Below are 56,031 nucleotides of genomic sequence, written 5' to 3' on the forward strand. Positions count from 1 at the left end.
CGGATGCAGACCGTCGGCGTCCTTGGCCGGATCGATGGCCTCGAGGATGGTGTCGGTGTCGATATGGGCCGGCAGCGGCAGCTGGACGATGTAACCGGTGCAGGCGTCGTCCTCGTTGAGCTCGTCGATGACGGCCAACAGCTCGTCCTGCGTCACCGTCTCCGGCAGATCACGCCGGATCGAGTGGATGCCCACCTCGGCGCAGTCGCGGTGCTTGCCGGCGACATACCATTTCGATCCCGGGTCCTCCCCCACCAGAACGGTGCCGAGGCCGGGAACGGTCCCGGCCTTCCCGAGCTCGGCCACCGCTTCGGTCAGTTCGGCTTTGATCTGCTTCGCGCAGGCTCTGCCGTCGAGAATCTGTGCGCTCATCAGTACTGTTCCAGGCCCTCGTAGAGGGGGAAGCCGTCGCTGAGCCTCTTCACCCGGGCGGCCAGCGCCTCGACATCGGCACCGGGCTTGAGCGCTTCGGCGATGACGTCGGCGACCTCGGCGAACTCCTTGTCCCCGAAACCGCGGGTGGCCAGGGCGGGGGTGCCGATGCGCAGGCCCGAGGTGACCATCGGCGGTCGCGGGTCGAACGGCACGGCATTGCGGTTGACCGTGATGCCCACGGAGTGGAGGAGGTCTTCGGCCTGCTGTCCGTCCAGGGCCGAGTTGCGCAGGTCGACGAGCACCAGGTGCACATCCGTGCCTCCGGTCAGAACGGTGGCTCCGGCCTCAGCGACGTCCTCGCCCAGCAGACGCTCGGCGAGGATCTGCGCGCCGCGCACGGTCCGCTCCTGGCGTTCCTTGAACTCGGCGGCGGCGGCGAGCTTGAAGGCCACGGCCTTGGCCGCCACGACGTGCATGAGCGGTCCGCCCTGCTGGCCGGGGAAGACGGCGGAGTTCAGCTTCTTCGCGAGCTCCTCCTTGCCGAGGATGAATCCGGAGCGGGGTCCGCCGATCGTCTTGTGAACGGTGGAGGAGACGACGTCGGCGAAGGGCACGGGGTTCGGGTGCAGATCGGCGGCGACGAGTCCGGCGAAGTGAGCCATGTCGACCCACAGCTTCGCGCCGACCTCGTCGGCGATCTCGCGGAAGGCCTGGAAGTCCAGCTGGCGGGGGTAGGCCGACCAACCGGCGACGATGACCTGAGGACGGTGCTCGAGCGCCTTCTCACGCACCTTGTCCATGTCGATGCGGTAGGTGTCGGGGTCGACCTCGTAGGAGGCCACATCGTAGAGGCGGCCGGAGAAGTTGATCTTCATCCCGTGGGTGAGGTGTCCGCCGTGGGCCAGGGACAGTCCGAGCAGTTTGTCCCCATGCCGGGCAAGCGCGTGCATGACCGCAGCGTTGGCCGAGGCTCCCGAGTGGGGCTGCACATTGGCGTATTCGGCACCGAAGAGGCTCTTGGCTCGCTCGATGGCGAGGTTCTCGGCGACATCGACGTGTTCGCACCCGCCGTAGTAGCGCTTGCCGGGATAGCCCTCGGCATACTTGTTCGTCAGCACCGAGCCCTGTGCTTCCAGCACGGCACGCGGGACGAAGTTCTCCGAGGCGATCATCTCGAGCGTCGAACGCTGACGGCCCAGCTCGAGGTCGAGGACCTCGGCGATCTGCGGATCGATGTCGGCAAGCGAGGCCTGCATCGAGGTTTCGGTCATGAGTACTCTCCTGTGGCATCCGATGTGGTGGGTGAAACAGCGTGATCAACCGCCGCGAACACCCGCAGACCATGCTAACAGCGAACCTCACGGACCCCGTGGCCAGACCGTCTTCCGGATGCCGAACCGAGTGCGCGATCCAGGGCCAGGACGATTAGGATCGAGCCCATGAGCACAGAATGGATCCTGAGAGTCACCTGTCCCGATGCGACCGGCATCGTCCATGCCGTCACGGGAGTGCTCGCAGGGCTCGGGGGCAACATCACCGAATCGCAGCAGTTCTCCTCCCCCGACTCCCATCAGTTCTTCCTCCGCCTGCAGTTCTCCACTTCCGAGGCGATCTCGGCCCAGACCCTCGAATCCGAGCTCGCCGAGGCGGCCGATCGTTTCGCGATGACCGTGAGTCTGCAGCCGGCGGAGAAGAGGACTCGCACACTCATCCTCGTGTCCAAGGCCGCGCACTGCCTCAACACGCTGCTGTTCCAGCAGTCGTCCGGTCAGCTGCCCATCGACATCGTCGGAGTCGCCGGCAACCATGACTCCCTGGCGCCCCTGGCCGAGTTCCACGGTCATTCCTTCCACCACATCCCGATCACCCGGGACACGAAAGCCGCCGCCGAGGCGAGGCTGTCCGCCCTCGTCGATGAGCTCGACGTCGAGCTCATCGTGCTGGCCCGCTATATGCAGATCCTCTCGCCCGAGCTGTGCGACCGGCTCGAAGGCCGGGTCATCAACATCCACCATTCGTTCCTGCCCAGCTTCAAGGGGGCCAAGCCCTATCATCAGGCCCATGCCCGCGGTGTGAAGATCATCGGCGCCACCGCTCACTACGTCACCAGCGACCTCGACGAGGGTCCGATCATCGAACAGGATGTCGCCCGGGTCGACCACAATCGGGCGATCGCGGACTTCGTTCAGCGCGGACAGGACGTCGAAGCCGCGGTTCTGGCCAGAGCCGTGGCCTGGCATGCGGAGGGTCGGGTGCTCATGGACGGACACCGCACCGTCGTCTTCAACTGATCTTCGGCTGATCCGAACTCGATCTGGTCTCACACTGCGATGCGTGCGCGATCGCGGAGGGCTCACGCCGAGCCGGCGCCCAGGGAATTCACACCCGGCAACTCATCTGCTGTAGGGTCGCCACGTCCGATTGAAGGAGCTGAGCTCGAATGACGGAAACCACTTTCCGGACAATTGCGATCATCCTGTACTTCGCCGGGATGCTGGCCATCGGTTGGTTCGCCTACCGCAAGACGAAGAACAGCCTGGACGACTATATGCTCGCCGGGCGTGGACTGCGCCCGAGTGTGGCGGCGCTGAGCGCCGGTGCCTCCGATATGTCGGGATGGCTGCTCATGGGCCTGCCCGGTGCCATCTATCTGTCCGGGCTCATCGAAGCGTGGATCGCGATCGGCCTGACCGCCGGGGCCTGGGTCAATTGGAAGTTGGTGGCCCCGCGCCTGCGCGCGTTCACGGAGACGGCCGGTGACTCGATCACGATCCCCAGCTTCTTCGAACAGCGCCTCAAGGACCGTTCCCGGCTGCTGCGCATCGTCTGCGGAGTCATCATCCTCGTGTTCTTCACGTTCTACGTGTCGTCGGGAATGGTCGCGGCCGGCAAGTTCTTCGAATCCAGCTTCGGCCTCAACTACCTCGGCGGAATGCTCCTCGTCGCCGCCATCACCATGGTCTACACGCTCTTCGGCGGCTTCCTGGGCGCGACGCTGACCGATGTCGCCCAGGGCCTGCTGATGTTCGCCGCCCTCATCGCCGTACCGATCGTCGCCGTCATCAACGCCGGCGGCCCGGCGACCGTGATCGACAACGTCTCGCACATCGATCCCGGTCTCCTCAGCCTCCTCGGCAGCGAACCCTTCTGGGCCAGCGGTGCCTACTTGACCGTGATCTCGTCTCTGGCGTGGGGGCTGGGGTACTTCGGCCAGCCCCATATCATCGTCCGGTTCATGGCGCTGCGGACCCCGGCCGATGCCAGTCTCGCCCGAAGGATCGGCGTCGGCTGGATGGGCATCTCCGCGCTCGGCGCCGTCGCCACGGCCATCGTGGGCATCTCGTACTTCTCCCAGCACGCGGATATGGAACCCGCCGACTCCGAGACGGTCTTCCTCGATCTCGCCCAGATCCTGTTCCACCCGTTCATCGCCGGCCTCGTGCTCGCGGCAGTCCTGGCAGCGATCATGTCGACGATCTCCTCGCAGCTCGTCGTCACGTCCTCGGCCCTGATCGAGGATCTGTTCAAGATCGTGGCGCTGCGTTCCGGGTCCAAGCGCACGCTCAAGGACAAGACCTATGTTCTGCTCGGCCGCCTCGGCGTGCTCGTCATCGCCATCATCGCGGTGGTGCTGGCGATCTCGCCGTCGAACAGCATCCTCGATCTCGTGGCGTTCGCCTGGGCCGGTTTCGGCGCCTCGTTCGGTCCGATCGTGCTGCTGACCCTGTTCTGGAAGCGCCTGAGCAACTGGGGCGCACTGTTCGGTCTGCTCTCCGGTGCGATCGTGGCATTCGTGTGGGGTCAGGTGAGCATTCCGATGACGGACCAGATCTACGAGATCATCCCCGGCTTCGCCGTCAACCTCATCGTGGCCGTCGTCGTCAGTCGCTTCACCTACAAGCACGACGAGGAGGCCGACCGGGAGTTCGACGAGTCCGTCGCCCTGTCCCGAGTCCGGTGATCGAGCCCCGCAATCCGACAGCGGCGCCCTCGACCCACAGTTCGCGGCACCCCGCACCGTTCCTGCGGTGCGGGGTGCCGCGCAGTCTCGGACGTGCGACCACTGAGCTGATTCCAAGCTGAGGCGGCGGGGTGACACGAGCGGTCGCCTCGCTGGTGGGACGTATAGCGGCTCATCGTAAACGAGAGTGTAGAACGGTGATTCCAGGACACGGCGAGTCGCTACCCGGATAGATGTCGAGGTCTTCCGATGATGGAAGTTCTCACACAACCCATCCGAAAGACCTCGACGTGGCCAAGCCTACTTTCTCAACCCCTGACCTCACGACATTCTGCCGACTCGACACCCTCGACCTCACCTGCACCGGCCAACACATCACCGGACACAAAGCCATCCTGGAATGCCGGCCTAACACTGCCGATGACTGGTGCCGACGGTGTGGTGGCCACGGGATCGTTCGCGATACCGTCGTCCGCCGTCTCGCCCACGAACCCTTCGGCCACCGACCGACCACGCTTCATATTCGCCTCCGCCGCTACAAATGCGTCGAGTGCGACCGCGTATGGCGTCAAGACACCACTGCTGCGGCGCCCCCACGAGCGAAGATCTCTCGAACCGGCCTCGACTGGGCGCTGCGTGCCCTCGTCATCGACCACGACACCGTGTCCGTGATCGCACGCAAACTCGCCGTGTCCTGGCACACCGCGAACTCCGCAATCCTCGCTGAAGGTAAGCGGTTGTTGATCAACGACCCGACGCGTTTCGACGGGGTCAGCGTCATTGGTGTCGACGAGCACGTATGGCGGCACACTCGGCGTGGCGACAAGTACGTCACCGTCATCATCGACCTCACCCCGATCAGCCAGGCAACAGGCCCAGCACGTCTGCTCGACATGATGCCCGGACGGTCGAAGCAGGTGTTCAAGCAGTGGTTGAAAGCCCGTCCGAAGGACTGGCGTGATGGCATCGACGTCGTCGCGATGGACGGATTCTCCGGCTTCAAAACAGCCTCGGTCGAGGAACTGCCCGATGCGGTCGAAGTCATGGACCCCTTCCATGTCGTCAAGCTCGCCGGTGATGCTCTCGATGATGTTCGTCGTCGTATTCAGCAGGAGACCACTGGTCATCGTGGACGAGCGAAAGACCCCTTGTATCGAGCGAGGAGGACTCTGCACACAGGCGCTGATCTGCTCACGACCAAGCAGCAGGAGAGGATCGCAGGCCTGTTCGCCGATTCGAGTTTCACCGAAGTCGAAGTCACCTGGGCTGTTTACCAAGACATAGTCAACGCCTACCGAACCGCCGACCGCAACGAGGGCAAGAAGCTCTTGAGAACGGTCATCGACGCACTGACGACGAATCTGCCGACAGAGCTGGTCGAGCTCAAACGGTTGGGACGGACTCTGAAGCGCCGAGCTGCCGATGTGCTGGCGTTCTTCACCCGACCGGGAACGTCCAATGGTCCGACTGAAGCGATCAACGGCAGGCTTGAACATCTGCGCGGGTCTGCTTTGGGGTTCCGTAACATCACCCACTACATCGCCAGGTGTCTGCTCGAGTCCGGTGGCTTCAGACCGGTTCTACACTCTCAATTACGATGAGCCCGTATAGCTGCAACCGTGTCTCATCCTTCCGAACTGGAGCCGCAGCCGGCAATCGTGCCCCTGGCCGCAGGCCTCAGTGCGGGCGCCCCCGGGCACCGACGACTGCTTCGGCCCAGCTCCGGTCATCCCCGCGGTGAATACACTTCGGGCGGGCATCCGGAGTGGATGCCCGCCCGAAGTGTTCGGCGCCTGCTCCATCACGCGGAGCAGCAGCCGCCGGGAGGTCACTTCTCCTCGGCGGCCTCCGTGGACTCTTCAGCGGTCTCAGACTCGGCCTCGACAGCGGCTTCGTCTGCGGCTTCGGTCTCGGTCGGAGCCTCGTCTGCGGCCGGAGAGGCGGCAGCGGTCGCCTGTTCGGCTTCCTTCACCGTCGCCTGCTTCGGCGAGTAGGGCTCGAGGACCAGTTCGATGACGGCCATGGGGGCGTTGTCGCCGGGGCGAGGACCGATCTTGGTGATCCGGGTGTAGCCACCGGGACGCTCGGCCATGGTCTCCGCGATCGAGGTGAAGAGCTCGTGCACGACCGACTTGTCGGAGATCTGGGCGAGCACGCGGCGACGTGAGGCCAGATCACCCTTCTTCGCGTTCGTGATCATCCGCTCGGCCACCGGGCGCAGGCGCTTGGCCTTGGTCACGGTCGTTTTGATCTGCTTGTGCTCGAACAGCTGGGCAGCCATGTTGTTGAGCATGAGGCGCTCGTGTGTGGGCGATCCGCCGAGGCGCGGGCCCTTGGTTGGGGTTGGCATTGTCAGTTACTCCTAGGTCTTAATCAGTACTGTTCGTCTTCGACGTAGGACTGGTCCTCATCAACGAGACCGGAATCGAATCCGGCAGGACTGTCCTTGAGGCTCAGGCCCAGCTCGTTGAGCTTCGCCTTGACCTCGTCGATCGACTTCGAACCGAAGTTGCGGATATCCATGAGGTCGGCCTCGCTGCGAGCAACGAGCTCACCGACGGTGTGGATGCCTTCGCGCTTGAGGCAGTTGTAGGAGCGCACGGTCAGGTCGAGATCCTCGATCGCCAGCGCCAGGTCGGCGGCCAGAGCCGCGTCCACAGGCGAGGGTCCGATCTCGATGCCTTCAGCTTCGACGTTGAGCTCTCGAGCCAGGCCGAAGAGCTCGACCAGGGTCTTACCCGCAGATGCGATGGCATCGCGCGGGGTCATCGAGGGCTTGGTTTCGACGTCGAGGACCAGACGATCGAAGTCGGTGCGCTGTTCGACACGCGTGGCTTCGACCTTGTAGGTGACCTTGAGAACCGGAGAGTAGATCGAATCGACCGGGATCCGGCCGATCTCTGCATCCGCGTTCTTGTTCTGAGCGCTCGAAACGTATCCGCGTCCGCGTTCGATGGTCAGTTCCATGTCCAGACGACCCTCACCATTCAGCGTGGCGATGTGCAGGTCCGGATTGTGGATCTCGACCCCGGCAGGAGCAGAGACATCGGCAGCGGTCACGGTGCCGGGCCCCTGCTTGCGCAGGTAGGCAACGACCGGTTCGTCGAATTCGGACGATACGACCAGGGACTTCAGGTTGAGGATGAACTCGGTGACATCCTCCTTGACTCCCGGCACGGTGCTGAACTCGTGGAGGACTCCGTCGATCCGGATGGACGTGACGGCGGCACCGGGGATCGAGGACAGCAGGGTTCGGCGAAGCGAGTTGCCGAGGGTGTAGCCGAACCCGGGCTCGAGCGGTTCGATGGCGAACCGTGAGCGGTTATCGGAGACGACTTCTTCCGTGAGCGTTGGGCGCTGTGCAATGAGCACGTGGGCTTCCTTTCAGCGAACATCCGCTATATGACGTTCGCACTGCACGTCATGGCCTCAAGGCCATGAAGAACGGTTCGGGTTATCTGGGAATCCGTTCTGCGACCGATGGCGGGCTCGTACCCGTCATCCGTTGCAGTTCCACGGAAGGATCAGCCGCGGCGGCGCTTGGGAGGACGGCAGCCGTTGAACGGAACCGGGGTGACATCCTGGATGGTGCCCAGTTCCAGGCCGGCGGCCTGCAGCGAACGGATCGCGGTCTCACGGCCCGAGCCGGGTCCCTTGACGAACACGTCGACCTTCTTCAGGCCGTGCTCCTGTGCCCGACGAGCGGCCGATTCCGCAGCCATCTGCGCGGCGTACGGGGTCGACTTGCGCGAACCCTTGAAGCCGATCTCACCTGAGGAGGCCCAGGAGATGACAGCACCGGACGGGTCGGTGATCGACACGATGGTGTTGTTGAAGGTTGATTTGATATGAGCCTGGCCGGCGACGATATTCTTCTTCAGCTTGCGGCGAGGCTTGCGCACTGTAGCGGCGCGTGACTTGGGAGGCATATGTTCCTACTCCTGATCGAGGTGGTTGATGCTGATCAACCGGGTGAGCGTGTTACTTCTTCTTACCGGCCACGGTGCGCTTGGGTCCCTTGCGGGTGCGCGCATTCGTCTTGGTCCGCTGACCGCGAACCGGCAGACCGCGGCGGTGACGCAGGCCCTCATAGCTTCCGATCTCGACCTTGCGGCGAATATCGGCGGCCACCTCACGACGGAGGTCACCCTCAACCTGGAATGTGCCCTCGATGTAGTCACGCAGCTGGACGAGCTCTGCGTCGCTCAAGTCCTTCACACGGGTATCAGGGCTGATTCCCGTTTCGGTCAGGGTCTGGCGCGCACGGGTGCGGCCCACACCATAGATGTAAGTCAAGGCGACTTCCACGCGCTTTTCACGTGGAATGTCGACTCCGGCAAGTCGTGCCATGGGTACTGTCTCCTGTTGTTGTCTCGGAGGTGCTGATGCAAACCTGTCCCTGGTCTCCCAAGGTCTCCGGCCCCCGACCGGAGGTATCGTCCCGCGTCCGTGTCCCGGAAGCTCTCACTTCTCAGGCGTGCTGACGCAGATGGCGAGGTTTGCGCGGGTGTGGTGCTGCTGAAGCTCCTCGGCGGAGCTCCGATCTGCTCGAAGAGCTGCTCAACCCTGGCGCTGCTTGTGGCGCGGGTTGGAGCAGATGACGATGACCCGGCCGTGACGGCGGGTGATCTGGCAACTCTCGCAGATCTTCTTGACGCTGGGCTTAACCTTCATCGTTTTTCCTTCTTTCGGTCCCTGCCCCGCTGAGGGCAAGACGCGAATGATCGAAGATCCTTACTTGTAGCGGTAAACGATTCGTCCGCGCGAGAGATCGTAGGGAGACAGCTCCACAACGACCCGGTCTTCGGGAAGAATGCGGATGTAATGCTGACGCATCTTTCCGGAGATATGCGCCAGCACCTTGTGCCCATTGCTCAGCTCCACCCGAAACGATGCGTTCGGCAGAGCCTCGACAACGGTGCCTTCGATCTCAATGACCCCTTCTTTTTTGGCCATATCGTTCGCTAACCTCGTATTCCCGCGATACCTTCGCGTTCGACGTAATCGTGTATCACCGGCTCAATGTCGGTGACCCCTCGGACTGCAGTCCTCGTCACCACATGAAAAGAAGTGGATGGCAGAAGCCGCCCACATCTGAAAAAGGGTGAGTTGAGTGAGAACAGACCAATCATCAACCCTACACCACGGGCGAAGAATCTTCCACATGGTCCTCGCTTCCCGGCGTGAAGTCCCTTACAATCCCACCCGCGGACGACGCTGCCGCGGGCCGGGCCCGCCACATGACCGTCGAAGTCACCTCCGCCTCACTGCCCGGGACGCGGCTGTTAGCGTGATTCGAGTGGCTCCCGCCTTCGCGGGAGACGGGTTCGCCAGCCGCGATCCGTCGAAGAGACCAGTAGAGGAGAATGAGCATGTCCGAGTTCGACGCCATCACAGAAGCGTCCCTAGTGGCCAAGGGCGGACGCAAATGGTCGACCTTCCCCGGTTCCATCGGGGCGTTCATCGCCGAGATGGATTTCGGCGTCGCCCCCGCGGTGCGTCAGGCTCTGCGAGAGATCGATGAGCGCGACCTCTTCGGCTATGCACCCTACGATCTGACAGCGGATCTCAAATCCGCGACTGCGAACTTCTATGCCGACCGCTTCGGATGGCGGATCCCGGTCGATCACATCCAGCCGGCCAGCGACGTCATCGCCGCATTCCTCGGCGTGCTCACCCATCTCACCCCGGCCGACACCCCGATCGTGCTGCCCACCCCTGCCTACATGCCGTTCTTCGACGTCGCGAAGACCACCGGTCGTGAACTCATCGAGGTGCCGATGCTGCGCACGGAGACCGGCTGGACGCTGGATCTCGACGCGATCGCCGCCGCTCTCGTGCCCGGTGCCACACTCGTCCTGTGCAATCCCCACAACCCGATCGGCAAGGTGTACACCGAGGCCGAGCTGCTCGGACTCGCCGAGGTCGTCGAGGCCGCAGGGGCCCGCGTGTTCTCGGACGAGATCCACGCCCCGGTCGTCTACGACCCCGCCCGGCACATCCCCTATGCCACCCTCACCGAGGCGACCGCCGCCCACACCGCGACCGCGACAGCGGCGTCGAAGGCCTTCAACATCCCCGGACTCAAGTGCGCGCAGCTCATCCTCACCGATGCCGAGGACCGCGCGGTGTGGAAGGAGAAGGGCCAATTCGTCTCCGGAGCGGCGTCGAACCCCGGGATCATCGCCACCACCGCCGCCTACACCCACGGCGGCGACTGGCTCGCCGAGGTCACGGCCTATCTCAAGGGCAATCGGGACCATCTCACCGACCTCGTGACAGAGCTTCTGCCCAACGCCACCTATATTCCTCCGGAGGGCACCTATCTGGCGTGGCTCGACCTGCGAGGATACGGGCTCGAGGGACATCTCGCGCAGCGCTTCAATGAGCGGGCGAAGGTGGCCATCACCGAGGGACGCCTCTGCGGTGAGGTCGGCGCCGGCCACATCCGATTCAACTTCGCACTCCCCCGCCCGCTGCTCACCGAAGCGATCGAACGGATCGCTCGGACACTCTGAGGTTCGTCGGACCGCGGGTGAGGGCTGCGACCCGGGTCATCGCAGCGGCAGCCATGCGATGAGGTCATAGGACGAGCACGACCCCGCACATTCGAGGATCCTCTGGTCGAATCTGAGGTAGTACTCGAGTCTGCCACTGATTCACCAGCTCCCGGACCCCTCACGGCCGGCTGTGTGCCTTCGACGAGCACTTCGGGCAGCAGAGGGTGGGCCATCACATCCCGAGCAACGTCGACGTACAGATCGAAGAAGGTGCTGAGACTCAGTCCCACACGTCCGCTGCCCGTTGCTGATCCATTCGCGCTCAGTGCATTCTTCCGCTCTTCCAGCGCAGGCAGCTGTGCGAGGGCCGCGTCGAGGTTGAAGGCTCGGGAGGTCATCCTGCGTGCCGCCTCCACTGACTCGGGAGTCAGAACGGCGGTCGCGTAACAGCCGGGATCGTCGATCCCGGGCAGACGCGCATCCAGCTGCGCAGTGCGGTCGGAGAAACCCACGGGGATCCCCGGGCGCAGCCGTCCGCAGCCGAGACTGCGGGCGTTGTACTGCAGGCGGGCACGCACGCCTCGTGCGGCCTCGGGAACAGAATACAGGATGGTGTGGAAGCAACCTCCGTATTCGGGGAAGACGTGATCGCCGGCGATATCGGCGAAGCCTGAGAGGATGTGTGCGCTGAGTCGGTAGACGGACACCCGTCCGACCTGGAGAGCGAGGACAGGCGACAGAAGAAGCCATCAGATGTTGACCCACAGCTCAACCCGGTGCTCATTGGTCTCTGCAATGCAGGCCTGAGCAGCACAGTTGTGGGGAGCTGCCATTCCACTAAGGGGCCCTTTTAGCCTTGATCCACCGATCGGAGTAGCCGGATCAAGCCGCGCGTGAAATGGAAATGCCCCTCTTCTTCGAGGTGAACGCGGTGAACGGGATCTCAGCGACTTCGGCCTTCGAAATCCATGTCTCGGATTCTTCGTCGTAGATCGCTTCGGGGTATTCAATGCCCGTCCATGCGTCCTCGCTGATCGTTCCGATCACGCATCATCAGCATTCCGGCTCGGATAGCTCATCGGGCCAGGAAACTGATTATGCATCTGCCCACGAAGTGGCCATGGGCAGAAGAATTCTCACGACTCTGGCAAGCCGCTTTGAGCCCACCAAAGACAGTATTGTCCTGACCAATTCGCCCTCGGCCCCGGACCGGAGTCATGGAGGAGCCTCCGGGAAGCTCAGTGTGGAAGAGACCGGTGAGAGACCGGGACACTACCTCCTGCCCGCTCACCGATTCCGCGCTCAAATCCGAGCGAGACCCCGGACATCAAGCAGATCGGTGGATCAAGGTTAAGGGCGGCGGTGCCAGGTCCACACGGTCCGCCATTTGCCGACGTTCCCGGGCAGATCGCGCCAGGCAATACCGGTGCGGTATCGGTAGAGGATGCCCTCGACCATCTGTCTGGGGTCGGAGAAAGGGGTGGCCTCGTCGGCCTGTCGGCGCTGGCAGGTGGTCGGCGATGAGGGCCCATTGGTCGTCAGTGAGCAGGTGGAATCGAGACACGATTCCAGGGTTTCAGAATCCTACCCAGGCACGCCCGAGGCGCCACGACGCGGATGACCACACGTACACTCTCGAGCAGCGCGCCGACCAGATGTCACGCACAGCCGGTCTGCTGGCCGGCGCAATCACGGCACTCATCGCTTTCTGCGCATTCCAGTCGGCCGGATCCAGCATCGTCGAGACGGCGACGTGGATGTTCGCTCTCGCACTCATGGCGGCGTCGGGAACCTTCACCGCCGTCTACGTCGTCGCCAGGGCCTCACTGAAGAAGCAGGCGCTGACGACCGGAGTTCTCCCCTCAGGCGCTCTTCGGAGGCACAGGAGTGATTCCGTAGGGGGCCAACCCGGCCGCTCCCCCGTCTTCGGCCGTCAACACCCAGACACCGTCGTCATGTCTGGCCACGCTGTGCTCCCAGTGACTCGCCCGCGAACCATCGGCGGTCACCGCGGTCCAGCCGTCGTCGAGCGTGCGTGTGTCCCCGACGCCTGAAGTGAGCATGGGCTCGATCGCCAGGCACATGCCCGGTCTGATCTTCGGACCGTTCGACCGCGCACGATAGTTGAGCACCTCCGGGGCCATATGCATCGCGGTGCCGATCCCGTGACCAGTGAATTCCTCGACCAGTCCCAGATGGGGGAAGTGCTCGGTGACGAAATCGTCGATGGCATCTCCGACATCGCTGACCCGTGTTCCCGTGGCGAAGGCAGCGATGCCGGCCCACATGGCCTGTTCGGTGGCCGCGGACAGTTCGCGATCGGCGGCGCTGCCGGCGTCCTCACCGCCGACGATCATCGTCAGCGCGGAGTCTCCGTGGAACCCCTCGACGATCGCACCGCCGTCGATCGACACGAGGTCACCGGTGCGCAGCACCCGAGGCCCGGGGATGCCGTGGACGATCTCCTCATTGACGGAGATGCACACGACGGCGGGGAACCCCTGATATCCCTTGAAGTTCGACTGGGCGCCGGCGCCGACGATGACCGCCTCGGCGGCCGCGTCGACCTCAGCCGTGGTGGCTCCGGCAACGGCGGCGGACCGGGCCGCTGAGAGCACTTGACGTGTCAGCTGCCCGGCCCGATGCATGAGCTGAAGCTCCTCGGGGGTCTTCAGCTCGATCCGTGGTCCGAAGATCATCGAATGGCTGAGAGGATGCGCTCGGTGATCTCGTCGACGTCACCGAGGCCGTCGACCTGGCGCAGCAGTCCGCGGCTGCGGTAGATGTCGGTCAGCGGCTGGGTCTGCTCCTCGTAGACGTCGAGCCGGTGACGGATGACGTCCTCGCTGTCGTCGCTGCGGCCTTCGGTCTGGGCGCGGGCCAGAAGCCGGGCGACGACCTCGTCCGTGTCCGCGGTGAGTTCGACGACGTGGTCGATGGCCTTGTCCTCGGCTGCAAGCATGCGATCGAGCTCTTCGACCTGCGCGGTGGTGCGGGGGTAGCCGTCGAGGAGGAAGCCGTCCGCGGCATCGTCCTGGCCCAGACGATCGGCGACCATGGAATTCGTCACCTCGTCGGGAACGTACTCACCGGCGTCCATATAGCGTTTGGCGAGCTTGCCCAGTTCGGTCTCCCCCTTCACATTCGCACGGAAGATGTCTCCGGTCGAGATCGCGGGAACGCCGAGCGCCTCGGACAGGCGGGCGGCCTGGGTGCCCTTACCCGCGCCGGGAGGGCCGATCAGGATGATGCGTGAGCTCATGGGGTGTCCTTCCAATGGTTGGCAGCTGTTCGTCAGCGTCCGGTCGTGATCAGCGCAGCAGGCCCTCGTAATGGCGCTGCTGCATCTGCGCGTCGATCTGCTTGACCGTCTCGAGGCCGACACCCACGACGATCAGCAGGGAGGTGCCGCCGAACGGAAAGTTCTGATTCGCGTTGATGAGCACCAGAGCGATCAGCGGGATCAGGGCGACGAAAGCCAGGTAGAGCGAGCCCGGGAAGTTGATCCGGCTGAGCACGAAGCTCAGGTATTCGGCCGTCGGTCGACCAGCGCGGATCCCGGGAATGAAGCCGCCGTACTTCTTCATGTTGTCTGCGACCTCTTCGGGGTTGAAGGTGATCGCCACGTAGAAGTAAGCGAAGAAGATCGTCAGCAGGGCGTACACCGTGATGTAGATCGGATGGTCGCCGCGAGTGAAGTAGGTGCTGATCCATTCGACCCACCTGGATTCGGGGTCGAAGAACTGGGAGACCAGGCTCGGCAGGTAGAGCACGGAGGAGGCGAAGATGACGGGGATGACTCCGGCCATGTTCACCTTGATCGGAATGTAGGTCGAGGTGCCGCCGAACATCCGGCGGCCGACCATGCGCTTGGCGTACTGGACCGGGACCCTGCGCTGCGACTGCTCCACGAAGACGACGAGAGCGACGAGCACGAGGCCGACCGCCATGACGATGAGGAAGATGTCGACGCCCTGCTCGCGGAAGATCGCACCGAGCGAGGAGGGGAAGGCCGAGGCGACCGAGGTGAAGATCAGCAGCGACATGCCGTTGCCGACACCGTGTTCGGTGATCTGCTCGCCCAGCCACATGATCAGGCCGGTGCCAGCGGTCAGAGTGAGCACGAGGACGCTGATGCCCCACCAGGTGTCGTTGGCGATGAGATCCTGGCAGCCCTCGACGTCGCCGAAGAGGGCGCCGGAACGCACGGTGGCGATGAGTGTCGTCGAGTTGAGCACCGCCAGGCCGATGGTCAGGTAGCGCGTGTACTGGGTCAGCTTCGCCTGACCGGAGGCGCCTTCCTTGTGCAGAGACTCGAAGCGCGGGATGACCACCCGCAGAAGCTGGACGATGATGCTCGCAGTGATATAGGGCATGATGCCCAGAGCGAAGATCGACAGCTGCAGCAGCGCGCCGCCGCTGAAGAGGTTGATCATCGCGAATCCGCCCTCATTCAGCTGGGGCGAAGCCACGCATTCCTGCACCTGGGTGTAATCGATGCCGGGCGAGGGAATGAAGGAGCCGAGTCGGAAGATGACAAGAATGCCCAGGGTGAAGAGGAGTTTGTTCCTCAAGTCGGGCGTTCTGAAGGCCCTCCGGATTGCGCCGATCAAGCGTCCTCCTCGTTGGCGGATGAAAAGTCAGAGTCGTGGTCGCGACCTGGCGAATGAGACAAATACCAGCAAAACACTATCAGGGTATGACCCCCAGGTTGAAACCGACGAGGGCCGACGGCGGCTCGGTTCCGGCCGACCACCGGGCACCGCCGGGCGGGGTCGGGTGACGCAGAAGGGGGCGGTCACCGAAGTGACCGCCCCCCTTCGTTCTGAAGCCTCGTTCCCGCAGCGCGGGCGCCGATCAGGCTTCGGTGGCGCTTCCGCCTGCGGCCTTGATCTTCTCGGCCGCAGAGCCGGAGAACTTGTCCGCAGTGATATTCAGGGCCACGGTGATCTCACCGGTCCCGAGAATCTTCACGGGCTGCTTCGGACGCACAGCACCCTTGGCCACGAGGTCGGCGACGGTCACGTCTCCGCCCTCGGGGAACAGGGTGGACAGCTTGTCGAGGTTGACAACCTGGAACGTCACCTTCGTCGGGTTCTTGAACCCACGCAGCTTCGGCAGACGCATGTGCATCGGAGTCTGGCCGCCCTCGAAGCCGTGCGGAACCTGGTAGCGGGCCTTCGTGCCCTTGGTTCCGCGACCGGCGGTCTTGCCCTTCGAAGCCTCACCGCGACCCACGCGGGTCTTGGAGGTCTTGGCTCCGGGGGCCGGACGGAGATCGTGCAGCTTCAGCGAGTCGTTGTTCGACATATCAATCGACCTCTTCCACAGTCACGAGGTGACGCACGGCATTGATCATTCCCCGGATCTCGGGGCGATCGTCCTGCACCACGACGTCGTTGGTCCGCTTGAGACCGAGCGAACGCAGCGTGTCACGCTGGCTCTGACGGCCACCGATGGCGGACTTGTGCTGAGTAACTTTGAGCTTTGCCATCAGGACTTCGCCCCACTTTCAGCAGCTGCCCGCAGCAATGCGTGCGGAGCAACCTCGTCGACGGGAAGGCCGCGGCGAGCCGCGACTTCCTCGGGACGTTCGAGGTTCCTCAGCGCGGTGATCGCGGCGTGCACGATGTTGATTGCGTTCGACGAACCCAGCGACTTCGACAGCACGTCCTGGACACCGGCTGCGTCGAGGACCGCGCGGACGGGACCGCCGGCGATGACACCGGTACCGGGAGCGGCCGGACGCAGCAGGACGACGCCTGCGGCTTCCTCGCCCTGGACCGGGTGCGGGATGGTCTTCTGGATGCGCGGCACGCGGAAGAAGTTCTTCTTCGCTTCCTCGACACCCTTGGCGATGGCGGCAGGAACTTCCTTCGCCTTGCCGTATCCCATGCCGACCATGCCGTCGCCGTCTCCGACCACGACGAGAGCCGTGAAGGAGAAACGACGTCCGCCCTTGACGACCTTCGACACGCGGTTGATGGTCACGACATGTTCGATGAACTGGTTCTTGTCGTCACGATCGCCGCGGCCGCCGCGTCCACGGCCTTCGCCGCGTCCGCGGCCCTGGCCGCCCTGTCCACCCTGGCCGCGGCCACGGGAGGAGCGGTCACCGCTGTTGTCGTTGCGGGTCTCAGCAGTCGCCTGCTGTTCCTTGTTCTCTTCAGTGCTCATAGGGCCAATCCTCCTTCACGGGCACCTTCGGCGATTGCCTGCACACGGCCGTGGTAGGCGTTGCCACCACGGTCGAAGACGACGGCTTCGACACCGGCGTCCTTGGCACGCTGGGCCACCAGTTCGCCCACCTTGCGGGCCTTGCCGGTCTTGTCGCCTTCGAATGTCCGCAGATCGGCTTCCATGGTGGAGGCCGAGACCAGGGTCTTGCCGACGGTGTCGTCGATGACCTGGACGAAGACGTGGCGCGTGGAGCGAGTCACTGAGAGGCGAGGGCGCTCGGCCGTTCCGCTCACGTGCTTGCGCAGACGAGCGTGACGACGCTTGCGAGCAGCTGCCCTGCCCTTGCCGTAGCTTTCCTTTTTGCCAAAGGCCATCTTTACTTACCAGCCTTTCCGACCTTGCGACGGACGATTTCGCCGGCGTAGCGCACACCCTTGCCCTTGTATGGTTCGGGACGGCGCAGCTTCCGGATGTTCGCAGCGGTCTCGCCGACCAGCTGCTTGTCGATTCCGTGAACGGCGACCTTCGTCTGTCCGTCGACGCTGAAGGAGATCCCCTCCGGCGGTTCGACGGTGATCGGGTGGCTGTAGCCGAGGGCGAACTCGAGGTTCGATCCCTTGGCCAGGACACGGTAACCGGTTCCGACGATCTCGAGGGCCTTCGAGTAGCCTTCGGTCACACCGACGATCATATTGTTGATGAGCGTGCGGGACAGTCCGTGCAGCGAACGCGATTCGCGCTCCTCGTCCGGACGGCTCACTGTGATGACACCGTCTTCGAGCGATACGGTGATCGGCTCGGCGATGGTGACGGACAGCTCGCCCTTCGGTCCCTTGACGGCGACATCCTGGCCGTCGACCTTGACCTCGACGCCGCTGGGAACGGAGATCGGGTTCTTGCCAATACGTGACATGGTCTTCTCTCCTTCCTTACCAGACGTAGGCGAGGACTTCCCCACCCACACCCTTCTTGGCGGCCTGACGGTCGGTCAGGAGGCCTGACGAGGTCGACAGGATGGCGATGCCGAGTCCGCCGAGAACCTTCGGCAGGTTCGTGGACTTCGCGTACATCCGCAGTCCCGGTTTCGACACCCGGCGCAGACCGGCGATCGAACGTTCCCGATTGGGTCCGAACTTGAGGTCCAGGAGCAGCGTCTTGCCGACCTGGGCGTCCTCGACGCTCCAGTCGGTGATGTAGCCCTCGGTCTTGAGGATCTCGGCGATGTTCGACTTGAGCTTCGAGAACGGCATGCTGACGTCCTCGTGGTAAGCCGAGTTGGCGTTGCGCAGACGCGTGAGCATGTCTGCGACTGGATCAGTCATTGTCATTTGGGCACTTGCCCTTCCTCGTTACGGTTTCCGCCCACATGGAGTGCTTGGACCTGCAACGTAGAGATCATTTTGTCTTGAACGGGAACCCGAGGTGACGCAGCAGTGCACGTCCCTCGTCATCGGTCGTTGCTGTGGTGACGACGGTGATATCCATACCGCGGACACGGTCGATCCGGTCCTGATCGATCTCGTGGAACATCGCCTGCTCCGTGAGGCCGAAGGTGTAGTTACCGTTTCCGTCGAACTGGCGATCCGAGAGTCCGCGGAAGTCGCGGATACGGGGAAGAGCCAGCGAGATCACGCGATCGATGAACTCCCACATCCGTGCTCCACGCATGGTCACGTGGGCACCGATGGGCTGTCCCTCACGCAGCTTGAACTGGGCGACGGACTTGCGGGCCCGGGTCACGACCGGCTTCTGACCGGTGATGAGAGTCAGATCGTTGATCGCACCCTCGATCAGCTTGGAATCGCGGGCTGCGTCACCCACACCCATGTTCACGACGACCTTGGTCAGACCGGGAACCTGCATGGGGTTGGCGTATTCGAACTCTTCCTGCAGCTTCCCGATGATCTCTTCGCGGTAAACCTGCTTGAGACGCGGTGCGGGACGGCTGGTGGTTGTTTCCGTCATCAGATCTCCTCCCCGGTGCGACGCGAGTAGCGAACCCGAACGGTCTTGGTGCGACCGTCCCGTTCGACGCTCTCCTCGCGGTATCCGACGCGGGTGGGCTTGTTGTCCTTGGGATCAACGAGCGCCACGTTGGACACGTGGATGGGGGCTTCGTGGGTCTCACGGCCACCAGCGGTGCCGCCGGCCTGAGTCTGCGTAGCCTTCTTGTGCTTGATCACGCGGTTGACGCCTTCGACGAGGACGCGGTTGCGCTCGGGGTAGACGGCAAGAACCTTGCCCTGCTTCCCACGATCGCCGCCTCGTGACTCCCGAGCGCCTGCGATCACCTGGACGAGGTCGCCCTTCTTGATCTTGAGCTTGTTCGCCATGCTCACAACACCTCCGGTGCCAGGGAGACGATCTTCATGAACTTCTTGTCGCGGAGTTCGCGTCCCACGGGCCCGAAGATACGGGTTCCGCGCGGCTCCTCGTCGTTCTTGAGGATGACAGCTGCATTCTCGTCGAACTTGATGTAGGAGCCGTCGGGACGACGGCGTTCCTTGGCGGTGCGGACGATGACGGCCTTGACGACGTCGCCCTTCTTCACGTTTCCGCCGGGGATTGCGTCCTTGACGGTTGCCACGATGGTGTCACCGATCGAGGCGTAGCGCCGACCGGAGCCACCCAGGATCCTGATGGCCAGGATCTGCTTGGCGCCAGTGTTGTCGGCGACTTTGAGTCGCGACTCTTGCTGAATCACTATTTTCTCCTGTCGTCGCGCTGGTTCTCACGCCGAAACATGAGCCTTGCGGAACGGATTCATTGACATTTCACCCCGTTCCCGGTAGCCGCCCGCGACCAGTCGATGGTCGCGGGCGGGACCGGGTAGGTGGGGCGGCGTTGGTTACTTGGCGCGTTCGATGATCTCGACGAGCCGCCAACGCTTCGCGGCCGAAAGAGGCCGCGTCTCGGCCACGAGGACGAGGTCGCCGACACCGGCGGTGTTCTCCTCATCGTGAACCTTGTACTTGACCGACTTGCGCATGACCTTGCCGTAGAGGCGGTGCTTCATGCGCTCCTCGACCTCGACGACGACGGTCTTGTCCATCTTGTCGGACACAACGTAACCACGTGCGGACTTGCGAGTGTTGCGCTCGGCAGCAGTGGACTCGGTGTTCGTGGTCTCCGCCATCACTTGCCCTCTTCCTTAGCATCAGCGGGGTTCGGCCGGATGTCCAGCTCCCGTTCGTTGAGCACGGTGTAGATACGAGCGATGTCGCGACGCACAGCCTTGAGTCGACCGTGGTTCTCCAGCTGGCCGGTGGCCGACTGGAACCGCAGGTTGAACAGCTCGGCCTTGGCCTTCTTGAGCTCTTCGGTCAGACGCTCGTTGTCGAAACCGTCCAGTGCGTCGATGGAAAGGTTCTTCGAACCGATTGCCATTCTCACTCACCACCTTCGCGAGCCACGATACGGGCCTTGAGCGGAAGCTTGTGGATCGCCAGGCGCAGGGCCTCACGAGCAACTTCCTCGGACACACCGGCGAGTTCGAACATGACCCGTCCCGGTTTGACATTGGCGATCCACCACTCCGGCGAACCCTTACCGGAACCCATGCGGGTCTCGGCAGGCTTCTTCGTCAGCGGGTGGTCGGGGTAGATGTTGATCCACACCTTGCCGCCGCGCTTGATGTAGCGCGTCATGGCAATACGTGCGGCCTCGATCTGCCGGTTGGTGATGTAGGCGGGCTCGAGAGCCTGGATGCCGTACTCACCGAAGGACACCGTCGTGCCTCCCTTGGCGGCACCTCCCCGCTTGGGGTGGTGCTGCTTGCGGAATTTCACTCGACGAGGGATCAGCATGTCTCAGCCCTCCGATCCGGCCTCAGCCGCGGGGGCTTCGGCACTGTTCTCAGTGTTACGGGCCTGGTCGGTCCGACGCGCAGCGCCGTCCTGACCACGTCCGCGGCCACCACGACCGCGCCCACGGCCACGCGGGCCACGAGCAGCAGGAGCCTTCGCCTGCTCGGCGGCAAGCTCCTTGTCGGTCAGGTCGCCCTGGTAGATCCACACCTTGACGCCGATGCGGCCGAACGTGGTGTGGGCTTCGTGGACACCGAAATCGATGTTCGCGCGCAGCGTGTGCAGCGGCACACGACCTTCGCGGTAGAACTCGGAACGGCTCATCTCAGCACCGCCGAGGCGGCCCGAGCACTGCACGCGGATGCCCTTGGCACCTGCGCGCTGCGCGCTCTGGATCGCCTTGCGCATCGCACGGCGGAAGGCCACGCGGCTGGCGAGCTGTTCGGCAACGCCCTGGGCGACGAGCTGCGCGTCGACCTCGGGGTTCTTCACCTCAAGGATGTTGAGCTGAATCTGCTTGCCGGTGAGCTTCTCGAGCTGACCGCGGATGCGATCGGCTTCGGCTCCGCGACGTCCGATGACGATGCCCGGACGTGCGGTGTGGATGTCGACGCGGACACGGTCACGCGTGCGTTCGATGTTGACCTTGGAGATGCCGGCCCGCTCGAGGCCGGTGCTCATCATCCTGCGGATCTTGACATCTTCGAGCACGTAGTCCTTGTAGCGCTGCCCCGGCTTCGTCGAGTCAGCGAACCACTTCGACTTGTGATCCGTGGTGATTCCGAGTCGGAATCCGTTCGGATTGATCTTCTGGCCCATTAACGGTTCCCCTTCCGGCTCTTGCGCTGAGGCAGGTCGTCGCCGCTGGCCAGGACCACGGTCACGTGGCTGGTGCGCTTATCGATGCGAAAAGCGCGACCCTGGGCACGCGGACGGAACCGCTTCATGGTCGGCCCCTCGTCCACGAACGCTTCGGAGATGACCAGTTCGTTCTCGTCGAACGCAACGCCTTCCTCGTCGGCCCGGACACGCGCATTGGCGACGCCGGAGGCCACGAGCTTGTAAATCGGATCTGATGCCGACTGTTCTGCAAACTTCAACACTGCAAGTGCTTCGGTCGCCTGCTGACCACGAATGAGGTCGATGACGCGCCGAGCCTTGCGAGGCGTAACGCGCAGGTAACGCGCCTTAGCCTTGGCTTCCATCGCTTCCTTCTCTCTTATCTAGGATCGAAAGAGTCCCCCGCCTCAGCGGCGGCGACCCTTGCGATCGTCCTTTTCGTGGCCACGGAACGTCCGTGTCGGTGCGAACTCGCCGAGCTTGTGTCCGACCATCGACTCAGTGATGAAGACGGGGACATGCTTGCGTCCGTCATGTACTGCGATGGTGTGTCCCAGGAAGTCCGGGATGATCATCGAGCGACGAGACCATGTTTTGATGACATTCTTACTGTTCTTCTCGTTCTGACGAGCCACCTTCTGGTAGAGGTGTTCGTCGACGAAAGGACCCTTCTTGAGGCTACGAGGCATAAGTCAGTACTCCAATCAGCGCTTCTTGCCGGTCCGGCGACGCCGCACGATGTACTTGTCGCTCTCCTTGTTCGGCCGGCGTGTGCGGCCTTCCAACTGACCCCACGGGCTGACTGGGTGACGACCACCCGAGGTCCGGCCCTCGCCACCGCCGTGCGGGTGGTCGATCGGGTTCATCACGACACCGCGCACGGACGGGCGCTTGCCCTTCCAACGCATGCGGCCTGCTTTGCCCCAGCTGATGTTCGACTGCTCGGCATTGCCGACCTCGCCGACGGTCGCACGGCAGCGGGCATCGACGTTGCGGATCTCGCCCGAAGGCATCCGCAGCTGTGCGAAACGACCGTACTTCGCCACGAGCTGCACGGACGAACCGGCGGACCGGGCGATCTTGGCGCCGCCGCCGGGACGCATCTCGACGGCGTGCAGCACGGTGCCGACGGGGATGTTGCGCAGGGCGAGGTTGTTGCCCGGCTTGATGTCGGCGCCCGGACCGGCTTCCACCTGCGCACCCTGCTTGAGGTTCTGCGGCGCGAGGATGTAGCGCTTCTCACCGTCTGCATAGTGCAGCAGAGCGATGCGCGCCGTACGGTTCGGATCGTATTCGATGTGAGCGACCTTCGCCGGAACGCCATCCTTGTCATGGCGGCGGAAGTCGATGACACGGTACTGACGCTTGTGACCGCCGCCCTGGTGGCGAGTGGTCACGCGTCCCTGACTGTTGCGACCGCCGTGCTTGTGCAGCGGGCGCAGGAGTGACTTCTCCGGTGTAGACCGGGTCACTTCGACGAAGTCGGCGACCGACGAGCCGCGGCGGCCCGGGGTCGTCGGCTTGTGCTTACGGATTCCCATGAGTCTTGTCCTTCTTTGACGAAGGATCGCTTAGAGCGATCCACCGAAGATGTCGATCGATCCGTCCTTGAGGGCGACGATGGCACGCTTGGTGTCCTTGCGCTTCCCCCAACCGGTGCGGGTGCGGCGGCGCTTGCCCTGACGGTTCAGGGTGTTGACCTTGGCGACCTGCACATCGAAGATCGATTCAATGGCTTGCTTGATCTCGGTCTTGTTCGAGCTCTGATCGACGAGGAAGGTGTACTTCCCCTCGTCCATCAGGCCGTACGTCTTCTCCGAGACGACCGGGGCGACGATGATGTCGCGCGGGTCCTTGAAGTTGAGACTCATGATGCGTCCTCCGATCTGCGGTTGCCGCTCAGGAACGACTGCAGAGCTGCCTCGGTGAACACGATGTCATCGGCGACCAGCACATCGTAGGTATTGAGCTGATCGTAGGTGAGCACGTGGACGTGGGGCAGGTTGCGCACGCTCAGGTAGTTGAGCTCGTCGTCACGGTCGAGCACCACGAGGGTGTTCTTGCGCTCGGACAGGCCGGCCAGCACGGCCTTCGCCTGCTTGGTCGACGGCGCATCGCCGGTGACCAGGTTCTTCACGACGAAGACCTGATCCAGGCGTGCCCGATCGGACAGCGCACCGCGCAGTGCGGCGGCCTTCATCTTCTTGGGGGTCCGCTGCGAGTAGTCGCGCGGAACCGGTCCGTGGACGATTCCGCCGCCGTTGTACTGGGGAGCACGGATCGAACCCTGACGGGCGTTGCCGGTTCCCTTCTGACGGTACGGCTTGCGTCCGCCGCCGCGGACCTCGGCACGGGTCTTCGTCTTGTGCGTGCCCTGACGGGCAGCGGCAAGCTGTGCCACGACGACCTGGTGGATCAGCGGCACGTTGGCGGCCACGCCGAAGACCTCGGCGGGCAGATCAACGGAGCCGGCCTTGGCACCAGCGGCGTCGAGGACGTCGACTGTCTTGACATCAGTCATGTCGTTCAGGCCTCCTTCACGGCCGAGCGAACGAGGACGACTCCACCCTTGGGACCGGGGACGGCACCCTTGATGAGCAGGAAGTTGTTCTCGCTGTCCACGGCGTGGATCGTGAGGTTCTGGGTGGTGTGCTTGACAGCGCCCATACGGCCGGCCATGCGCATACCCTTGAACACGCGACCAGGTGTCGCGGCTCCGCCGATCGAACCTGGCTTGCGGTGATTGCGGTGCTGACCATGGGAGGCACCGACGCCGCCGAAGCCGTGACGCTTCATCACACCGGCGGTTCCCTTGCCCTTGGTCTTCGCGGTCACATCGACCTTGACTCCGGCATCGAACGTGTCGACGCCCAGTTCCTGGCCGAGCGAGTAGTCAGCAGCGTCTGCTGTGCGCAGCTCCACGAGGTGACGGCGCGGGGTCACGCCGGCCTTCTCGAAGTGGCCTGCAGTCGGCTTGTTGACCTTGCGCGGATCGATCTCGCCGAACGCGATCTGCACTGCGGGGTAACCGTCGGTCTCCTCGTTGCGGATCTGCGTCACGACGTTGTTTCCGGTGGCCACAACGGTCACCGGCACGAGGTTGTTCTGCTCATCCCACACCTGGGTCATGCCCAGTTTGGTGCCCAGAAGTCCCTTGACGTTCTGGGTCGTCGGGAGAGCCGATGAACGAGTATTCGCCATTGCTGCCTCCCTTAGAGCTTGATCTCGATGTTGACGTCGTCGGCGAGGTCGAGTCGCATGAGCGAATCGACGGCCTTCGGCGTCGGATCGACGATGTCGATCAGACGCTTGTGCGTGCGCATTTCGAAATGCTCACGGCTGTCCTTGTACTTGTGTGGCGAACGGATGACGCAGTACACGTTCTTCTCCGTCGGCAACGGCACGGGGCCCACAACAGTCGCACCAGCGCGAGTGACGGTGTCCACGATCTTGCGTGCGGCACTGTCAATCACAGCGTGGTCGTACGACTTGAGCCGGATGCGGATCTTCTGTCCCGCCATGGCGTCGTCTCTTTCTATAGTTGCTTCCGGCCATCAACGGGCAGTGCGTTGGGAACGACTGCCGTCTGTGCCGGCTGACCATGACCGACCCCCGAGGTCGGGCGTGTCGGCTGTTCCTGTCGGAGAAGTTCTCACTTCTCTCAGGAATGCCGACGGCGCTTTTACTCATTGGCTGCTCGGTCCGAACCCGCTGATGCAGATTCATCGATCCGATAGTGTTTCGGGCTGTTCGCAGTATCGCTACCGCAGTGCAGGGGTCAACGCCCAAAACGCAACCTCACTATCTTGTCACATAGCACCGAATGCGCGCAATTTCAGGCACCTCGCTTGTGAGCGATATCTCAGGCCCTGCCGCGCGTGCGGCCCACAGGCACGAGCACGGCCTCTGCGTGACTGCCCGTCGGAACACGAAACAGGGGCCGCGGTCCCGAAGGACTGCGGCCCCTGTTCAGGGTCTTCAGTGAGTCAGATCAGGCGTTGATCTTGGTGACTCGACCGGCGCCGACGGTGCGGCCGCCCTCGCGGATGGCGAAGCGCAGACCGTCCTCCATGGCGACCGGCTGGATGAGCTCGACCGACATGTCGGTGTTGTCGCCGGGCATGACCATCTCGGTGCCCTCGGGCAGGGTGATGACGCCGGTGACGTCGGTGGTCCGGAAGTAGAACTGCGGACGGTAGTTCGAGTAGAACGGGTTGTGACGTCCGCCCTCGTCCTTGCTCAGGATGTAGACCTGGGCCTCGAACTTGGTGTGCGGGGTGATCGAACCCGGCTTCACGATGACCTGACCGCGCTCGACGTCCTCACGCTTGGTGCCGCGCAGGAGCAGACCGACGTTCTCACCTGCACGGGCATCCGGCAGGGTCTTGCGGAACATCTCGATGGCGGTGACGGTCGTCTTGGACGACTTCTCCTTGATGCCGACGATCTCGATCTCGTCGTTGGGCAGCAGCACACCGCGCTCGACACGACCGGTGACAACGGTTCCACGACCGGTGATCGTGAAGACGTCCTCGACTGGCATGAGGAACGGCTTGTCGACATCGCGCTCCGGCTCGGGAACGTTGTCGTCGACGGCAGCCATGAGATCCTGCACGCTCTTGACCCACTTCTCGTCGCCTTCGAGGGCCTTGAGGGCGGAGACCGGGATGACCGGGGCATTGTCTCCATCGAAGTCCTGGCTCGAGAGCAGGTCGCGAACCTCGAATTCGACGAGCTCGAGGAGCTCCTCGTCATCGACCATGTCGGCCTTGTTCAGAGCGGAGACGATGTAGGGCACACCGACCTGACGGGCGAGCAGCACGTGCTCACGGGTCTGGGGCATCGGACCGTCGGTGGCGGCGACGACGAGGATGGCACCGTCCATCTGAGCCGCACCGGTGATCATGTTCTTCACGTAGTCGGCGTGACCCGGGGCATCGACGTGAGCGTAGTGACGCTTCTCCGTCTGGTACTCAACGTGCGAGACGTTGATGGTGATGCCGCGCTCCTTCTCCTCAGGAGCATTGTCCACCTGGTCGAAGGCGCGAGCCTGATTGAGCTCCGGGTACTGATCCGCCAGGACCTTCGTGATGGCAGCGGTCAGGGTGGTCTTTCCGTGGTCAACGTGGCCAATGGTACCAATGTTGACGTGCGGCTTAGTCCGTTCGAAACTAGCCTTTGCCACTGGGTTCCTCCTCGTGGTTGTCAAAAGATATGCGGTTCATATCTTAGACCTTTTATTGGTTATCTTGCATTCCGGTAATCATGTTCTTGATCACCGGGGCGACCGGATTCCGGAGATTACTCTCCGCCCCGCTCCTTCTGGATGATCTCCTCGGCAACACTCTTGGGGACCTCCGCATAGCTGGAGAAGGTCATCGTATACACCGCGCGGCCCTGGGTCTTCGACCGCAGATCACCGATGTAGCCGAACATCTCCGACAGCGGGACCACAGCCTTGACGACCTTCACACCGGAAGCATCGTCCATCGACTGAATCTGGCCACGCCGGGAATTCAGGTCGCCGATGACGTCACCCATGTATTCCTCAGGGGTGCGCACCTCGACGTCCATGACCGGTTCGAGAAGAACCGGATTCGCCTTCCTGACGGCCTCCTTGAAGACCATCGATCCGGCGATCTTGAATGCCATCTCCGAGGAGTCGACGTCGTGGTAGGCGCCGTCGACCAGAGTGGCCTTGACACCGACCATCGGGTAACCGGCCAGGGCACCGAGCTGCATGGCGTCCTGGATGCCGGCGTCGACGCTCGGAATGTACTCGCGCGGAATGCGTCCGCCCGTGATGGCATTCTCGAACTCGTAAATCGTATCGCCTTCGACCTCGAGGGGCTCGAAGGTGACCTGGACCTTCGCGAACTGTCCCGATCCACCCGTCTGCTTCTTGTGGGTGTAATCGTACTTCTCGACAGTGCGACGGATGGTCTCACGGTAGGCGACCTGGGGCTTGCCCACGTTGGCCTCGACCTTGAACTCGCGACGCATGCGGTCGACGAGGATGTCGAGGTGGAGTTCACCCATTCCGCGAATGACCGTCTGACCGGTCTCCTCGTCGAGTTCGATCTGGTAGGTCGGATCCTCCTTGACCAACTTCTGGATGCCGGCCGACAGCTTCTCCTGGTCGCTCTTGGTCTTCGGCTCGATGGCCACAGAGATCACGGGCTCCGGGAAGGTCATCGACTCGAGCGCGATCGGGTTCGCCGGATCGCTGAGCGTGTCACCCGTCGTCGTGTCCTTGAGACCGATGAAGGCGTAGATGTGGCCGGCGAAGGCCTCTTCCACGGGATTCTCCTTGTTGGAGTGCATCTGGAAGAGCTTGCCGACGCGCTCCTTCTTGCCCGAGGAGGTGTTGAGCACCTGCTCGCCGGACTTCACGTGGCCGGAGTACACGCGGACATAGGTCAGCGAACCGAAGAACGGGTGTGTGGAGACCTTGAACGCCAGAGCGGAGAACGGTTCGTCCTTCGCGGGCTTGCGAGTCAGCTCCTCCTCGTCGTTGCTCGGGTTGTGTCCGATCATCGGAGGCACATCGAGCGGCGAGGGCAGGTAGTCGATGACCGCGTTGAGCATGGGCTGGACGCCCTTGTTCTTGTACGCGGAACCGCACATGACGGGGAAGGCCTCGGACTTGATGACCAGTTCGCGGATTCCGCTCTTGATGTCAGCGATCGTGAGCTCATCGCCCTCGAGGTACTTCTCCATGAGCTCTTCCGAGCTCTCGGCGACGTCCTCGACCAGCTGTGCCCGGTATTCCACGGCCCGTTCCTTGAGATCCTCGGGGATCTCGATCTCGGTGATGTCCTGACCCATCTTGGACTCGTCGGGCCAGGTGTAGGCCTTCATCTCGAGCAGGTCGACGACACCGGAGAACTCGCTCTCGGCACCGATCGGCAGCTGGATGACCAGCGGCTTGGCTCCGAGGCGTTCCTTGATCGTCTGGACGGTGAAGTAGAAGTCAGCACCGAGCTTGTCCATCTTGTTGACGAAGCAGACGCGCGGGACATCGTACTTGTCGGCCTGACGCCACACGGTCTCGGACTGGGGCTCGACACCCTCCTTGCCGTCGAACACGGCAACGGCACCGTCGAGCACGCGCAGGGAGCGCTCAACCTCGACGGTGAAGTCGACGTGGCCCGGGGTGTCGATGATGTTGATCTGGTTGTCGTGCCAGTAGCAGGTCGTCGCGGCGGACGTGATCGTGATGCCGCGTTCCTTCTCCTGATCCATCCAGTCCATGGTGCCGGCGCCATCGTGGGTCTCGCCCATCTTGTAGTTCACGCCGGTGTAGAAGAGGATGCGTTCGGTCGTGGTTGTCTTACCGGCATCGATGTGGGCCATGATGCCGATATTGCGGACCTTGTTCAGGTCGGTGAGCACGTCAAGTGCCACGGTGTCTCTCTCTCAATCGATGATTTGCTCGACTCCCCCGGCTGCCGGCCGACGGCGTCGCGGACGATGTCCGCCGACCGGTCTGCGGAGAAGGCGATTACCAGCGGTAGTGGGCGAAGGCCTTGTTGGATTCCGCCATCTTGTGAGTGTCCTCGCGACGCTTGACTGCGGCACCGAGGCCGTTGCCGGCATCGAGGATCTCATTCATGAGTCGTTCGGTCATCGTCTTCTCACGACGCTGACGGGCATAGCCCACCAGCCACCGCAGAGCCAGAGTGGTCGAACGAGTCGGGCGGACATCGACGGGCACCTGGTAGGTGGCACCGCCGACGCGGCGGGACCGGACCTCGAGTGACGGCCGGATGTTGTCGAGAGCCTTCTTCAGGTTGACGACGGGATCGTTGCCGTTCTTCTCGCGGGTGCCTTCGAGCGCACCGTAGACGATCCGCTCGGCGGTCGAGCGCTTGCCGTCGAGCAGGATCTTGTTGATCAGCTGCGTCACGAGCGGCGAGCTGAAGACCGGATCGACGACGATCGGTCGCTTGGGTGCAGGACCTTTGCGTGGCATTACTTCTTCTCCCTCTTCGCACCGTACTTGCTGCGAGCCTGCTGACGGCCCTTGACGCCCTGGGTGTCGAGCGAACCGCGCACGATCCGGTAGCGGACACCGGGCAGATCCTTGACGCGGCCACCGCGCACGAGCACGATCGAGTGCTCCTGCAGGTTGTGTCCCTCGCCCGGAATGTAGGCGGTCACCTCGATCTGGCTCGAAAGCTTGACACGAGCGACCTTGCGAAGAGCCGAGTTCGGCTTCTTGGGGGTAGTGGTGTACACACGGGTGCACACTCCGCGACGCTGCGGGCTGCCCTTGAGGGCAGGAGCGTCGGATCCTGCTGATTTGACATGCCGTCCCTTGCGGACGAGCTGCTGGATTGTCGGCACTAAGCGTTCTCCATTTGCTTCTCGATAGACCTAATTCCCAATTTCGGCCACAACCGCAGTCATGTCTGTGAACCGTGGGACATATCCGACTGAACACCGGGTGAAGCTCGGCTCCCGATGTCAGTAACCACGCGAGCTGACGACCCCTGCGCTCGGGAGTGTCGCACGGACGCAACGAGGCGGAATCGACTTCTCGGCGGCCCGCACCGCCGAAATCACACAGAGGACCCGAGACTCACAGAACACTCGGCAGGATCATTCGACGACGCAGATAACACAATCAGTCGCTTTACAGAATATCTCTCTTCTGCGCGTCTGGTCAAAATGGCGAAGTTCCACTCTACCCTGTCCGCCCGCGCGGATCGAGGACCTCTGCCAGATCCGTCGGCGGTCGCCTCGGCGAGGGCTTCCGGAGCTTTCCTTGACTGACTCAAAAGAAGCAGGCATTCTGGTCATGTGAACGAGACGAAACACGAACACGACGAGGATCCTGCCGCTGCTCTGCGGCAGACCTCCCTGCGTGTGACCAAACAGCGAGTTGCGGTGCTTGAGGCGGTGCGGGAGCATCCGCATGCGGACACCGAGACCGTCATCCGCTCCGTGCGCGAATCCTTGCCCACGGTCTCCCATCAGGCGGTCTACGACTCGCTCCACACCCTCACCGAGGTCGGTCTCGTCCGCTGTATCCAACCGTCCGGTTCGGTGGCACGGTACGAACGGAGGATCGGCGACAACCACCATCACCTGGTGTGCCGCTCGTGCAATCTCATCGTCGATGTCGACTGCACGATCGGTCAGGCTCCGTGCCTGATCCCGTCCCACGATGCCGGCTTCCTCATCGAGCAGGCCGAAGTCACCTTCTGGGGCCTGTGCCCCGACTGTGCGAAGTCCGGTGCCGCGGTGGTCGGTGACGATCATCGCGTCGCCGTGTGAGTCCGCCCTCCGTTCACACCCCTGGTCTTCTTCCGAGAACACCTCTGTGCCCTCATTCCGAGGGCGCCTTTGTCGTCCGCCTCACCCTCAGGATCCTCGCCGAGGGGCAACCCGCACGCGACCCCATGGATCCTGATTTCGATTACGAAACCGAGTTCGACAGCCTCGACTGCTAGCAGCTCAAGGCCGATATCGAGCAGCTGAAGAAGACGAATCAGGAATGGTGGTCGGCTGACTTCGGCAGCTACGGCCCGTTCATGATCCGCATGGCCCGGCCCTCGTCTCCGCCGCCGCGTCCGTCCTGGACGTGGCGGCGGAGGCCAGGGCCAGCAGCGCTTCGCACCCCTGAACTCAAGGCCGAACAACGTCCTGCTGGACGAGGCCCGCCGTGTGGCCGGTGGAGTGGAAGTAGGGCAAGAAGATCTCCTGGGCCGATCTGTTCATCCTCGCCGGCGATGTCGGCCTCGAGCAGATGGGGTTCAAGCCCTTCGGCTACGCCGGCGTGCCGCGCCTTCGGCAAGACCCCCGGTCAGCGCCCACGCCACCGCGAGGAGCAGACGAGGCAGGTATCCGCGTCGGCTGAGCAGCACGGCGACGCCGATGCCGATGACCACGGCGATCGCAGGAATGAGTGCGACGGTGTAGTACTCGTGGACGATGCCGTTCATGTGCGACAGCACCAGCCAGGTGATGACGAGCCACGCGCCCCACATGAGCACGGTCGCGCCGAGGTGGCCGGTCGTCCTCCCGCCCGAAGCGGTGCCCGCAGGCGCTTCGGTCCTGCCGCGGCGACGAGCCGCCTCAACGAGAACGAGCAGGACGACTGTAGTCAGGAGGAGGAAGAGGGCGGTGGGCAGGAACCAGGAGACCTGCTGGCCGAAACTGCCGGTGAACAGCCGAGTGATGCCGGTTTCGCCCCAGCCGCCTCCCTGACCTCCGCCACCGACGGGCCCCGTCTCATTGCCGGCGAGCCGGCCGAAACCGTTGTAGCCGAAGGTGAGTTCGAGGAACGAATTCGTCTGGGAGCCGCCGACATAGGGTCGACTGTCGACGGAAGTGAGCTCGACGAGGGCGATCCACCAGCCGGCGCTGGCGACCATCGCCCCGATCGGGACGAGCAGCCACAGCAGACGCTTGGGCCAGGACGTGCGTGCGAAGAAGACCCACGCAGCGGCGAGACCGGGCACGATGAGGAGGACCTGGAACTGCTTGGTCAGGAACCCCAGCCCCAGGCAGACGCCGGCGAGGATGAGCCACAGGGTGATGCTGCGCGCAGATCGGGCGTGTGCGCCGGTCAGAGCGCGCAGACCGTGTTGGGTCGCGACGACCGCCGCGACCATGAGGGTCACGAGCAGCGCGTCCGGGTTGTTGAAGCGGAACATCAGTGCCACGACCGGTGAGACCGTGAAGATCGCGGCCGCGCCCAGCGCCGCCGCCTGCTCGAGACCCCGGCTGACGTGTCCGCGCAGCCCCAACCTCGTCGAGTGGGCGATGAGGACCACGGTCGCTCCGGCCAGGAGCACCTCGGGCAGCAGCATCGAGTAGGAGGAGAACCCGAAGACGCGGGCGCTCAGGGCCATCAGCCACAGAGCGGCCGGTGGCTTGTCGACGGTGATCGAGTTCGCCGGATCGAGGGCGCCGAAGAGGAAGGCCTCCCAGTCCTCGGATCCGGCCTGCACGGCCGCGGCGTAGAAGGAGTTCGCCCACCCGTTCGCGCTGAGGTTGACGAGGAACGCGGCGACGGTTCCGAGCGCGAGCACAGTCAGGGCCGCCGCATACCAGTGCCGTTTGAGCGTTTCGCTGCGAGTCTCAGACATGCTGCGCATCCTCCTGGGCTGCTCGTGCGGATTCGACGGTGTCCCTCGCCTCGGGGCGGGAGAGGCGAGCGAACACCCAGGTGCGCATCAGAACGAAGCGGACAACGGTGGCCGCGAGATTGGCCGCTGTCAGCACCGCGAGCGTGGCGATGCTCGCCCACTCGCCGGTGAAGCCGGACGCGAGACTCAGTCCCGCCGAGGTGAAGGCAAAACAGAGGGCGAACGCCGCAAGTCCCTTGGCCTGCGAGACGAAACGATGGTGCGGGGCGCGCATCCCGAAGGTGTGGGTGCGATTGGCCGCGGTGTTGATCACCGTCGAGATGAGCAGGGCCGCGATGTTCGCGACCGTCGGCGAGACCACCTGGACGGCGAAGAGGAACAGCACCGCGTAGAGGAGGGTGCTGATGATGCCGACGTCGACGAAGTGGAGGATCTGCGCTCCGGTGTTCGGTGCGGGAACCTCGCCGCCGCCTCGGGCGCGGCCGCTCGTGCGCAGCCGCACGATTCCCTTGATGTCCTTCCACGCCGTGTCGACGACGTCGACGGAGGAGTCGGGGTCGTCGGTCCAATCGGTGCCGAATTCGTGGATCCGAAATCCGGCCCACTCGGCTCTGGCGAGGAGCTCGGTGTCGAAGAACCATTCGGCGTCCTCGACTTGGGGCAGCAGTTCCTTCGCCGCTTTCGCTGACAGTGCCTTGAAACCGCACTGGGCATCGCTGAAGCCGACACCGAGGCTGAGCCTGAGCAGCCGGTTGTAGCAACGGGAGATGATCTCGCGCTTGATCCCACGACTGATCGCGAGTGCCGGGCAGCAGGCGCGAGGCGATGGCCACGTCGGCCAAGCCCGAGCGGATGACCTCAACCATCGGGTCGAGAACCCTGATGTCAGTGGCCAGATCGACGTCCGTGTACGCGACGACGTCGGCATCCGAGGCCTGCCACACCTGGGACAGCGCACGGCCGCGCCCCTTCCGATCGAGGCGGACGTACTCGACGTTCGGATGGGCAGCCGCCAACGCCGCACCGATCACGGGGGTCGAGTCAGTGCTCGCGTTGTCGGCGATGATGATTGTCAGCTCGGTGGCTCGTCCGGTGTCTGCGGCGAGCAGTGCTTCGATGGAGGCGGCGAGGCCGGACTCCTCGTTGTACACCGGAACGACGAGGTCGACTGTGGTGGGTGTCATGGTCGGGGTGGGTTCTGGTTGCGCCTCGGGCTGGTGCCGGGCGATGCTCTCATGTCTCATGGCCTCAAGACTTCCGGGAGCGTTTGGGCCCAGCATTGGTCGAAGCTGTGGCCCGGCTGTGGATGCCGCGTCCTGACAGACTTCCCTGTCCCAACGGGTGATTCCCGCTACACTGGGCACCATGGCCGAAGATCACTCCCCTACTCCCCAGCGCCGCATCCGCGCCTCCGACAAGGACCGCGACGATGTGCTCTCCGTGATCACCGAGGCCGTGACGAACGGTCGGCTCGACCCAGAGGAGACGGCCGAACGGCAGGACGAGGCGATCAGTGCGAAATACATCGATGGGCTCATGCCGCTCATCGACGATCTTCCCGAAGGCGACCAGCTCCACCGTCGTTTCGCCCGACAGACCGGACACCCTCAGAAGCCGGGCACTCCCGGTCACGGCTCCGAACTCGACCGTCACGGAACGACCGAGCTCAGTCCTGCCGCGGAACCGGGTTCGGCTCAGCCGCTGAACTCCATCGCCATCATGTCCGGACGCGAGATCGACGTTCCCGCCGGCACCGCCGAGATCACCAGCTACGCCCTCATGGGCGGCGACAACATCGACCTCTGCGCTGTCATGGGTCCCGGCGTCACGATCGAACTCAATTGCTATGCGATGTGGGCCGGCCACGATGTCTACGTCCCGCCCGGGGTGCGCATCCGCGACGAGACCGTCAACATCATGGCCGGAAATGAGATCCACCGTGCCGCGCGGGGAGACGGTTCGAACGGCACGCTCATACTCAAAGGTTTCTCACTCATGGCCGGACACGACGTCCGGCTGGCCAAAGGCTACCGAGCAAAGGATCAGGGACAACTGGAATGAAGATCGGTGTACTCACCTCGGGCGGCGACTGCCCGGGACTCAATGCTGTCATCCGCGGCATCGTCCGCAAGGGCATGCGCACGCACGGGGCGTCCTTCGTCGGGATCCGCGACGGGTGGCGGGGTCTGCTTGAGGACGACATGTTCGACATGACGATGCTCGATGTCCGCGGTCTGTCCGGTCGCGGAGGAACCATCCTCGGCACTTCCCGCACCCACCCCTATGAGGATGGTGGGCCCGACCGGATGCGTGAGGTCATGGCCGCCCACGGCATCGATTCCCTCATCGCCATCGGCGGTGAGGGCACCCTGGCCGGTGCCTCGCGGCTGGTCCACGAGGAGGGCCTCCACATCGTCGGAGTGCCCAAGACCATCGACAACGATCTGGGCAACACGGACTACACCTTCGGCTTCGACACCGCCCAGTCCATCGCCACCGAGGCGATCGACCGACTGCGCACCACCGCAGAGTCCCACCACCGCTGCATGGTCATCGAGGTCATGGGCCGCAACGTCGGGTGGATCGGTCTGCACGCCGGTATGGCCGCCGGCGCCCATGCGATCCTCATGCCCGAGTTCCCGGTCTCGTTCGACCAGATCGCAACCTGGGTGAATTCGGCCAAAAACCGCGGACGCGCCCCGATCGTCGTCGTCGCCGAGGGCTTCGTCCCCGAGGGACTCGACTCACAGGTCGCCGAGCAGGGCGTGGACAACAAGGGACGGACCCGCCTCGGCGGGATCGCGAACTACCTGGCTCCGAAGATCGAGGAGATCACCGGCATCGAGTCCCGCGCCACGATCCTCGGGCACCTGCAGCGCGGCGGTTCTCCCACTGCCTACGACCGCGTGCTGTCCACCCGACTGGGAATGGCCGCTGCCGATCTCGTCCAGTACGGCCATTGGGGCAAGATGGCCAGCCTCAAGGGCACCGATATCGTCTCCGCGGAGATGTCATCGGCCGTCGACAGCCTCAAGTCAGTGCCTCTGCACCGCTGGGAAGAGGCGCAGGTCCTCTTCGGCTGAACCCGCCGGCAGCGGCAACCGCAGCGCCCAGCCTGTGGTGGTCTCGCCGCGGCAGCACAACACCCGGTGGCCCAGTCTGCGGCGGCAGGTTGGCCACGGAAGCCCAGTCTGCGGCGGCAGAAACTCGACACAACGGTGGAGCGCCGAAACCACTATGCGTGCGGTATATTTCAAGCTGTTTGTGACAGCTCGGTGTTTTCTGGGCTATTGATGCCGGCGTGGGTCGGTGGGCCAGCGGCTATGGGGCTGGTGTGGAATCGTTCCGGATGCGCGCAGTGACGGGCCTCCAGAGTGGCTTGGCGACGGGCCCGGACAAGCTCGGTACGTCCGTGATGGACATCGTTGGGAGTGTAATAATTCAGGCCGCTGTGGCGGTGGTTCGCGTTGTAGTCAGCAATGAACGCGGCCATGTAGTCACGAGCATGATCGATGGATTCGAACCGGGTGGGAAAGTCCAAGTGGTACTTGATGGTCTTGAACGTCGATTCACTAAACGCGTTGTCATTCGACACTCTGGGCCGGGAAAAGGACAGCTTGATCCCCAGCGACTGAGCGAACTGGACAGTCGTTGCCGCGCGCATGGGAGCCCCGTTATCGGCGTGTAGCACGGTCGGGTACTGCTGGTTAGTTGCCACAGCCTGATCGATCATGGTCTGAGCATGGACGGATTTCTCGGAAGTCTCGACCCGGTGGCCAACGATCTTGCGGGAGAAAACGTCCATGATGGCATAGAGGCGATAGATGACCTTGCCGGGACCGCGCAGCATCGTGATGTCCCAACTCCACAGTTGGTTCGGTGCGCAGGCAGCGTGGACCGGCTTAGGCCGTTTGGGCTGGTTACCACGGCGCTGGGCGCGACGGTCTCCGTTCTGCCCGTGTGCGGCCACCACTCGGTGAGCCGTCGACGCGGAGAATGGCACCTGCCCGGCATCGAGCATCCGCCAATACGCCTGGGTGACAGACAGGCTCTCATAGTCTTCAGAGTTCAACAGCGCCATGAACGCATCGGCCTCGGCGGTGGTGATCCGACTCGGGTAGTCGCGTTCCTTCTGCGGCACCTGCACCCCGGCCGGGACCGCCGGATTCTGGTGACGGTACCAACTCGTACGATGCACACCCATCAACTCGCAGGCCGCCGTGATCGACCAGCCGACCCTGATCAGATCGCCGATGAACCTGAACCCGATTGCCTTTACTGTGGCGGGCTCATCCAGTCCGGCCTGGTCGCCTCGACCTCGGGCAGCGTCGGGTCTGTCGCGGTCGCGCTCTTGGACATCGCTTCCAAGAGCGCGGACGCTTTTCCCAAGATATCGACCGCAGCTTCAGACTTGGCCAGTTTGGCCTTCAACGCTTCGTTCTCGGCCTGCAGCTGTGTGAGTTGCTTCTTCTCAGCGGCTTTGAGCTTGTTGTCACTGGGATTGCCATTCAACCGATCCGATCGCGAGGTCAGGCAACCATTTTCTCTGTCCACGAACCACTGATAGATCGTTCTGGGATTGACCCCGACAGTCCGAGCCAACTGGGCTTTAGAACCCATCTCGATACATTTGTCATATTCGTCCAGGATCTCGAGTTTCTGGGCCGTGGTGAAATGCCCGCGGCTCGAGGAACGGGACGGAACTTCAAAAGACATAACAGACTTCTCTCCCCGCCAATATTGTCAGATAACTGTCACAAGACAGCCTGACACAGAGGGCGTGCACGGTGGTCTCGGAGCTCCACCGTTGTGTCGGCTGCAGGTGCTGGCCGAGCGAGGTCGCTGCGCCGCTGTCTCGACGCTGCATCGTGGTCTCGGCCACCGCGACTCACCTCTCGAACGCCGAAATCAGCCTCGAGGCGACCAGAGATCGCAGAGTCCAGCAACGCGATCTCCCCACCAGTGGCCCCCGATCTCCCCAACAGTGGCCCCAAAGCGCCCAGAGTCCACAGAACCCGACAGCCGGATCTTCAGAACGGTCGTCCTCAAAGCGCCCAGACGCGGCAGAACGCGGTGGCGATGAATGATGCGAGGGGCACCCACCTTTCGGTGAATGCCCCTCGCATCTGCCCAGCGGCTGGAGATCAGCGGATCAGCTGAATGCGCCGTAGTCGTAGTCCTCCAGCGGGATGGCGGAACCGGAGTCGGCCCCGATGCCCGCGTAGAAGTCGCCGTAGCTGTTGGTGAACATCTCGGCCTTGGCCTCTTCGGTCGGCTCCACCACGATGTTGCGGTGGGTCTGCAGGCCGGTGCCCGCAGGGATGAGCTTACCGAGGATGACGTTCTCCTTCAGACCCATGAGCGCATCCGACTTGCCTTCCATGGCCGCCTCGGTGAGCACGCGAGTGGTCTCCTGGAAGGACGCGGCCGACAGCCACGATTCGGTGGCCAGCGAGGCCTTCGTGATGCCCATCAGCTCATCACGTGCCGACGCCGGCTGACCGCCTTCGGCGACCACGCGACGGTTCTCCGCCTGGTAGCGGCCACGGTCGACGAGCTCACCGGGCAGCAGGTTCGTGTCGCCGGACTCGATGACGGTGACGCGACGCAGCATCTGCCGAACAATGACCTCGATGTGCTTGTCGTGGATGCCCACACCCTGCGAACGGTAGACCTTCTGGACCTCCTCGACGAGGAAGCGTTCGGCCTCACGACGACCGCGGATGCGCAGCACCTGCTTCGGATCGACAGCACCGACGATGAGCTGCTCGCCGGCCTTGACGTGCTGGCCGTCCTCGACGAGGAGGCGGGCGCGCTTGGAGACTGCGTGCTCGATCTCGTCGCTGCCGTCATCGGGGGTGATGATGACGAAGCGGGTCTTGCGGCTGTCGTCGATCTTCGCCCGACCGGTCGCCTCGGCGATGGGGGCGAAGCCCTTCGGGGTGCGAGCTTCGAAGAGCTCGGTCACGCGGGGCAGACCCTGCGTGATATCACCCGACGACGCCGCGGCACCACCGGTGTGGAAGGTGCGCATCGTCAGCTGAGTGCCGGGCTCACCGATCGACTGGGCAGCGACGGTACCGATCGCCTCACCGATGTCGACGAGCTTGCCAGTGGCCATGGAGCGGCCGTAGTGCTCAGCGGAGATCTGCGTATCGGAATCGGCGGTGAGCACCGAGTGGACCTTGATCTCCTCGACTCCGGCCGCCACCAGGGCGTCGACCGTGGCAGCAGAGACATCGGACTTCGCCGGGACGACGACGTTGCCCTCGGCGTCGGTGACGTCATTGACCGTGAGTCGACCGTAGAGGCTGGTCTCGGCGTACTCGTGCGGGACGAGCTTGCCCTCGTGGTCGCGTTCGGCCACCGGCAGCGTGATGCCCTTGTTCGATTCGGCATCGGCGGTGCGGATGATGACGTCCTGCGACACGTCGACGAGGCGACGGGTCAGGTAGCCGGAGTCTGCGGTGCGCAGAGCGGTGTCGGCCAGTCCCTTACGGGCACCGTGCGAGGCGATGAAGTACTCGAGCACCGCCAGGCCCTCACGGTAGTTCGACACGATCGGACGCGGGATGATCTCACCCTTCGGGTTCGTCACCAGACCGCGCATACCCGCCAGCTGACGCACCTGCATCCAGTTACCGGATGCTCCGGACTCGACCAGACGCAGCACCGAGTTCTCCTCGGGGAAGTTCGTGCGCATGATCTGGTCGACCTTCTCGGTCGTCTCAGTCCACAGCTTGACGAGCTCGTTGCGGCGCTCGTCGTCGGTGAGCGCACCGAGTTCGTACTGCTGCTGGACCTTCGTGTCGATGGCCTCGGCGTCGTCGAGGATCTCGGCCTTCGCCTCGGGCGAGACGACGTCGGACATCGCAATCGTGATGCCTGAACGGGTGGCCCAGTAGAAGCCGCCGGACTTGAAGTTGTCCAGCGTGTGGGCGACCTCGGTCTTCGGGTACTCCTCGGCGAGGTGGTTGACGATCCGGCTCAGGGCCTTCTTGTCGATCGTCGAGTTCACGAAGGTGTAGTCAGCGGGCAGGTACTCGTTGAACTCTGCGCGGCCCAAGGTGGTCTGCACGTCCAGCGGATCGCCTTCCTCCCATCCTTCGGGCACCTCGATGTCCGGTCCGGGAACCACGTTCTCCAGACGGATGGTCACAGGCGAACCGAGATCGAGCTCGCCCCGATCGAAAGCCATGATGGCTTCGCCCATACTGGAGAAGGAGCGTCCTTCGCCGGGCAGACCCTTGCGCTCGGAGGTGAGGTGGAACAGACCGATGATCATGTCCTGAGAGGGCATGGTCACGGGCTTGCCGTCCGAGGGCTTGAGGATGTTGTTGGACGAGAGCATGAGGATGCGGGCCTCGGCCTCCGCCTCGGGACTCAGCGGCAGGTGCACGGCCATCTGGTCACCGTCGAAGTCGGCGTTGAACGCCGAGCACACGAGCGGGTGCAGCTGGATGGCCTTGCCCTCGATCAGCTGGGGTTCGAAGGCCTGGATGCCCAGACGGTGCAGGGTCGGTGCGCGGTTGAGCAGCACAGGATGCTCGGTGATGACCTCTTCGAGGACGTCCCACACCTGCGGGTGCTGGCGCTCGACCATCCGCTTGGCCGACTTGATGTTCTGCGCATGGTTGAGATCGACCAGGCGCTTCATCACGAACGGCTTGAACAGCTCCAGGGCCATCGTCTTGGGCAGACCGGCCTGGTGCAGGTGCAGCTGCGGACCGACGACGATGACCGAACGGCCCGAGTAGTCCACACGCTTGCCGAGCAGGTTCTGACGGAAACGTCCCTGCTTGCCCTTGAGCATGTCCGACAGCGACTTCAGCGGGCGGTTGCCCGGTCCGGTCACCGGACGTCCGCGACGGCCGTTGTCGAACAGCGAGTCCACGGCCTCCTGCAGCATCCGCTTCTCGTTGTTGACGATGATCTCGGGAGCACCGAGGTCGAGCAGACGCTTGAGACGGTTGTTGCGGTTGATCACGCGACGGTAGAGGTCGTTGAGGTCCGAGGTCGCGAAGCGACCGCCGTCGAGCTGGACCATCGGGCGCAGCTCCGGCGGAATCACCGGCACGACGTCGAGGACCATGCCCTCGGGGTTGTTGTCGGTGGTCAGGAACGCGTTGACGACCTTGAGGCGCTTGAGCGCACGGGTCTTGCGCTGGCCCTTGCCGGTGGCGATGAGCTCACGCAGCTTCTCGGCTTCGGCTTCGAGGTCGAAGTCCATCAGGCGCTTCTGGATCGCCTCGGCGCCCATCGCTCCGGTGAAGTAGAGGCCGAAGCGATGGAACATCTCGCGGTACAGGCCCTCGTCGCCCTCGAGGTCGTTGACCTTGAGGTTCTTGAACCGATCCCACACCTGCTCGATGCGGTCGATCTCACGGTCGGCGTTGCGGCGCAGCTTGTCCATTTCCTTCTCGGCGGTATCGCGCAGCTTCTTCTTGGCCTGGGCGGTTCCGCCGTCGGCCTCGAGTGCAGCGAGATCCTCTTCGAGCTTCTTGGCACGACGGTCGATATCGGCGTCCCGGCGGGTGCCGATCTGCTGCTTCTCGACGTCGATCTTGTTCTGCAGGCTGGGCAGATCACGGTGACGGGAGTCCTCGTCGACCGAGGTGATCATGTAGGCCGCGAAGTAGATGACCTTCTCGAGGTCCTTCGGGGCCAGGTCCAGCAGGTATCCCAGACGGGAGGGAACACCCTTGAAGTACCAGATGTGGGTCACGGCAGCGGCCAGTTCGATGTGGCCCATGCGCTCACGGCGCACCTTGGCCCGGGTGACCTCGACGCCGCAGCGTTCGCAGATGATGCCCTTGAAGCGGACGCGCTTGTACTTGCCGCACGCGCACTCCCAGTCGCGGGTGGGTCCGAAGATCTTCTCGCAGAAGAGTCCGTCCTTCTCCGGCTTCAGGGTCCGGTAGTTGATGGTCTCAGGCTTTTTCACCTCACCGTGTGACCAGCCGCGGATGTTCTCAGCGGTGGCAAGACCGATGCGCAGTTCATCAAAGAAATTGACGTCAGGCACGTAAATCCTCTTTCCTGGCGATGAACGTCTCGTTCATCGAAAAGTTGTGTCGGTTGAAGTGGAAGCCCTCAGACTTCTTCTACGGTCTGTGCTTCGCGGCGGGACAGGTCGATGCCGAGTTCCTCGGCGGCACGGTAGACCTCGTCCTCCGATTCGCCCATCTCGACCTGGCCGCCGTCGGAAGACAGGACTTCGACGTTGAGGCACAGGGACTGCATCTCCTTGATGAGGACCTTGAACGATTCGGGGATTCCCGGATCGGGCAGGTTCTCACCCTTGACGATGGCTTCGTAGACCTTCACACGGCCCGGGATGTCATCGGACTTGATCGTCAGAAGCTCCTGCAGGGTGTAGGCGGCGCCGTAGGCCTCGAGGGCCCAGACTTCCATCTCACCGAAGCGCTGACCACCGAACTGCGCCTTACCACCGAGCGGCTGCTGGGTGATCATCGAGTACGGTCCGGTCGAACGCGCGTGGATCTTGTCGTCGACGAGGTGGTGGAGCTTGAGCATGTACATGTAGCCGACCGAGATCGGGTACGGGAAGGGCTCACCGGAGCGACCGTCGAACAGCTGGGCCTTGCCCGAGGAATCGATGAGGCGATCCCCGTCGCGGTTCGGTGTGGTCGACTCCAGCAGTCCGCGCAGCTCCTGCTCGTGCGCACCGTCGAAGACCGGGGTGGCCAGGTTGGTTCCGGCCTCGGCCTCGCGGGCCGCCGCCGGCAGCTCGGCTGCCCATTCGGGGTTGCCCTCGATCTTCCAGCCCTGCTTCGAGATCCAGCCGAGGTGAACTTCGAAGACCTGGCCGATGTTCATACGACGGGGAACACCGTGGGGGTTGAGGATCACGTCGACAGGAGTCCCGTCGGCGAGGAACGGCATGTCCTCGACCGGCAGGATCGTCGAGATGACGCCCTTGTTTCCGTGGCGGCCGGCCATCTTGTCACCGATGGTGATCTTGCGGCGCTGGGCCACGTAGACGCGGACCATCTGGTTGACGCCCGGCGAGAGCTCATCATCGTCCTCACGGTCGAAGACGCGGACGCCGATGACGGTGCCGATCTCACCGTGAGGAACACGCAGCGAGGTGTCGCGGACCTCGCGCGACTTCTCACCGAAGATCGCACGCAGCAGCCGCTCCTCCGGGGTCAGCTCGGTCTCACCCTTCGGGGTGACCTTGCCGACGAGGATGTCTCCGTCAGTGACCTCGGCGCCGATGCGGATGATGCCGCGATCGTCGAGGTCGGCCAGGGCATCGGGCGAGATGTTCGGGATGTCCCGGGTGATCTCCTCGGCGCCGAGCTTGGTGTCGCGGGCGTCGACCTCGTGCTCCTCGATGTGGATCGAGGACAGGACATCGTCCTGGACGAGACGCTGGGAGAGGATGATCGCATCCTCGAAGTTGTAGCCTTCCCAGGACATGAACGCCACGAGGAGGTTCTTGCCCAGAGCCATCTCACCGTTCTCGGTGGACGGTCCGTCGGCGAGGACGGAGCCGGCTTCGACCCGGTCCCCTTCGTCGACGAGGATGCGCTGGTTGTACGAGGTGCCGTGGTTCGAGCGCTTGAACTTCGAGGCCTTGTAGGTCATCTGAGTGCCGTCATCGGCGAGCACCGTGACGAAGTCGGCCGAGACCTCGGTGACGACACCGGACTTCTCGGCGGTGATGACGTCACCGGCGTCGACAGCGGCACGGTATTCCATGCCGGTGCCCACTGCCGGGGACTCGGCCATCACCAGCGGCACCGCCTGACGCTGCATGTTCGCACCCATGAGGGCGCGGTTGGCGTCGTCGTGCTCGAGGAACGGGATCAGGGCCGATGCCACGGACACCATCTGACGTGCGGAGACGTCCATGAAGTCGATCTGGTCGTACTGGACCAGCTCCGCTTCACCGCCGCCGCCCTTCGGCCGGGCCAGAACCTCGACCTCGGCGAAACGGTGATCTTCGGTCAGGGGGGCATTGGCCTGCGCGATGTTGAAGTCGAGTTCGTCATCGGCGGTCAGGTACTGGGTCTCATCGGTGACGACACCGTCGACGACCTTGCGGTAGGGCGTCTCGATGAAGCCGAAGGGGTTGATGCGGGCGTAGGAGGCCAACGAGCCGATCAGTCCGATGTTCGGGCCTTCGGGAGTCTCGATCGGGCACATGCGGCCGTAGTGCGAGGGGTGCACGTCACGGACTTCCATGGCGGCGCGGTCACGCGAGAGACCGCCGGGGCCCAGTGCGGAGAGACGGCGCTTGTGGGTCAGACCCGCGAGCGGGTTGTTCTGATCCATGAACTGGCTCAGCTGGGAAGTGCCGAAGAACTCCTTGATCGCAGCCACCACGGGGCGGATGTTGATCAGGGTCTGCGGGGTGATCGCCTCGACGTCCTGAGTGGTCATGCGCTCACGCACGACGCGCTCCATGCGGGACAGACCCGTGCGGATCTGGTTCTCGATGAGCTCGCCGACGGCGCGGATGCGGCGGTTGCCGAAGTGGTCGATGTCGTCGAGCTTGACGGACAGCTCGACCTCTTCGCCGTCGCGGGTGCCCTTGGTGGTCTCCACGCCTGCGTGCAGCGACACGAGGTAGCGGATGGTGGCCACGATGTCCTCGGTCGAGAGCACCGAATCCGACAGCGGAGCCTCGACGCCGAGCTTGCGGTTGACCTTGTAGCGACCGACCTTGGCCAGATCGTAGCGCTTCGGGTTGAAGTACAGGTTGCTGAGCAGGTTGCGGGCGGCCTCGGTGGTCGCGGGCTCTGCCGGGCGCAGCTTCTTGTAGATGTCGAGCAGCGCCTCGTCCTGCGTGTTGACGGTGTCCTTGGCCATCGTCTCGCGAATGGATTCGAACTCGCCGAACTCCTCGAGGATCTTCGCCTCGGTCCAGCCGAGGGCCTTGAGCAGAACGGTCACCGACTGCTTGCGCTTGCGGTCGAGGCGCACACCGACCTGGTCGCGCTTGTCGACCTCGAACTCCAGCCAGGCACCGCGGGAGGGGATGATCTTCGCAGTGAAGATGTCCTTGTCCGTGGTCTTGTCCACGCTGGACTCGAAGTAGGCGCCGGGCGAGCGGACGAGCTGCGAGACGACGACGCGTTCGGTGCCGTTGATGATGAACGTGCCCTTGTCGGTCATCAGGGGGAAGTCACCCATGAACACGGTCTGGCTCTTGATCTCGCCGGTGTTGTTGTTCATGAACTCGGCGGTGACGTACAGCGGCGCCGAGTAGGTCATATCGCGCTCCTTGCACTCGTCGATCGAGTACTTGGGCGCTTCGAACCGGTGTTCGCGGAACGACAGCGACATGGATCCGCCGAAGTCTTCGATCGGCGAGATCTCTTCGAAGATGTCCTCGAGACCCGAGGTGGTCGCGACGGAGTCATCACCGATCTCGATGGCCTCGGCGACGCGGTCCTGCCACGTCTCCGAGCCGATCAGCCAGTCGAAGCTGTCCGTCTGCAGACCGAGCAGATCGGGAACCTCGAGGGGTTCGCGAATCTTCGCGAAGGAAATTCTCTGGGGGGGATTAGCGGTCCTGGTGTTGTCGTTGGCGGCGGCCAATTGGTTCCTTCCGAGTGCTTCACCATCTGATACTTCGTCTGCCCACTCGTCATCGCTTCGACGACCCACAGGTGTGTCGGATTTCGACTCCCGGCGTCGACGTGGTTCACTTGAGTGGAATGGACGTGCCCACCGCTATATGAAGGCACACCACAGGCAGAACGATGCAAATATCAACCTTATAGCATCAGGTCAAGTCACGCAAGAAGCATCTTCTTCCACAGACCGACCCAGCCCGCGGCCTCGAACCCCGCTCGTTCGTTGATGGCCAGCATCCACGAGTTCTCCGCCGCATTCCACGTATAGACGCGTTCGACGTCGGACTCCCGGGCCAGCCTGCCATGATTGGCCTTCTTCAGCCTCGCGCCCAGTCCGTGTCCCCGATGCTCTTCGACAACGAGTGTGGCGCCCTGATAGGCCACCTGGGGCCTCTGGCCGTAGGACACGACCTCGGTGAAGCCGACCCCCTCATCGCCGCGGAGAGCCAAGGCCGTGTGCGTTCGTGCGCCCGTGAACTCGCGATCGGCTTCGAGGGCACGGACCCGAGCGGCGTCCCAGGACTCCTCGTCGTAGAGGTCCGCTGCTCCTGGGACATCGGTCGACATCCGCTGATGCAGCCGGGCGATCGCCTCGACATGTTCCTCTGGCACCGGCCCCGCCCAGGTGCGGATGACATATCCGTCATCGGGTTCGGAACGGTCGCCCGCTTCGGTCGGATTCGGTCCTGGATCCGTCGTGGTCGGATCCGCTGTGTCCGCAGGCATCGGCCCCGCATCCCTCGGCGAACCCGCCGCATCCGCCCGGACGCGTGCCACGGAGCACCGTTCGAGCTGCTGGAGACCGTAGCCGCGTGCCCGGGCGAAGGCGACCTCGGCCCGTTCGGCCGGGAGGCTGCCGGTGCCCGCAGCGGCGGCGATCCGCGGTCTGCGCGGGTCGCCGCGGAAGTCCGCGACCGGCATCTCGCACCACGCGTTCAGCCGTGTCCTGCCGGCCTGCCCCAATTGCCGCTCCATGACGGTCAACAGCTCGGTTCCCAGGCCCGAACACCGGTGCTGGGGCAGAACACCGACGTAGACGTCCGCGACGTCGGTGTTGTCGGTCAGGCTGAGATACGCTCCGGCCTTGGCCACGAGGCGGCCCTGGAGTCGGCCGAGCCAGAGTTCGTGAGAGGTGAATTCGTCGGTGCGCACGAGTTTGCCTCGCACCGACCCGGGCAGAGGGTCGAAGTCCCGGCCGAAGCCGAGGGCGCGGTTGATCGTCCGGTCGAAGTCGACGATCTCGGTCAGAAGCGCGTCGACAGTCGGATCGGCGAGGGTCCCGGCACGGATATGCGTGATCTCCATCGATCTCCTCGTGCGTTGAGCAGCTGGTGGCTGTGATCTTAGGCGATCCCGTCGCGAACAGCGATCGTGCCCAGGAACGCTCCGTGTCGACCCGGACACTTCCCCGCCGCTTGTGCCCCCTAGACTCGTCCTATGACGACCATCAGCGTGTTCAGCACCGACCCCGCCTCCGTCAACTGCGCGGTCATCACCGGCAGCACGGGCAGCCTCATCGTCGATGCGGGCCCGTTCCCCGCAGCCGGCAGACGGCTCGCCGCTCGGGCGGCTCAGCTGCGCGGGGACTCCCCCGGCGCGGGAGGCATCGACCTGGTCATCACCCACGATCATTGGGACCACTGCTTCGGGGCGGCGGCACTGCTCGAGGCGACAGCGGGCAGGGCGCTGGCTTCGTCGTCCTTCGCTGCCGACCAGGAGGCCAGCGCCTGGCTCGCCCTCGATTCGCTTCGCCACGATCCGGCCACGGCCGAGTTCGCCGCGGAGCTGCCCGATGATCCCGGCGAGCTCGTCGTCGACGTCACTCCGGTCGGATCGACGTCGGCACCCGACGGTATCGACCTCGGTGACTGCCGCGCCGAATTCCATGTCCTCGAAGGACACTCGACCTCCGACCTCGTCGTGCGTCTGCCCGAGTTCGGGATCGTGTTCACCGGCGATCTGGTCGAGGAGGGCGATCCTCCGCAGGCCGGGGCCGATGCCGCTCTCAGCCGATGGGTGGACAGCCTCCACACGATCCTCGAGTTCCCCGAGGCCGAGGTCTTCGTCCCCGGGCACGGTGTGCCCGTCGACCGCGGATTCGTGCAGCGTCAGCTCGCCGACATCGACGGGATGCGGCATCGCCAGGACGACACCGAGGTGGCCCTGCCGGCCCGCACGATGCCCGGCGACCACGATCGCAGCGTTCCCCGGGAGCACCGACTCCGCTGAGACTCAGCGCGGCGGCTGCGATTTCAGAGCCGTGACGAGGTCTCCCCCGATGGCGCCGAAGAGGGTCGCCGCCCACACACTCGTGCCTTCGACGTACGGCCTGCCCTCGTCGAAGATCCACGGCAGCTGATTGCCTGCACGCAGATCGGCGCGGCAGTCTTCGCACACGGGCACGCGCACGCTCCTGCCCGCCGTCCTGACCTCCGAGGTGCCCCCGGCCTCCCCATGCAGCGGATTGATCGTGCACAGAGATTGCGGGAGTCTGCCGGCGCCTCCGCCTCGTGGACTGCGTTTCGTCCGGTCTGACTGCTGCACTGCGGCGATCTCCCTGCCCGCCTGACGGAGGAGGACTGCCGCTCCGGCGAGGTCGAGGCGACCGGCGGCCTCATCATCGACGATGTCGCGAGCGATCTCATAGGCGTCGAGGGCCCGTCCCACCTTCACCGCCCCGTCCGAGGACAGATCCTCGGTCTGGAGGCGATCGATCTCGGCGACGATGTCTGCGGTGTCGGCATTGATGTTGGCCCGCAGCGATTTCCGCTGCAGGGTGTCGACCCGCTCCAGCAGCTGCGGCGGCAGCTGGAACTGCTTCTGCCGCCGGCGGTCAGCGACTCTGCGTCGCAGTGAACGGGTGATCCAGACGCCGATGATGACCAGGACGAGTGCGACCACGATCCCGCCGAAGAGCATCGCGGACGGTCCCCCGTCGTCGTCAACGGTCTGGACCTCGCTGCCCGGAGCCTCCTGGCCTTCGACCTGGCCGCTGTCATCCGCCTCCTCCGGGTGAGCGTAGTAGTCGAGGAGGATATTCAGTTTCGTCGTCGACGGGGAGGTGACGTTCCATTCGTCCCGAGCGTTCGACAGCTGATCCCTGATCTGCGACTGCAGCTCGTGGTCGTCGTCGAAGTGGTAGTCCACGGTGAGGTCGTTCGTGCCGTTGATCATGATGAACGAACCTTCGCCGCCGTTTGAGTCCATGATCTGCCCGAGCAGATCCCGATCGTTGTAGTCATCGTCGACAGCGATGACGTAGACGTCGAAGTCGAGATCGTCGACTGTCTCCTGTGCTTTGTCCATCAGGCCGGCATTGAGCGAACCTTCGAGGGATTCGTCGATGAAGAACGGATCCGTCTCCAGTGCTGCGGCAATCTGCTGTGCGTCTGCGCTCATCGCTTCGTCACTTCTCCCTGATCCTGCGCCTCACCAGTACTCCGCCGACGCCCAGACCCCCTCCGACGAGGAGGCCCAGTCCGATGCCTCCGACGGCCGCACCGGCGGGATAGGCCAACGTGCGCGGGTCCTCAGAGGTGTCTTCGTTGACCACGAGCGGTCTGCCGTCGTCGTCGGTCTTCGACGAATAGACTGTGGTCGCGTCCTCGACCTCCGTACTCTTCAATGCCCGCACGTAGTCGACTGCGGCGGCCGAGGCCGACTCATCGGGGTCGGTCCGCGGACGTGACCTGAGATCCCGGACGGCTCCCGTGCTGCCGATTCCTTCGTCCATGAGCCCGACGACCAGAACGGTGGCCCGCTCGTCTGACAGCTCAGCGGCGATCCGAGCCGCGAGCAGGTCGGCGTCTCCATCAGCGTCGTCGAGTTCCGAGTTGGACAGAAATGCCACGTAGATCGGCACGTCGAGCCCGTCGACCTCTGTGCGGATCGTCTCGAGCTCGGCGTCGTCGACCGAGAAGGCCCGGTAGCCGTCGAGGAAGATCGGGTCGGATTCGAAGGACTTCGCGATCGTCCGATAGCGGCCCCGGTCGTAATCGGCGTCGTACTGTCCTTCGATCCGATCGGAATAGATCGAATCGACGACGATCTCATCGCTGTCCTCGGCCGCGATCCGCGCCTGCTTGGCCGCATCGAACTCCGCCGTCGTCCAGACCGTCGCACCGGTGACCACGACGGCGAAGACGATGACGGCCACGACCCATCTCAACCACAGCCTCATCGCGAACGCTCCTGCCCCGCCCGAACGCTCTGTGCCTCCACCAGTGCGTCCTCGAGGGGTTGGAAGCTGCCGAATCCCGAAGCCGCATAGGCGTCCGAACGTCGGAAATAGGGCACAGCCCGCTTCGATCCGGGACGCTTGGGCACCATGAGACGTTCGGGTTCGTGCCCGGCATTGATCTCCGCTCGGCAGTGCTCGCACAGGTCGACTCTCAGCATCGTTCTGTTCTGTTCGAGGGCGAACCTCTCGATCCCGCCTCTGTGATGGGGGAAGAGAAAGCAGAAGCGAGGGGCTTCCTCGTCTGCCGAACTCGATCCCCGCAGCCGTTTCCGGACCCACTTGTCGGTCGATACGAGAACGAACACTCCGCAGCGGTGGGCGAAGTCAGGGTTGTCCGCCCAATCGGGATGCGATTCGACGAGCGCTCTCAGCGCATCCTGGATGCGCCGACCGCGATCGTACAGCTGCCATGTCTCTTCGCTGGGCTCATGCGGTTCCGGCAGCGGCTCGAGGACCTGATCGGCACGCGACCGCAGCCGGGCCGATCTGACCAGTTCGGGAGCCGTCGTCAGGCTCGTCTTCCAGGAGTACTTCTCTCTGCGCCGCATCAGCCACACGCTCAGCCCGAGCGCAGCGACAGCGGCAGCCCCGAACACCGTGACGTCGGGATTGCCATTGCCCAGGCCCGTTGCCTCGATGTAGTCCTCGCTCCGGTCTCCGGGATCGCGGGTGTCGAAGTCGGGCGGATCCGGCGGCTGAGTTCCCTTCGCCGCGGCAACGAGGACGCCGAGGAGGTAGGGAACCGACAACTCGACCGGCAGGAAGTCGTCAGTGGCCGATCTCGTCAGATTCGCGGCATCCGGAGGTACCACCGGTCCGTTGTCGTCGACGAGATAAGCACGCGCGGCCGCTGCCGATGCCCCCTCGCTGAAGAGGACGAGACTCTGCTCCGCATCGCCGTCGGCGTGAACGGCATAGGCGAGGTCGGCGGTGAATCTGTCCCAGTCGTCGCCGACGGCCAGCGCGATCTCGGGCACGATCGCGATGAAATGCGGAATTCCCGACTCCGCCGTGTTCGCGGAGGCTCGCTTCACCGAGAGCTTCTGGTTCTTCGTCAGACCTGGGGCGATGATCGGATCGATGAAGACCGGGTCGAGGTCCCAAGCGTCGCGGATCCGGGATCGCAGTCTCCCCAGCGACTCGGTCGTGCTCGTCTTCTCAGTCACCTCACAAGACTAATACGCACTACACCTGTTTCAGCAAACCTCGCAGTTGCAGATCTGCCACACGCCCTCGTTCGCTGTCAATGACCGAGCTGGAATGCGAAGAGCCCCACAGCGTGTGCTGTGGGGCTCTGCAGTCTGCGGTCAGTCAGGCTGCCGCAGTCGGATCACTTGAGGGTGACGGTGGCGCCGGCAGCCTCGAGGGTCTCCTTGGCCTTCTCGGCGTCTTCCTTCGAAGCGCCTTCGAGGACGGGCTTGGGGGCTCCGTCGACGAGGTCCTTGGCTTCCTTCAGTCCGAGAGAGGTCAGTCCGCGGACCTCCTTGATGACGGGAACCTTCTTCTCGCCGGCCGATTCGAGGATGACGTCGAATTCGGTCTGCTCTTCAGCGGGTTCCTCTCCGCCTCCGGCGGCAGGGGCAGCGGCGACGGCGGCGGCCGGAGCGGCAGCCTCGACGTCGAATTCCTCTTCGAACTTCTTGACGAACTCGGAGAGTTCGATGAGGGTGAGCTCCTTGAAAGCTTCGATGAGCTCGTCGGTGGTGAGCTTAGCCATGGTGGCTAGTCCTTCCTGTTTTGGTCACGGTCGGTGACCGGGTTTGTTGGGGGTGATGCTCAGGCTTTACGAAGCGGGAGTGTCGTCCTGCTTCTCGCGGAGAGCATCGACAGTGCGCGCGGCCTTGACCAGCGGAGCGGTGAAGAGGTAAGCCGCCTGGTGGAGGCTTGCCTTCATGGCACCGGCTGCCTTTGCAAGCAGCACTTCGCGGGATTCGAGGTCGGCGAGCTGGTTGACCTGCTCGGGGCTGAGTGCGGCTCCATCGAAGTAGCCGCCCTTGACCACGAGCTGGGGGTTCGCCTTGGCAAAGTTACGCAGAGCCTTGGCAGCCTCGGGCGGTTCGCCGTTGACGAACGCGATCGCGGTGGGCCCATTGAGGTGCTCATCGAGACCGGTGACTCCGGCTTCCTTGGCTGCAATCTTGGTCAGCGTGTTCTTTACCACGGCGTAGCTGACGTTCTCACCGAGAGAGACGCGCAGCTCTTTCAGCTGCGCGACGGTGAGACCGCGGTACTCGGTCAGCAACACAGCGTCGGAGTTCTCAAACCGCTGTTTGATCTCCTCGACTGCGGCTGCCTTGTCTGGCCTCGCCATGGTGTTCCTTTCATAAGTCGTCCGGTCCGCCCCGACACACAGAAAAAGCGCTCCACGCAGGAAGGCGTGAAACGCTTGACACCGGATTCCGAGAGGAAACCAGCGGAAGTATCTCGAGCTCACCTGCGTGGGACACTCACTGGGAGTCTTCGTCCGCGGGCACCTGGATCCGATGGCGGATCCGAATGCAACCGCGAAGACCGACGGTCTTGGGTGACTTCAGTCTAACGAAGCCGGTCCCACCACGTCCAATCCCGCCCCGAGATCCCCACCACACCGCTGCCCCGCAGCGAAACGGCGGCCCTGCCTCCCTCGAGCGAGGGTGCAGGGCCGCCGCAGGCCGTTCGCCGGTCAGTACTCGATGACGACGCGACCGTCGATCTTGCCGTGGACCATCTCGTCGAAGATCTCGTTGATATCCTCGAGCGGCCTCTTCGTGAACGTCGGGTGGATCTTCCCGGCGGCATAGAACTCGAGGGCTTCGACCATGTCCTGGCGAGTGCCGACGATCGAACCGCGGATCGTCAGGCCCTTGAGCACGATGTCGAAGATCGGCGCGGGGAAGTCACCCGGAGGCAGACCGTTGAATACGATGGTCCCGCCTCGGCGGGTCATGCCGATCGCCTGCCCGAAGGCCTTCGGGTGCACGGCGGTGACGAGAACACCATGCGAGCCGCCGATCTTGTCCTGGATGATCTCGGCCGGATCCTCGGCGAAGGCGTTGACCGTGATCTCCGCTCCGTGCTTCTTCGCCAGCGCCAGCTTGTCATCGGCGACATCGACGGCGACGACGCGCATGCCCATCGCCACCGCGTACTGCACTGCGATGTGGCCGAGTCCGCCGATGCCGGAGATGACGACCCATTGGCCGGGTCGGACCTCGGTGCGCTTGAGTGCCTTGTAGACGGTGACGCCGGCGCACAGCAGGGGCGCGATCTCATAGGGGTCGGCTCCGTCGGGGATCGCGGCGGCGAAGCGCGTGTCGACGAGCATGTACTCGCCGAAGGATCCGTCGACTCCGTAGCCGCCGTTGATCTGCTGCTCACACAGCGTCTCCCAGCCCTGACGGCAGTGCTCACAGGTTCCGCAGGCCGTCCACAGCCAGGCGTTGCCGACCATCTGGCCGACTTCGACGTCCGTGACGCCGGGGCCGACCTTCTCCACGGTCCCCACACCCTCATGTCCCGGGATGAGAGGAATCTTCGGTTTGACCGGCCAGTCCCCCTGCGAGGCGTGCAGATCGGTGTGGCACACACCCGAGGCGATGAGTTTGACCAGCGCCTGTCCGGGACCGGGTTCGGGGATCGCATTGTCTCCGACGACGAGCTCCTGGCCGAAGCCCTCGACGACTGCTGCTTTCATTTCAGACATCTTCGTCTCCTTGTGTTGGTATGGGATGTCACGCGGGTTTGGGAACATGGAGGCGTTCAGCGCCTGGCTGCCGCCTGCCGTCTGCGGTGTCGGGCGAGCCCCGGCACCGCAGACGGTCGGATCGCTCAGAAGAAGCCCTGAGCGTTCTGCGAGTAGCTGACCAGCAGGTTCTTCGTCTGCTGGTAGTGGTCGAGCATCATCTTGTGGTTCTCACGTCCGATGCCCGAGGCCTTGTACCCGCCGAAGGCCGCGTGCGCAGGGTAGGCGTGGTAGTTGTTGACCCACACACGGCCGGCTTGGATGTCGCGTCCGGCCCGGTAGGCGGTGTTGCCGTCGCGCGACCAGACGCCTGCGCCGAGGCCGTAGAGGGTGTCGTTGGCAGTGGCCACGGCATCGTCGTAGTCGCTGAACGTCGCCACCGAGACGACGGGCCCGAAGATCTCCTCCTGGAAGATCCGCATCCTGTTCGTGCCCTTGAAGATCGTCGGCTGGACGTAGAAGCCTCCGGCGAGGTCCCCTCCGAGCTCGGCCTTGTCACCGCCGGTGAGCACCTCGGCGCCCTCCTGTCGGCCGATGTCGAGGTAGGACATGATCTTCTCGAACTGGTCGTTCGAGGCCTGGGCTCCCATCATGGTGTCGGTGTCGAGCGGGTTGCCCTGGACGATCGCCTTCGTCCGCTCGACGACCGCGTCGAGGAACGGATCGGCGATCGACTCCTGGATCAGCCCGCGCGAGGGACAGGTGCAGACCTCGCCCTGATTGAGGGCGAACATCGTGAAGCCCTCCTTGGCTTTGTCCCAGAAGGCATCATCGGCGGCCATGACATCGTCGAAGAAGATGTTCGGCGACTTCCCGCCCAGCTCCAGAGTCACCGGGATGATGTTCTGCGAGGCGTACTGCATGATCAGCCGACCGGTGGTGGTCTCACCGGTGAACGCGATCTTCGAGATCCGCTTGTTCGATGCCAGCGGTTTGCCGGCTTCGAGGCCGAAGCCGTTGACGACGTTGAGCACGCCCTCGGGCAGCAGATCCGCGATGAGCTCGACGAGCACGAGGATCGAGGCCGGAGTCTGCTCGGCCGGTTTGAGGACGACGCAGTTGCCGGCGGCCAGGGCCGGAGCCAGCTTCCACACTCCCATGAGGATCGGGAAGTTCCACGGAATGATCTGACCGACCACACCGAGGGGTTCATGGAAGTGGTAGGCGACGGTGTCGTCGTCGATCTGGGACAGCCCGCCCTCCTGGGCGCGGATGGCACCGGCGAAGTAGCGGAAGTGGTCGACGGCCAGCGGAAGGTCGGCGTTGAGGCATTCGCGCACGGCCTTGCCGTTGTCCCAGGTCTCGGCGACGGCGAGCAGTTCGAGGCTGTCCTCCATGCGGTCGGCGATCGTGTTGAGGATGTTCGCCCGTTCGGCCACCGAGGTCTTGCCCCAGGCCGGTGCCGCCTTGTGCCCGGCATCGACGGCGAGCTCGATGTCCTCGGACGTGCTGGCCGGAACCTCGGTGAAGACCTGTCCGGTGACCGGGCTGGGATTCTCGAAGTAGTTTCCGCCCACGGGCGGCACCCACCGGCCCCCGATGAAGTTCTCGTAGCGGGACTTGAAGGTGACCAGCGATCCGTCCTGACCGGGCTGCGCGTAGACAGTCATTGCAACTCCTTTGATGCGTCTGCTTTCACCGGATGATCTCCGTGTGGGCACGACGCTACCCAGGGCAACGTTGCATGTGGGTTGCATCACGATCCGGCGCGATCGCCGGCGCCGACCCTCAGCAGCCGAGGGCCTCCAGGCGCACCACGGCGGCATTGCGCTCGACGGCCTCGGGAGGGGCCAGGCGCAGCACGGTCATGAGGACTTCGACGTCGTCGCGGAAGTCCGGCAGATCGGCATAGCGCCACAGCTGCTGCCAGGTTCCGTCCTGGAGCAGGGTCTCACGCATGTGGGCATCGACCTCCGCTCCGATCTCGCGGACTCCGGGAGCATCCGAGTCCGGCAGCACGGGCCCGCGGTACTGCCCCAGCGCGGTGTCCACATCTCCCTGCGCCAGCGCCTCGCTGGTGCGTTCGAGATCGGAGCTGAGCCGGCCGCGCAGCCGATAGGGACGGGCATCGATGTGCAGACCGTCGATTCCGTCGATGGCCCGGCGCAGCCGGTTGATCTCGGCCCGGACACTGACCTCGCTGCCCCCGACCGGCCACAGACGCTCGACGAGCCCGGAGCCGCTGATGCCATCGGGAAACCGGTGCAGCAGGAGCAGGATCTCGGCATGCCGTCGGGTCAGGGAGATCTGCCTGCCGTCAGGACCCCGCAGGGCGGGTTCGGGGCCGAAGACGATGAGTTCGCATCCGGCCGCCTCGGCGTCGGATCGAAGCACTCGCTGCGGAGTGTAGAGCTGGGACAGCTGCGCACCGGCGGCCTTCGCCGTCGAGGCCAGCAGCGGCAGCACGATCGAGGACACCGCATCGTCTCCGCCGGTGACGTCGATGATGCCGAGGACCTGACCGGTCAAGGGGTGGGTGACGGGAACTGCGCTGCAGCTCCACGAGTGGACGTCCGGGGCGAAGTGCTCGGCCTGGCTGATCTGCACGGCTTTCCGGGATTGCAGGGCCAGGCCCGGCGCCGAGGTGCCCATGACCTCCTCGGACCAGTCCGTCCCGGGAATGAACCCCATGGTCTCGGCACGGTCGCGCACGCTCCGCTCCCCCTCGACCCACAGGAGGCGACCCTGCTCGTCACCG

Annotated in this window: 57 protein-coding genes and 3 pseudogenes (2 of these 60 only partly in view); 8 read left to right on the forward strand and 52 right to left on the reverse strand. The window is 64.0% G+C overall.

Translation table 11 applies throughout. The features are described 5' to 3' along the window. Positions 1 to 372: the 5' end (the start) of a bifunctional methylenetetrahydrofolate dehydrogenase/methenyltetrahydrofolate cyclohydrolase gene (locus IG171_RS10635; RefSeq protein ID WP_212127434.1), read on the reverse strand. It extends 513 nt beyond the left edge of the window; only the first 372 of its 885 coding nucleotides appear in the window; its start codon is at positions 370 to 372; the stop codon falls past the left edge of the window. Next, positions 372 to 1,646, reverse strand: coding sequence for a serine hydroxymethyltransferase (gene glyA, locus IG171_RS10640; protein ID WP_283091823.1), 1,275 nt, complete (start codon positions 1,644 to 1,646; stop codon positions 372 to 374). Before glyA ends, IG171_RS10635 begins: the two co-directional genes overlap by 1 nt. A 168-nt stretch (positions 1,647 to 1,814) precedes the next feature. Here glyA and purU point away from each other — a divergent pair, with 168 nt between their 5' ends. From purU to IG171_RS10655, 3 genes are all read left to right on the forward strand, one after another. Beyond that, positions 1,815 to 2,666 (forward strand): formyltetrahydrofolate deformylase, encoded by an 852-nt coding sequence (gene purU, locus IG171_RS10645; RefSeq protein WP_212127435.1) that lies wholly within the window; start codon positions 1,815 to 1,817, stop codon positions 2,664 to 2,666. A gap of 149 nt (positions 2,667 to 2,815) precedes the next feature. After that, on the forward strand, positions 2,816 to 4,336 hold the full coding sequence (putP, locus tag IG171_RS10650) for a sodium/proline symporter PutP (RefSeq protein ID WP_212127436.1): 1,521 nt from the start codon (positions 2,816 to 2,818) through the stop codon (positions 4,334 to 4,336). A gap of 290 nt (positions 4,337 to 4,626) precedes the next feature. Beyond that, positions 4,627 to 5,937: an ISL3 family transposase gene (locus IG171_RS10655; RefSeq protein WP_212127363.1), complete on the forward strand. Its 1,311-nt coding sequence runs from the start codon at positions 4,627 to 4,629 to the stop codon at positions 5,935 to 5,937. A 227-nt stretch (positions 5,938 to 6,164) separates the two neighbouring features. Here IG171_RS10655 and rplQ read toward each other — a convergent pair whose 3' ends face one another. The 6 genes from rplQ to infA form a co-directional block, all read right to left on the reverse strand. Next, positions 6,165 to 6,686, reverse strand: coding sequence for a 50S ribosomal protein L17 (gene rplQ, locus IG171_RS10660; protein WP_212127437.1), 522 nt, complete (start codon positions 6,684 to 6,686; stop codon positions 6,165 to 6,167). A gap of 23 nt (positions 6,687 to 6,709) precedes the next feature. Next, positions 6,710 to 7,708: a DNA-directed RNA polymerase subunit alpha gene (locus IG171_RS10665; protein WP_212127438.1), complete on the reverse strand. Its 999-nt coding sequence runs from the start codon at positions 7,706 to 7,708 to the stop codon at positions 6,710 to 6,712. 152 nt (positions 7,709 to 7,860) lie between these two features. Further along, the gene (gene rpsK, locus IG171_RS10670) at positions 7,861 to 8,265 is read right to left on the reverse strand and encodes a 30S ribosomal protein S11 (RefSeq protein ID WP_212127439.1); all 405 of its coding nucleotides are present in this window, start codon (positions 8,263 to 8,265) and stop codon (positions 7,861 to 7,863) included. Between the two features lie 52 nt (positions 8,266 to 8,317). Beyond that, positions 8,318 to 8,686: a 30S ribosomal protein S13 gene (rpsM, locus tag IG171_RS10675; RefSeq protein ID WP_025777905.1), complete on the reverse strand. Its 369-nt coding sequence runs from the start codon at positions 8,684 to 8,686 to the stop codon at positions 8,318 to 8,320. Between the two features lie 210 nt (positions 8,687 to 8,896). Continuing rightward, on the reverse strand, positions 8,897 to 9,010 hold the full coding sequence (rpmJ, locus tag IG171_RS10680) for a 50S ribosomal protein L36 (protein ID WP_212127440.1): 114 nt from the start codon (positions 9,008 to 9,010) through the stop codon (positions 8,897 to 8,899). A 60-nt stretch (positions 9,011 to 9,070) separates the two neighbouring features. After that, entirely contained in the window at positions 9,071 to 9,292 is a 222-nt protein-coding gene (infA, locus tag IG171_RS10685; protein ID WP_025777906.1) for a translation initiation factor IF-1, read from the reverse strand. Between the two features lie 416 nt (positions 9,293 to 9,708). Between infA and IG171_RS10690 the strand changes: the two genes are divergently transcribed. Then, entirely contained in the window at positions 9,709 to 10,854 is a 1,146-nt protein-coding gene (locus IG171_RS10690; protein ID WP_212127441.1) for an aminotransferase class I/II-fold pyridoxal phosphate-dependent enzyme, read from the forward strand. 885 nt (positions 10,855 to 11,739) lie between these two features. On the opposite strand, the pseudogene IG171_RS10695 reads toward IG171_RS10690, so the two are convergent. The 29 genes and pseudogenes from IG171_RS10695 to rpsL all read right to left on the reverse strand — a co-directional run. After that, positions 11,740 to 11,880: pseudogene (locus tag IG171_RS10695) on the reverse strand (IS1380 family transposase); the annotation flags it as partial. 327 nt (positions 11,881 to 12,207) lie between these two features. Further along, a pseudogene (locus IG171_RS10700) lies at positions 12,208 to 12,358 on the reverse strand (transposase); the annotation flags it as partial. Between the two features lie 340 nt (positions 12,359 to 12,698). Beyond that, complete coding sequence (gene map, locus IG171_RS10705; protein WP_212127442.1) at positions 12,699 to 13,535, reverse strand: type I methionyl aminopeptidase; 837 nt, start codon at positions 13,533 to 13,535, stop codon at positions 12,699 to 12,701. Then, the gene (locus tag IG171_RS10710) at positions 13,532 to 14,098 is read right to left on the reverse strand and encodes an adenylate kinase (RefSeq protein WP_212127443.1); all 567 of its coding nucleotides are present in this window, start codon (positions 14,096 to 14,098) and stop codon (positions 13,532 to 13,534) included. Before IG171_RS10710 ends, map begins: the two co-directional genes overlap by 4 nt. A 49-nt stretch (positions 14,099 to 14,147) precedes the next feature. Next, positions 14,148 to 15,449, reverse strand: a complete 1,302-nt coding sequence (gene secY, locus IG171_RS10715; protein WP_212127444.1) for a preprotein translocase subunit SecY — start codon at positions 15,447 to 15,449, stop codon at positions 14,148 to 14,150. A 244-nt stretch (positions 15,450 to 15,693) separates the two neighbouring features. Continuing rightward, on the reverse strand, positions 15,694 to 16,146 hold the full coding sequence (rplO, locus tag IG171_RS10720; RefSeq protein ID WP_212127445.1) for a 50S ribosomal protein L15: 453 nt from the start codon (positions 16,144 to 16,146) through the stop codon (positions 15,694 to 15,696). Between the two features lies 1 nt (position 16,147). Next, positions 16,148 to 16,330 (reverse strand): 50S ribosomal protein L30, encoded by a 183-nt coding sequence (rpmD, locus tag IG171_RS10725; protein ID WP_212127446.1) that lies wholly within the window; start codon positions 16,328 to 16,330, stop codon positions 16,148 to 16,150. After that, a complete protein-coding gene (rpsE, locus tag IG171_RS10730) occupies positions 16,330 to 17,013 on the reverse strand; it encodes a 30S ribosomal protein S5 (RefSeq protein ID WP_249203624.1) in 684 nt (227 codons plus the stop codon). Before rpsE ends, rpmD begins: the two co-directional genes overlap by 1 nt. After that, entirely contained in the window at positions 17,010 to 17,390 is a 381-nt protein-coding gene (gene rplR, locus IG171_RS10735) for a 50S ribosomal protein L18 (protein ID WP_212127447.1), read from the reverse strand. Before rplR ends, rpsE begins: the two co-directional genes overlap by 4 nt. 2 nt (positions 17,391 to 17,392) lie before the next feature. Then, positions 17,393 to 17,929 (reverse strand): 50S ribosomal protein L6, encoded by a 537-nt coding sequence (gene rplF, locus IG171_RS10740; RefSeq protein WP_212127448.1) that lies wholly within the window; start codon positions 17,927 to 17,929, stop codon positions 17,393 to 17,395. A gap of 16 nt (positions 17,930 to 17,945) precedes the next feature. Next, the gene (gene rpsH / locus IG171_RS10745) at positions 17,946 to 18,344 is read right to left on the reverse strand and encodes a 30S ribosomal protein S8 (protein WP_212127449.1); all 399 of its coding nucleotides are present in this window, start codon (positions 18,342 to 18,344) and stop codon (positions 17,946 to 17,948) included. Positions 18,345 to 18,411: 67 nt separating this feature from the next. Continuing rightward, entirely contained in the window at positions 18,412 to 18,981 is a 570-nt protein-coding gene (rplE, locus tag IG171_RS10750; protein ID WP_212127450.1) for a 50S ribosomal protein L5, read from the reverse strand. Continuing rightward, the gene (gene rplX / locus IG171_RS10755) at positions 18,981 to 19,349 is read right to left on the reverse strand and encodes a 50S ribosomal protein L24 (protein WP_212127451.1); all 369 of its coding nucleotides are present in this window, start codon (positions 19,347 to 19,349) and stop codon (positions 18,981 to 18,983) included. Before rplX ends, rplE begins: the two co-directional genes overlap by 1 nt. Positions 19,350 to 19,351: 2 nt before the next feature. After that, positions 19,352 to 19,720 carry a 50S ribosomal protein L14 gene (rplN, locus tag IG171_RS10760; RefSeq protein ID WP_025777921.1) on the reverse strand — a complete coding sequence of 123 codons (369 nt, stop codon included), beginning with the start codon at positions 19,718 to 19,720 and terminating at the stop codon, positions 19,352 to 19,354. Between the two features lie 144 nt (positions 19,721 to 19,864). Next, positions 19,865 to 20,152, reverse strand: coding sequence for a 30S ribosomal protein S17 (rpsQ, locus tag IG171_RS10765; protein WP_212127452.1), 288 nt, complete (start codon positions 20,150 to 20,152; stop codon positions 19,865 to 19,867). 35 nt (positions 20,153 to 20,187) lie between these two features. Continuing rightward, positions 20,188 to 20,403, reverse strand: a pseudogene (gene rpmC, locus IG171_RS10770) (50S ribosomal protein L29); the annotation flags it as partial. A gap of 2 nt (positions 20,404 to 20,405) precedes the next feature. Next, the gene (gene rplP / locus IG171_RS10775; RefSeq protein ID WP_209325766.1) at positions 20,406 to 20,822 is read right to left on the reverse strand and encodes a 50S ribosomal protein L16; all 417 of its coding nucleotides are present in this window, start codon (positions 20,820 to 20,822) and stop codon (positions 20,406 to 20,408) included. Between the two features lie 3 nt (positions 20,823 to 20,825). Then, positions 20,826 to 21,641, reverse strand: coding sequence for a 30S ribosomal protein S3 (gene rpsC / locus IG171_RS10780; protein ID WP_212127453.1), 816 nt, complete (start codon positions 21,639 to 21,641; stop codon positions 20,826 to 20,828). Continuing rightward, complete coding sequence (rplV, locus tag IG171_RS10785; protein WP_212127454.1) at positions 21,641 to 22,027, reverse strand: 50S ribosomal protein L22; 387 nt, start codon at positions 22,025 to 22,027, stop codon at positions 21,641 to 21,643. The genes rpsC and rplV overlap by 1 nt, the downstream gene beginning before the upstream one ends. A gap of 42 nt (positions 22,028 to 22,069) precedes the next feature. Next, positions 22,070 to 22,351, reverse strand: coding sequence for a 30S ribosomal protein S19 (gene rpsS / locus IG171_RS10790; protein ID WP_212127455.1), 282 nt, complete (start codon positions 22,349 to 22,351; stop codon positions 22,070 to 22,072). A gap of 15 nt (positions 22,352 to 22,366) precedes the next feature. Continuing rightward, on the reverse strand, positions 22,367 to 23,203 hold the full coding sequence (rplB, locus tag IG171_RS10795; protein WP_212127456.1) for a 50S ribosomal protein L2: 837 nt from the start codon (positions 23,201 to 23,203) through the stop codon (positions 22,367 to 22,369). Between the two features lie 30 nt (positions 23,204 to 23,233). Continuing rightward, positions 23,234 to 23,533, reverse strand: a complete 300-nt coding sequence (gene rplW / locus IG171_RS10800; RefSeq protein ID WP_212127457.1) for a 50S ribosomal protein L23 — start codon at positions 23,531 to 23,533, stop codon at positions 23,234 to 23,236. Then, positions 23,530 to 24,183: a 50S ribosomal protein L4 gene (gene rplD / locus IG171_RS10805; protein ID WP_212127458.1), complete on the reverse strand. Its 654-nt coding sequence runs from the start codon at positions 24,181 to 24,183 to the stop codon at positions 23,530 to 23,532. The genes rplW and rplD overlap by 4 nt, the downstream gene beginning before the upstream one ends. Before the next feature lie 5 nt (positions 24,184 to 24,188). Next, on the reverse strand, positions 24,189 to 24,863 hold the full coding sequence (gene rplC / locus IG171_RS10810; RefSeq protein WP_212127459.1) for a 50S ribosomal protein L3: 675 nt from the start codon (positions 24,861 to 24,863) through the stop codon (positions 24,189 to 24,191). 11 nt (positions 24,864 to 24,874) lie between these two features. Continuing rightward, positions 24,875 to 25,183: a 30S ribosomal protein S10 gene (rpsJ, locus tag IG171_RS10815; protein ID WP_009379191.1), complete on the reverse strand. Its 309-nt coding sequence runs from the start codon at positions 25,181 to 25,183 to the stop codon at positions 24,875 to 24,877. A 470-nt stretch (positions 25,184 to 25,653) separates the two neighbouring features. Then, positions 25,654 to 26,847, reverse strand: a complete 1,194-nt coding sequence (tuf, locus tag IG171_RS10820; protein ID WP_212127460.1) for an elongation factor Tu — start codon at positions 26,845 to 26,847, stop codon at positions 25,654 to 25,656. Positions 26,848 to 26,963: 116 nt separating this feature from the next. Then, positions 26,964 to 29,069 carry an elongation factor G gene (fusA, locus tag IG171_RS10825; protein ID WP_212127461.1) on the reverse strand — a complete coding sequence of 702 codons (2,106 nt, stop codon included), beginning with the start codon at positions 29,067 to 29,069 and terminating at the stop codon, positions 26,964 to 26,966. 97 nt (positions 29,070 to 29,166) lie between these two features. Then, a complete protein-coding gene (gene rpsG, locus IG171_RS10830; protein ID WP_166970633.1) occupies positions 29,167 to 29,637 on the reverse strand; it encodes a 30S ribosomal protein S7 in 471 nt (156 codons plus the stop codon). Further along, positions 29,637 to 30,011 carry a 30S ribosomal protein S12 gene (gene rpsL / locus IG171_RS10835; RefSeq protein ID WP_166970631.1) on the reverse strand — a complete coding sequence of 125 codons (375 nt, stop codon included), beginning with the start codon at positions 30,009 to 30,011 and terminating at the stop codon, positions 29,637 to 29,639. The genes rpsG and rpsL overlap by 1 nt, the downstream gene beginning before the upstream one ends. Positions 30,012 to 30,467: 456 nt before the next feature. Between rpsL and IG171_RS10840 the strand changes: the two genes are divergently transcribed. Then, positions 30,468 to 30,944: a Fur family transcriptional regulator gene (locus IG171_RS10840; RefSeq protein WP_212127462.1), complete on the forward strand. Its 477-nt coding sequence runs from the start codon at positions 30,468 to 30,470 to the stop codon at positions 30,942 to 30,944. Between the two features lie 479 nt (positions 30,945 to 31,423). Here the strand turns inward: IG171_RS10840 and IG171_RS10845 are convergent, their stop codons facing one another. Next, the gene (locus IG171_RS10845) at positions 31,424 to 32,761 is read right to left on the reverse strand and encodes a glycosyltransferase family 39 protein (RefSeq protein ID WP_212127463.1); all 1,338 of its coding nucleotides are present in this window, start codon (positions 32,759 to 32,761) and stop codon (positions 31,424 to 31,426) included. Continuing rightward, positions 32,754 to 33,623 (reverse strand): GtrA family protein, encoded by an 870-nt coding sequence (locus tag IG171_RS19060; RefSeq protein ID WP_249203627.1) that lies wholly within the window; start codon positions 33,621 to 33,623, stop codon positions 32,754 to 32,756. The genes IG171_RS10845 and IG171_RS19060 overlap by 8 nt, the downstream gene beginning before the upstream one ends. Before the next feature lie 503 nt (positions 33,624 to 34,126). On the opposite strand from IG171_RS19060, the gene IG171_RS10855 reads away from it, so the two are divergent. Both IG171_RS10855 and IG171_RS10860 read left to right on the forward strand, forming a co-directional pair. Continuing rightward, on the forward strand, positions 34,127 to 34,822 hold the full coding sequence (locus IG171_RS10855; protein WP_212127464.1) for a DUF1707 domain-containing protein: 696 nt from the start codon (positions 34,127 to 34,129) through the stop codon (positions 34,820 to 34,822). Continuing rightward, the gene (locus tag IG171_RS10860; protein WP_212127465.1) at positions 34,819 to 35,844 is read left to right on the forward strand and encodes an ATP-dependent 6-phosphofructokinase; all 1,026 of its coding nucleotides are present in this window, start codon (positions 34,819 to 34,821) and stop codon (positions 35,842 to 35,844) included. The genes IG171_RS10855 and IG171_RS10860 overlap by 4 nt, the downstream gene beginning before the upstream one ends. A gap of 170 nt (positions 35,845 to 36,014) precedes the next feature. Here IG171_RS10860 and IG171_RS10865 read toward each other — a convergent pair whose 3' ends face one another. From IG171_RS10865 to IG171_RS10885, 5 genes are all read right to left on the reverse strand, one after another. After that, the gene (locus IG171_RS10865; protein WP_249203629.1) at positions 36,015 to 36,965 is read right to left on the reverse strand and encodes an IS3 family transposase; all 951 of its coding nucleotides are present in this window, start codon (positions 36,963 to 36,965) and stop codon (positions 36,015 to 36,017) included. Between the two features lie 71 nt (positions 36,966 to 37,036). Continuing rightward, positions 37,037 to 37,477 (reverse strand): transposase, encoded by a 441-nt coding sequence (locus tag IG171_RS10870; RefSeq protein ID WP_212127466.1) that lies wholly within the window; start codon positions 37,475 to 37,477, stop codon positions 37,037 to 37,039. A gap of 436 nt (positions 37,478 to 37,913) precedes the next feature. Then, complete coding sequence (locus IG171_RS10875; protein WP_212127467.1) at positions 37,914 to 41,786, reverse strand: DNA-directed RNA polymerase subunit beta'; 3,873 nt, start codon at positions 41,784 to 41,786, stop codon at positions 37,914 to 37,916. Positions 41,787 to 41,854: 68 nt separating this feature from the next. Then, a complete protein-coding gene (rpoB, locus tag IG171_RS10880) occupies positions 41,855 to 45,334 on the reverse strand; it encodes a DNA-directed RNA polymerase subunit beta (protein WP_212127468.1) in 3,480 nt (1,159 codons plus the stop codon). A gap of 197 nt (positions 45,335 to 45,531) precedes the next feature. After that, positions 45,532 to 46,677: a GNAT family N-acetyltransferase gene (locus tag IG171_RS10885; protein ID WP_212127469.1), complete on the reverse strand. Its 1,146-nt coding sequence runs from the start codon at positions 46,675 to 46,677 to the stop codon at positions 45,532 to 45,534. A 132-nt stretch (positions 46,678 to 46,809) separates the two neighbouring features. Between IG171_RS10885 and IG171_RS10890 the strand changes: the two genes are divergently transcribed. Next, positions 46,810 to 47,601: an MBL fold metallo-hydrolase gene (locus IG171_RS10890; protein ID WP_212127470.1), complete on the forward strand. Its 792-nt coding sequence runs from the start codon at positions 46,810 to 46,812 to the stop codon at positions 47,599 to 47,601. 3 nt (positions 47,602 to 47,604) lie between these two features. Here the strand turns inward: IG171_RS10890 and IG171_RS10895 are convergent, their stop codons facing one another. The 8 genes from IG171_RS10895 to IG171_RS10930 form a co-directional block, all read right to left on the reverse strand. After that, positions 47,605 to 48,771: a hypothetical protein gene (locus IG171_RS10895; protein WP_212127471.1), complete on the reverse strand. Its 1,167-nt coding sequence runs from the start codon at positions 48,769 to 48,771 to the stop codon at positions 47,605 to 47,607. Positions 48,772 to 48,778: 7 nt separating this feature from the next. Beyond that, positions 48,779 to 49,552, reverse strand: coding sequence for a hypothetical protein (locus IG171_RS10900; RefSeq protein WP_212127472.1), 774 nt, complete (start codon positions 49,550 to 49,552; stop codon positions 48,779 to 48,781). Next, positions 49,549 to 50,778: a hypothetical protein gene (locus tag IG171_RS10905; protein ID WP_249203633.1), complete on the reverse strand. Its 1,230-nt coding sequence runs from the start codon at positions 50,776 to 50,778 to the stop codon at positions 49,549 to 49,551. Before IG171_RS10905 ends, IG171_RS10900 begins: the two co-directional genes overlap by 4 nt. Positions 50,779 to 50,942: 164 nt before the next feature. After that, complete coding sequence (gene rplL / locus IG171_RS10910) at positions 50,943 to 51,329, reverse strand: 50S ribosomal protein L7/L12 (protein WP_212127473.1); 387 nt, start codon at positions 51,327 to 51,329, stop codon at positions 50,943 to 50,945. A 66-nt stretch (positions 51,330 to 51,395) separates the two neighbouring features. After that, positions 51,396 to 51,923 carry a 50S ribosomal protein L10 gene (rplJ, locus tag IG171_RS10915; protein WP_212127474.1) on the reverse strand — a complete coding sequence of 176 codons (528 nt, stop codon included), beginning with the start codon at positions 51,921 to 51,923 and terminating at the stop codon, positions 51,396 to 51,398. A 351-nt stretch (positions 51,924 to 52,274) separates the two neighbouring features. Further along, on the reverse strand, positions 52,275 to 53,294 hold the full coding sequence (gene adhP / locus IG171_RS10920) for an alcohol dehydrogenase AdhP (RefSeq protein ID WP_212127475.1): 1,020 nt from the start codon (positions 53,292 to 53,294) through the stop codon (positions 52,275 to 52,277). 125 nt (positions 53,295 to 53,419) lie between these two features. After that, a complete protein-coding gene (locus tag IG171_RS10925; RefSeq protein ID WP_212127476.1) occupies positions 53,420 to 54,943 on the reverse strand; it encodes an aldehyde dehydrogenase family protein in 1,524 nt (507 codons plus the stop codon). Positions 54,944 to 55,061: 118 nt separating this feature from the next. Continuing rightward, a protein-coding gene (locus tag IG171_RS10930; protein ID WP_212127477.1) for a helix-turn-helix domain-containing protein crosses the window boundary here: on the reverse strand, positions 55,062 to 56,031 show its 3' portion. It continues 323 nt past the right edge of the window; the window shows 970 of its 1,293 coding nt (coding positions 324-1,293); the start codon falls outside the window, past its right edge; the stop codon is at positions 55,062 to 55,064.

It is taken from the genome of Brevibacterium sp. SMBL_HHYL_HB1 (genome assembly GCF_018208375.1).
GTDB classification, from domain to species: Bacteria; Actinomycetota; Actinomycetes; order Actinomycetales; family Brevibacteriaceae; genus Brevibacterium; species Brevibacterium intestinavium.

What these genes read in the sequence shown, in the direction of transcription:
- glyA (WP_283091823.1), bottom strand. Translation starts at nt 1,646, where the DNA reads ATGACCGAAACCTCGATGCAGGCCTCGCTTGCCGACATCGATCCGCAG.
- purU (WP_212127435.1), top strand. Translation starts at nt 1,815, where the DNA reads ATGAGCACAGAATGGATCCTGAGAGTCACCTGTCCCGATGCGACCGGC.
- putP (WP_212127436.1), top strand. Translation starts at nt 2,816, where the DNA reads ATGACGGAAACCACTTTCCGGACAATTGCGATCATCCTGTACTTCGCC.
- rplQ (WP_212127437.1), bottom strand. Translation starts at nt 6,686, where the DNA reads ATGCCAACCCCAACCAAGGGCCCGCGCCTCGGCGGATCGCCCACACAC.
- rpsK (WP_212127439.1), bottom strand. Translation starts at nt 8,265, where the DNA reads ATGCCTCCCAAGTCACGCGCCGCTACAGTGCGCAAGCCTCGCCGCAAG.
- rpsM (WP_025777905.1), bottom strand. Translation starts at nt 8,686, where the DNA reads ATGGCACGACTTGCCGGAGTCGACATTCCACGTGAAAAGCGCGTGGAA.
- rpmJ (WP_212127440.1), bottom strand. Translation starts at nt 9,010, where the DNA reads ATGAAGGTTAAGCCCAGCGTCAAGAAGATCTGCGAGAGTTGCCAGATC.
- infA (WP_025777906.1), bottom strand. Translation starts at nt 9,292, where the DNA reads ATGGCCAAAAAAGAAGGGGTCATTGAGATCGAAGGCACCGTTGTCGAG.
- IG171_RS10690 (WP_212127441.1), top strand. Translation starts at nt 9,709, where the DNA reads ATGTCCGAGTTCGACGCCATCACAGAAGCGTCCCTAGTGGCCAAGGGC.
- map (WP_212127442.1), bottom strand. Translation starts at nt 13,535, where the DNA reads ATGATCTTCGGACCACGGATCGAGCTGAAGACCCCCGAGGAGCTTCAG.
- IG171_RS10710 (WP_212127443.1), bottom strand. Translation starts at nt 14,098, where the DNA reads ATGAGCTCACGCATCATCCTGATCGGCCCTCCCGGCGCGGGTAAGGGC.
- rplO (WP_212127445.1), bottom strand. Translation starts at nt 16,146, where the DNA reads ATGTCGAACAACGACTCGCTGAAGCTGCACGATCTCCGTCCGGCCCCC.
- rpmD (WP_212127446.1), bottom strand. Translation starts at nt 16,330, where the DNA reads ATGGCAAAGCTCAAAGTTACTCAGCACAAGTCCGCCATCGGTGGCCGT.
- rpsE (WP_249203624.1), bottom strand. Translation starts at nt 17,013, where the DNA reads ATGAGCACTGAAGAGAACAAGGAACAGCAGGCGACTGCTGAGACCCGC.
- rplR (WP_212127447.1), bottom strand. Translation starts at nt 17,390, where the DNA reads ATGGCCTTTGGCAAAAAGGAAAGCTACGGCAAGGGCAGGGCAGCTGCT.
- rplF (WP_212127448.1), bottom strand. Translation starts at nt 17,929, where the DNA reads ATGTCACGTATTGGCAAGAACCCGATCTCCGTTCCCAGCGGCGTCGAG.
- rpsH (WP_212127449.1), bottom strand. Translation starts at nt 18,344, where the DNA reads ATGACAATGACTGATCCAGTCGCAGACATGCTCACGCGTCTGCGCAAC.
- rplE (WP_212127450.1), bottom strand. Translation starts at nt 18,981, where the DNA reads ATGACGGAAACAACCACCAGCCGTCCCGCACCGCGTCTCAAGCAGGTT.
- rplX (WP_212127451.1), bottom strand. Translation starts at nt 19,349, where the DNA reads ATGGCGAACAAGCTCAAGATCAAGAAGGGCGACCTCGTCCAGGTGATC.
- rpsQ (WP_212127452.1), bottom strand. Translation starts at nt 20,152, where the DNA reads ATGGCGGAGACCACGAACACCGAGTCCACTGCTGCCGAGCGCAACACT.
- rplP (WP_209325766.1), bottom strand. Translation starts at nt 20,822, where the DNA reads ATGCTGATCCCTCGTCGAGTGAAATTCCGCAAGCAGCACCACCCCAAG.
- rpsC (WP_212127453.1), bottom strand. Translation starts at nt 21,641, where the DNA reads ATGGGCCAGAAGATCAATCCGAACGGATTCCGACTCGGAATCACCACG.
- rplV (WP_212127454.1), bottom strand. Translation starts at nt 22,027, where the DNA reads ATGGAAGCCAAGGCTAAGGCGCGTTACCTGCGCGTTACGCCTCGCAAG.
- rpsS (WP_212127455.1), bottom strand. Translation starts at nt 22,351, where the DNA reads ATGCCTCGTAGCCTCAAGAAGGGTCCTTTCGTCGACGAACACCTCTAC.
- rplB (WP_212127456.1), bottom strand. Translation starts at nt 23,203, where the DNA reads ATGGGAATCCGTAAGCACAAGCCGACGACCCCGGGCCGCCGCGGCTCG.
- rplW (WP_212127457.1), bottom strand. Translation starts at nt 23,533, where the DNA reads ATGAGTCTCAACTTCAAGGACCCGCGCGACATCATCGTCGCCCCGGTC.
- rplD (WP_212127458.1), bottom strand. Translation starts at nt 24,183, where the DNA reads ATGACTGATGTCAAGACAGTCGACGTCCTCGACGCCGCTGGTGCCAAG.
- rplC (WP_212127459.1), bottom strand. Translation starts at nt 24,863, where the DNA reads ATGGCGAATACTCGTTCATCGGCTCTCCCGACGACCCAGAACGTCAAG.
- rpsJ (WP_009379191.1), bottom strand. Translation starts at nt 25,183, where the DNA reads ATGGCGGGACAGAAGATCCGCATCCGGCTCAAGTCGTACGACCACGCT.
- rpsG (WP_166970633.1), bottom strand. Translation starts at nt 29,637, where the DNA reads ATGCCACGCAAAGGTCCTGCACCCAAGCGACCGATCGTCGTCGATCCG.
- IG171_RS10845 (WP_212127463.1), bottom strand. Translation starts at nt 32,761, where the DNA reads ATGTCTGAGACTCGCAGCGAAACGCTCAAACGGCACTGGTATGCGGCG.
- IG171_RS10855 (WP_212127464.1), top strand. Translation starts at nt 34,127, where the DNA reads ATGGCCGAAGATCACTCCCCTACTCCCCAGCGCCGCATCCGCGCCTCC.
- IG171_RS10860 (WP_212127465.1), top strand. Translation starts at nt 34,819, where the DNA reads ATGAAGATCGGTGTACTCACCTCGGGCGGCGACTGCCCGGGACTCAAT.
- IG171_RS10865 (WP_249203629.1), bottom strand. Translation starts at nt 36,965, where the DNA reads ATGGGTGTGCATCGTACGAGTTGGTACCGTCACCAGAATCCGGCGGTC.
- IG171_RS10870 (WP_212127466.1), bottom strand. Translation starts at nt 37,477, where the DNA reads ATGTCTTTTGAAGTTCCGTCCCGTTCCTCGAGCCGCGGGCATTTCACC.
- IG171_RS10885 (WP_212127469.1), bottom strand. Translation starts at nt 46,677, where the DNA reads ATGGAGATCACGCATATCCGTGCCGGGACCCTCGCCGATCCGACTGTC.
- IG171_RS10890 (WP_212127470.1), top strand. Translation starts at nt 46,810, where the DNA reads ATGACGACCATCAGCGTGTTCAGCACCGACCCCGCCTCCGTCAACTGC.
- IG171_RS10895 (WP_212127471.1), bottom strand. Translation starts at nt 48,771, where the DNA reads ATGAGCGCAGACGCACAGCAGATTGCCGCAGCACTGGAGACGGATCCG.
- IG171_RS10900 (WP_212127472.1), bottom strand. Translation starts at nt 49,552, where the DNA reads ATGAGGCTGTGGTTGAGATGGGTCGTGGCCGTCATCGTCTTCGCCGTC.
- rplL (WP_212127473.1), bottom strand. Translation starts at nt 51,329, where the DNA reads ATGGCTAAGCTCACCACCGACGAGCTCATCGAAGCTTTCAAGGAGCTC.
- rplJ (WP_212127474.1), bottom strand. Translation starts at nt 51,923, where the DNA reads ATGGCGAGGCCAGACAAGGCAGCCGCAGTCGAGGAGATCAAACAGCGG.
- adhP (WP_212127475.1), bottom strand. Translation starts at nt 53,294, where the DNA reads ATGTCTGAAATGAAAGCAGCAGTCGTCGAGGGCTTCGGCCAGGAGCTC.
- IG171_RS10925 (WP_212127476.1), bottom strand. Translation starts at nt 54,943, where the DNA reads ATGACTGTCTACGCGCAGCCCGGTCAGGACGGATCGCTGGTCACCTTC.